This is a genomic window from Armatimonas sp. (assembly GCF_043757465.1).
Taxonomy (GTDB): domain Bacteria; phylum Armatimonadota; class Armatimonadia; order Armatimonadales; family Armatimonadaceae; genus Armatimonas.
Genome location: NZ_JAYVPL010000158.1, coordinates 56,747 through 112,934, shown reverse-complemented (window position 1 = coordinate 112,934; position 56,188 = coordinate 56,747). Strand labels below are relative to the sequence as shown.

The following is a 56,188-nucleotide window of genomic DNA, read 5'->3' as shown; positions in this document are numbered from 1 at the left end:
ATCGCGCTCAATAAAACCACGGGCGCAACGATGTGGAAGTCCGAGCTACAAAACCGCGTGGCCTACTGCTCCGCACTCGCCGCGACCGTCAATGGCCAGAAGCAGTACATTCAGTTTTTGGGAAGCGGCGTTTTTGGTCTGGATGCCAGCAATGGCAAGCCACTCTGGAGCTACACATCCCCTGCGAACAAGCAACAGATTAGCTGCTCCATGCCCATCTACCAGAATGGAATGCTCTTTGCCGCCACGGCCTACCAAACGGGTGGTGGGCTGGCAAACCTGGCAACGGGTAAGGCGGAAGAAGTGTACTTCTTGCGCGAGATGCAGAACCACCATGGGGGCATGGTGCTGGTTGGAGACTACCTCTATGGCACGGGCAACAATAGCCTGATGTGTGTCGAGTTTAAGACCGGCAAGATTGTCTGGGAGAGCCGCAGCCCCGGCAAGGGCTCCATTACCTACGCCGATGGGATGCTCTATGTGCGTAACGAGCGCGGCCCGGTAACACTTGTGGAAGCCAATCCGAAAGAGTACGTCCAGCGTGGTCAGTTTGAGCAGCCGGAGCGCACCCGTGAGCCCGCCTGGGCCTACCCGGTGGTAGCCAATGGGAAACTCTATGTCCACGATATGGACACACTTTTGTCCTATGAGGTGAAATAGAAATGGCGGACTGGCCCCAGTGGCGTGGCGCACTGCGCAACGGAGTTACTAGTGAGACTATCGGCTGGCGCGGCGGAAAGCCGCGCCAGCTCTGGCAGGCGACTATTGGGCAGGGGTTTTCGTCGGTTGCCGTTAAGAGTGGCAAGCTCTACACCACCGGTAATGTCAACAATACCGACTGGGTACACTGTCTAGATGCCGTCACGGGTAAAGTGGTCTGGCAGTATAAGTATGCCTGTGGGGCCGGAGACTATCCGGGCACCCGCGCTACCCCGACGGTGCACAACGGGAATGTCTACACACTAAGTCGCGAGGGACTGGCGCTCTGTCTGAGCGCCGACACGGGTAAAGTGGTCTGGCAGCAGAAGCTCAACTGCGCACAGCCGCAGTGGGGCATCTGTGGCTCTGCTCTGATTGCGGGAGACCGGGCGATCTACAATGTCGGGCGTAATGGCACGGCACTGGATAAGACCAGTGGACGTATCCTCTGGCAGAGTGGGAGCGACGCTCCTGGCTACGCGGCTCCGGTTCCCTTTAGCGCGGGTGGTCAAGACGGGATCGCAATCTTCGCCGCCAAGGGGCTTGTGGCCGTCAATGCTGCCACGGGCAAGCCGCTCTGGCAGTTCCCCTGGGACACCAGCTACGATGTGAATGCCGCCGATCCGATTTTCTCCGGCAACAACGTCTTTATCGCCTCGAACTACGGCAAAGGTGGTGCACTGCTGAAGCTTGGTGGAGGACAGCCGTCGGTGGTCTGGCAGACACGTGCCATGAAGAACCACTTCAATACCTGTATCTTGCACAAAGGTTTTCTCTACGGCAACGATGACAACACCCTGCGCTGCCTGGAGTGGGCCACGGGCAGTGAGCGCTGGAGCCTTAGAGGCATTGACAAAGGCGGGCTGATCCTTGCGGGCAACCAGCTCGTGGTGATGGGAGGACGCGGTGAGCTGATTCTGCTGGCCGCCGATCCTAATAAGCTCACCGAGCAAGCGCGAGCCACGGTGCTCAATGGCACTTGCTGGACACACCCCGTGCTTGCCAACGGAGTGCTCTATGTCCGAAACCAGGAGGGGACGCTCGTCGCTTTAAATATGCGGGGATAGTTTCAAGAACCTATGAAAAGAATAAGAATACTAGTGCTTGCAGCGGGTCTCACCGCTTTGATGGGAAGTGGAGCCGCTCTGGCTGATGTGCAGGGCTGGTTAAACTGGCGTGGCCCGGCGGGAACGGGTATCTCTCTGGAGAAGAACCTTCCCACCACACTGACCGCACCCCTCTGGAGCGTGAAGCTCGCAGGGGGCGGGACTCCTGTGATCGCCAATGGGAAGGTCTATGCACTGGGCTACGATGGGGTTGGGGCCGATCTTCAGGAAGTGCTGCTCTGCGCCGATGCCGAGACGGGCAAGAAGCTCTGGGAGAAGCGTTTTTCAGACTACCTCTCGGACATTACCTACGATAGATACGCCATTGGGAGCCCGACAGTGGACCCCGAGACCGGCAATGTCTATATGCTGACATCGGCGGGGATCTTTGCCTGCTTCACGGCTGATGGTAAGCCGCTCTTTCAGCACGCGACGATGGAGGAGCTAGGCCGCCTCACGTTCACTAATGGCCGCACGGGCGCTCCGACCATTCTGGATGACTTAGTGATTGTCCGGGGCATCACCAGCAACTGGGGCGGCGATGGGGCGGCGATGGATCGCCTCTACGCATTCGACAAAAAATCCGGCCAGCTTGTTTGGTCGTGTAGCCCAGGGCTTGCGCCAAAAGATAATACGTTCGGGCGACCCATCTTCGCTTGGCGCAACGGCAAGCAGGTCTTCTACAGCGGCGCGGGTGATGGTAGCATGATCGCGGTCAATGCGCGCACGGGCGAGCCGATCTGGCGCTACCCGATCTCCGCGGGCGGTATGAACGCCACCATGGTGATGTACAAGAACACCAAGGGTGAGGAAACCGCGATCTGTATTCACGCTGATGAGAATATAGATGCCAGCAACGCGGGGCGCATGACATCGGTGAAGGTTCTGAGCGAACCCAAGCCCGCCGAGCCGCTGACACCCGGAGCCGCGCCTGGACCGCCGGTGCTGGATAAATCTTCCGAGGCATGGCGCAACGACGATCTCTCTGCCGTCTCTAGCACTCCGGTTCTGGTCGGGCGAAATCTCTATCTCACGGATAAAACAGGCTTTTTGGACTGCGTTGATGCGGAGACGGGTAAGATTCTCTGGAAGCAGAAGCTCGCCCCCGATCAGCTCCACGCCTCCCCAACCTACGCAGAGGGAAAGCTCTACGTGCCGTTTCAAAATGGCCTGTTCTATATTCTGAAACCCAGCGCAGCAGGAGCGCAAGTGCTCGCTAAGACCCAGCTCGCTGGCCGCTGCATCGGGGCTCCCTCGGTCTACAATGGAAAAGTCTATGTCTTCTCCACCGAGCGACTCTACTGCTACGGCAAGCCCGGCGGCAAGCCCATGGCCGTGATTGCCTCCGTCGGCGCGCCCAAGAAGCTCGCAGGCCCGACGGTAGCTCTGCAGATCGTGCCCTCGGAAGTGGTTTTAAGGCCCGGCGAGAAGGTGAAGCTGAGCATTCGCGGAATTGACGCCAATGGGTTTGTGACCGAGACTTTTGATGCGAGTAAAGCCACTTTTGAGCAGTACGTCCCCCCGACTGCCAAAGTCCGTGCACTTCTGGATGCCAAGTTCGAGAACGGCGAGATTATCGGGGGGACGAAGACATCAGCGGGCGCGTATCAAGCGACGCTCAATGGCTTCAAGGGAATCATGCGGGGCCGCGTCTTAACCGCCCTGCCCTACACCGAAGACTTTGAGAGTTTCTCACCTGCCGAGCCCGACACGCTCGATCCGACCGCCAAGTTCGCCTACCCGCCGCTCCCGTGGATCGGGGCACGCTTCAAGTTCGATGTGCGTGAGCTCGATGGCAATAAAGTCTTCGCTAAAACGCTGGACAATATCGCCTTCCAGCGCGCGACAGTCTTCTTCGGCCACCCAAGCGAGAAAAACTACACACTGGAGACGGACATCATGGTGGATGGCAACCGCCGCACCAAGTCAACGGTGGGTGTGATCAACCAGCGCTACTATATTATCCTCAATGGCAACGCCGATGAGCTGGAAGTCAACTCCAATCAAGAGCGCATCAAAGCCACTGTCCCCTTCAAGATTCAGGCAAAAGTCTGGTACCGCATGAAGACTCGCGTGGATGTGAATGCAGATGGCGTCTCTGGCGTGGTGCGTGCCAAGGTCTGGAAAAAAGAGGAGACCGAGCCAACAGCTTGGACGATTGAAGTGCCGCATAAGAATGTCCATAAGCAAGGTGCACCGGGCCTCTTTGGTTTTGCGCCACAGTCGCTTTATAAAGTCTATGTTGATAATATCTCGGTGAAACCCAACTAACCCACCCCCTAACCCCCGTGTAACGGGGGGACAAGTTGGATTCCCCCGCCGGGCGGGGGCTAGGGGGTTGGAGAAAAAATTATGAAAAGAAACGCACTACTTGCAACATCACTGCTCGCACTGAGCATGGCGGCGGCGCTCACGGTAAAGGCGGCGGACTGGCCGTTCTGGGGCGGGGGCGCATCGCGCAACATGGTTTCGTCCGAGAAAAATATCGCCGTCACCTGGGATCCGGGCCGCTATAAGGGCAGCACCGAAGAGATTGACCTGGCGACGACCAAAAACGTCAAGTGGGTGGCCAAGCTCGGCTCCCAATCCTACGGCAACCCGACGGTCTCGGGTGGCAAGATCTTTGTGGGCACTAACAACGAGAGTCCGCGCGACGAGAAGCTAAAGGGCGACCGTGCGGTGCTGCTGTGTTTAGATGAGAAGACCGGTGAGATGATCTGGCAGCTTGCCGTTCCGAAGCTGGGCACGGGGAAAGTCAGCGACTGGGAGTTTCTGGGGCTCTGCTCCTCGCCCGCTGTGGATGGCGACAAGGTCTATGTAGTCACCAACCGCTGTGAGGTAATCTGCCTGGATGTCAATGGGCAGGCCAACGGAAATCAGGGTGTCCAAGACGAAGCCAAGTACTTAACGGACAAGGGAAAGCCGCTGCACACGCTGGGGGCAAAAGATGCCGATGTGCTCTGGCGCTACGACATGCGCGAGGAGCTAGGTGTCTTCCCGCACAACATCACCAACTGCGGCCCGCTGATCTTGGGCAATACCATTACAGTGACCACGAGCAACGGCGTGGACTGGACCCACACCAATATTCCCAATCCCAAGGCTCCTGCGCTCTGTGTTTTGGATAAGAACACCGGCAAGTACCTTGGGGAAGAAGGCAACGGTGTCTCCGCGAAGACCATGCACTCTAACTGGTCCTCGCCCGCAGGGGGCTTGGTCAATGGTAAAGAGACGATCATCTTTGGTGGGGGCGATGGCATCTGCTACGCCTTTGATCCGGCCAGTGCGGTGGGCGGCGAGCAGAGCATTCTCAAGACTCTCTGGAAGCTAGACTGCAACCCCCCGGAGTACCGGATGAAAAATGGCAAGCCGCTCAAGTACGCCACATTTGATGGCCCCAGCGAGGTGATCGCCACCCCTGTACTCTATAAAAACCGCGTCTATGTGCCCATCGGGCAGGATCCAGAGCATGGCGAGGGAATCGGGCAGATAGCTTGTATAGATGCCGTCACGGGTAAGACGGTCTGGGTTAACAAGAGCATTCACCGCTCCCTCTCGACACCCTCGATTATCAATGGAATGGTCTTTGTCAGCGACTACTCGGGCTTTGTTCACTGCTTCGACTCCGAGACTGGCAAGCTCTACTGGAGCTTCGACTCCAAGAGCCATATCTGGGGCTCTACCATGGTGGCCGAGGGGAAAGTTTACGCGGGTACGGAAGACGGCGACATTGTTATTCTTGCGGCCAGCAAAGTGATGAAGGAGCTGGGACGCGTGGACATGCGTGCCCCTATCTATGCGTCGCCTGTAATCGCTAACGGAACGCTCTATGTCGGAACCCCCACCCATCTCTATGCGATTGCAACGGGGGCAAAAGCCGCGCAAGCCGCGCCACGACAGAGTCCCACCGCTCTTGCCCGAATGACAGCTCGTGCCAAACAGCTCCGCGCGGAGCATGAAAAGCTGGCAAGCTGTGAGGCGCACGGAACCCCTTAAGGAAAAACGATGAAATATGCGCTAGTCTTGCTGGTGGCCACGGTCTACGTGCTCCACCAGGACTTCTGGAACTGGAAAGATAGAAGCCTCGTCATGGGGGTTCTGCCGGTGGGACTGGCCTATCATGCCTTCTACGCCTGCATGGCCGCCACCATGATGTTTATTCTGGTCAAGCTGGCCTGGCCCACAAAGCTCGAAGCCGAGATCGAAGCCCTGGGTGATGCTGCCATTCAGGTGGAGGAGCACTAATATGGGACCTTTGATCGTTATCCTGATCTACATGGCTGTGGTTACCTATATCGGTAGCGTGGCTGTGCGCCAGAGCAAAAAGAACAGCACCGAGGATTTCTTCCTGGCGGGGCGTTCCATTGGCCCGATGGTATTTTTCCTCTCGCTTTTCGCCACCAACATGACGGCGTTTGCCATTCTCGGAAGCTCCGGCGCGGCCTACAAGCAAGGCGTCGGCATCTTCGGCATGATGGCAAGCTCGTCGGGGTTCATGATCCCACTGACAATTTTCTTGATCGGCACCCGGCTCTGGGCCTTAGGAAAACGCTTTGGGCACATGACCCAGGTCGCGTTTTTCCGCGACCGCTGGGAGTGCTCGGGGATCGGGACGTTTATCTTCGCGCTCTCTGCCGCAATGATCGTGCCCTACATGATTATCTCGATCATCGGGGGGGGGACAGTTCTCCAAGAAATCTCCGGTGGCCTCGTGCCCTACTGGCTAGGCTGTCTGCTCGTCACACTTGTGGTCACCCTGACCGTCTTCTTGGGCGGAATGCGCGGCACGGTCTGGGTGAATGTTTTCCAGACAATTCTCTTCATGCTCTTTGGCACGATCGCGCTGATCGCCATCAGTAGCAGCCTTGAGGGTGGCTTTGGTGCGGTACTGACCAAGCTCGGAGCAAGTCCGAAGGGCTTTCTTCTCAGCCGCGAGAGGATGCCCGCTGAGGTCTTCTGGAGCTACTCGCTGATCCCGCTCAGCTCGATCATGTTCCCGCACATGTCCATCATGTGTCTCTCGGCCAAGAAGATGTCCGCGTTTAAGAACACGGTTGTGGCGTATCCGCTGGCGATTATGGCCGTCTGGCTTCCCAGTGTCTTCTTAGGCATTGTCGGAGCAGGCCTCTTCCCTCGACTCCAAGGTGCAGAGCCCGACGGCATCTTACTTAAGCTCCTCACCGAGTACGCGCCGGTCTGGATCTCGGGGATTCTGGGAGCGGGAATTATCTCCGTGGTAATGGGAAGCGATGCGCACCAGGTACTTGCACTCTCGACCATGTTCACCAAGGACATCTTCGACCACTACGGCGGACGCAAGAAGTTCGGGGAAAAAAGTAGTATTCTCTTTGCCCGTGGGTTTATTGTTGTCCTAACAGTGGTCGCCTACCTGATCGCACTGGTCATAAAGCAAGGAATCTTTGAAATTGCCGTGCGCTTTGCGTTTTCTGGCTTTGCCGCGCTCGCGCCCATCATGATCGCCGCGCTGTTCTGGAAGCGCAGTACCAAGTGGGGCGCACTGGCCGCAGCGATCTGGGTGGCGATCTGTCTTTTCGTCACCGGCTACCTCACCAATATCTCCGAGCCGATGGGCCAAAAGATGCAAGCCGCCCAAGCTGCTGCTGCCAAAGCACCACCGCCGCCGCCCGGGGCGCCCAAGAAGAAGCCCATTACCGAGCTTCCTATCTACCCGGAGCTGGGACGACTCTTCCTGCGCGCCCCGACCCAGATCACGATAATGGGCTACTTGCCCGTGGTTCCGATGGTGGTAGGCTCCGCGCTTCTGATGCTCTTTGTCTCGCTAGGCACCAAGCCCCCGAGCAAAGAAACGGTCGAGAAGTACTTCCCGAGTAAAACTGAGAAGTAAGCAAAGTAAGAAAGGGCGGCCAGTTGGCCGCCCTTTCTTATTTTCCTCAAGCCACCGGCTAGGCGGGGTCTCGCACGACGAAGCGGACGGTTTGAACCAGCTTGCCATCGGCGCGGATTTCGAGGCGGTAGAGCCCCTTGGGCCAGTCGCTGTTCGGCTTGCTCAGCCGGAAGAAGAGCACCGGTTCCTTACCCCTAGGGATATCCGCCGACGCAATCGTGAAGTTGGGACGAATCTCGTCCGCGTTCTCCGCGATCCAGGTGCCCCGATAGACCTTCACGGCTGTCTTTGGGACAGGGAAGTGGTAGACGAAGCGCGGGGTGCTGGTGGGGAACTCAAAGCCCTCTGGGGTGACGGTTCGCTTGGGTTCTTGTCGGCTCATCAGCGTTTGGGGGCCCACTGTTTGAGAAACGCAAGGACTTTGGCCGGGTCGTGGTGATCGCCCTCTTCGAGCTTGCCCGAGTCCTGTGTCCAGAGCTGCTTGCCTCGGGCATCCAGTACCACAAGCACGGGGAGGCCGAGTTTGGTGGGGTTACCGTAGCGCTGGTTGATGTCCTCATTGTGCTTTTTATCCACATCAATTAAGACCACGACGAAACTCTTCTTCAGCTCGGCGGCGAGTGCTTTATCTTCGTCGCAGAGCTTGTGGAGCTTATGGCACCAGTGGCACCAGTTTGCCCCGAACTGCAAGAGGACATTTTTCTTGCCGCGCTTGGCCTCTGCGAGCGCTTTTTCAATTTGTTGTGCCCCGTTGGCTTTCTCGTCGTAGAGGGCGGGAGCGGCGGGCGGCTGTCCAAGAAGCAGCGCTAGGAGAAGTAGTTCTTTCATGGCGCTATCTTACCGGCAATTTGTGGCTCCAGGGGGCGTTTGGGGTCAAGCTTGTCTAAAGTAAGTGCCGTGATCAGCGAGATGGTCTCGCCGCGTTTGAGGTTTTTGAGCGGGGCAGTGAACTCTAGCTCGGTGTAGGGGACCATTGCGTTTTGTCCAAACCAGGGATCGTCGGCGTTGCAGTAGATCTGGGCACGGTCGGTCGGGGCTGTGTAGCGCGCTTCTGCGTTGTCAGGAGCGGCCAGTGCTCGGACACTCAGGAGTGTATCGCCTTGGACATGGGCCAGCACATCGGCATCGAAGAAGACCTTGGTAGAGTTTTTCGGGTCACGCGCGTGGGCATGGAGCGAGCCGTCGCGCTTGCGCACCCAGACGGTCGGTGCGGCATTGACTTGTGTCACCGTCCACGGGGCCACGGGGAAATCGGCACCGTCGCGCTCTTTACGAAAGAAGCTCGTCATCACCAGCATCTGACTCTTTTTGTCTAGCACAAGGGCACGCTGGCACCGCACTCCCCACCCGATCACGAGGCTGCTCGTGAGCATCACGCCATAACCGCCCAGAATCTCGGCCTGGTGCGGGGCCTGATCCAGCGCGGCGGGAGGCGGCCAGGCGTTGGGCATCCGATTGGGCCAGTCATCCTGCGGCCAGGCCCACACTTTATCGCCGCCCGTGTTGGCCCACTCGCCCAGCTTGATGGGCTTGCCAGCGACCGTCTTGTTCTCCCAGAGCAAGTTCGGCCCGCCGACAAAGCCAAAGCGCATCACGCGCCCCACCGACGGCACAACAATCGCCTCAACCACGCCGTTGCTCAGGCGCAGCGCATCGCGCCAGCCGTTGTAGACCACTTTTTCCACTGCCATGGCGTGAGTGTACCTCGCCATCGTCGGCCCCGAGAAGCGATTTTTCTGTTAGAATCTAGCTACGATGAACGACGACCCTATTTCCTCGCGCGCTCTCACCCCAGCGGAGCGCGAGTCCTACAAAACCTACGGCTATGTCTTGCTCAAGGGGCTACTCTCGCCGGAGCAAGTGGCCGCCACACGCGACGATGTGATGGCGATTATGAACCAGATCGGCTTGGGGATGACGGCGCTGAAACAGACCAGCGAGTACCTGGCAGACTCTCCCGTGGAGGCACTGGTCAATAGCCCTCATCTGCAAGCTATCGCCTCAGCGCTAATGGAGGGCGAGGCCAGACTGTATCTTCCCTTCAGTGCCGTGAAGTCAGCGGGCGGCGGCGGGGCGTTTCATTTTCACCAGGACAACCAGTACACGAAGTTCGACGGACCGGGGATCAATCTCTGGGTGGCGCTCGTGCCGATGACGCAGGAGAGCGGCTGCCTTGCGATGGTGCCCTACTCGCACTACTTGGGGACGCTGCACCCGGTGGCGGGAACCAACCATAACAGCGGGCTTGAGCCTGCGGTGCGTGTGCCTGTGCCGATGGAGCCAGGCGATGTGGTGGCGTTCTCGCGGCTCACGGTGCACGGCTCCGGGAAGAACCTCACCGACAAAGCCCGGGTTGCCTATGCCATCCAGTACGCCCGCCACGATGTACGCTACACGCGCGATCTAGGGCAGACCTGGAAAACTATTGCGGACGACGGGCCGGGTTGGCGCACGGGGCCGGTGGAGGCGATCACAATCCCCGAGAAGCGCGATGGACACTGAGTTTACCTACTCCGAGCTGCACCGCGACCAGTACTACGGCGCGGGGCTGACAGTTTTGCGCGGCGTGATCCCGCCATCGCTGCTGACCGACCTACGGCGCGAGGCGGAGAAGGCGCGGGAGCTGGCGCGAAATCTTCAGGGGCCGCAGACACAGCGCCTCCAGCCTGTCTACAAGTACGCTGAGCTGAATCACCAGCCGTTTCATGACTTCCATGCACTACCAGGGATGCGTGCCGCCGTCGCGAATATTCTTGGGCCGGAGCATGCCTCCAGCCAGATCATGGGGATCTTGTTTGAGCCGCAAAACCGGGCCTGGTGCACCGCATGGCACCGCGACTGGGGCTACAACGTACCGGGTATGGATGTCCCCGCGTTCTTCCGGGCGATACGTGACCGACGGCTCTTCAACCAGCTCAACGGAGCGCTCTACGACGACCACTGTCTGTGGGTGGTGCCGGGGAGCCATAGCCGCGGCGATCTCCCCGACGAGACGGCACACTTTCCGTGCATCCCACCGCCCGGCCCGGCGCTCACGGATGCCGCCACGCCTGAGGAGTGCGAGCGGCGCTGCCTGGACTACACCCGGGCGATGCCCGGCGCTCTCCCTGTGCCACTTTTTGCGGGCGATGTGGCGTTCTACCGCGCCTGTGGCTGGCATCTGGGCAACTACGTAACGTACACTCGGCGTGCGACGCTCCATGATGGCTATTACTGCCCCGAGGATCTGCGCTGGCAGGAGGCCGTGAAAAATAAAACGGTCGGCGAGGCGTTCTGAGGGCATGCTGGCTTTTCTTGGGTTTGCGATGGTCGCCACTTTCCTGACGCTGATAATGACCAAGCGGCTCCTGCCGCTGGTCGCGCTGACCCTGGTACCGCTCTGCTACGGCATTTTTGCGGCGCTGCTGGTAGGTGTTTTCCCCTTTTTGGCATCCCCCCGGCGACGGGGTTGTAGGAGGGAAGTAACCTTGCTATGGCGAACCTGTGGGCATGAGACGCTTTTCTTTTTGGGCCGCCGCACTGCTACTTGCAGCAGGCTGTACGCAGACCGCGCAAAATGCTACCTCCCCGACGCCCGACCCCATGACCGACACTGCCATTGCTAAAGCAGGTGCCAGTAGGCCGCAGATCGCTCTGGTGATGAAATCACTGGCCAATGAGTTCTTCAAGACCATGGAAGAGGGTGCGAAGAAGCATGAGCAGATCAATGAAGATAAATATAAATTAATATCAAATGGAATCAAAGATGAGCAAGATATCGCTAAGCAACAGCAGCTTATCGAGCAGATGATCGGGCAGAAAGTGGCCGCAATTGTGGTTGCCCCTGCGGACTCAAAAGCGCTTGTCTCTATCTGCCAGAAAGCTGCCACCGCCGGAATTGTGGTCGTGAATATTGATAATCGTTTTGATGCAGATGTCATGAAAGAGAAGAAGCTTACGGTACCGTTTGTTGGCCCCGATAACCGAAAGGGCGCGAAGCTGGCTGGGGATTTTCTGGCTACCAAGCTCAAGACGGGCGATAAAGTGGCGATTCTTGAAGGGGCTCCCACGGCCTTCAATGCGCAGCAGCGCAAGGCGGGCTTCGAGGACGCGATAAAGCAAGCGGGGCTTGTCATCGCCGACAGCCAATCTGCCAACTGGGAGACCGACCAGGCAAGCAAGCTCGCTGCCGCCATGCTCACGGCGCACCCGGATATCAAAGCCCTGCTCTGCGCCAACGATTCGATGGCCCTGGGGGCCGTTGCCGCCGTGAAAGCCGCGGGCAAGACGGGCAAGATACTGATTGTCGGTTTCGATAACATTGGAGCCATCCAAGCGCTCATCAAATCCGGCAGCGTTCTTTGTACCGTAGACCAGCACGGCGACCAGCTCGCTGCCTTTGGGATTGACTACGCCCTTGAAATGCTCGCCAAGAAAGCCACCCCAGTAGATAAAGAGACGCCCGTAGATCTCGTCACTGTCGAAACGCTCAGATAGCATGTCGCGGAGCGACTTTGTGGCGAAACGCCAACCGCGGAGCGGAGCTGCCCACGTTCATGTGGGCGGTCTTGTGGCGGCGCTGGCGCTTCTCATTGGGTTCTTTGCCTGGCGCTCCCCGACTTTTCTCACCCCGACGACGTTTCTGACAGTCGCCAATCAGCTCCCCGAGGCGGCGCTGGTCGCTGTCGGGATGACCTTTGTGATCTTGATCGGCGGCATTGATCTCTCCGTAGGCAGCATTCTGGGCCTCGCCAGCGCGGTTCTTGGGATCGCGCTACTCCGCTGGCAGCTCCCCTTGCCTCTCGCCGCGCTGCTTGGTATTTCTGCAGGGCTTATCGCGGGATTTCTCAATGGCCTTGTCACGGTTCGGCCTCGTTTACCGTCGTTTATTGTGACCCTGGGCATGCTAGAGGCGGCGCGGGGAGCTACCTATCTGCTCACCGAGTCCCGTACTCAGTATCTGGGGGGCCCGGTCGAGAAGCTCACTGAAGGCGGGATGCTAGGCCTCACCCCACCATTTTGGTGGGCGATTTCCGTTGTGGTACTTGCGCAGGGAGTCCTCTCACGAACCGTCTTCGGGCGAAATCTCTATGCGATTGGCGGGAGCGAACAAACGGCCTATCTCTCAGGCGTCCCGGTGGCGCGGCTGAAGATCATGGTCTTTGCTATCGCCGGGGGGCTGGCGGGGCTGGGGGGGCTCTTTAATGCGGCGCGGCTCTCTAGCGCGGATCCTAACGCGGGGATGGGAATGGAACTTTCCGCTATTGCTGCCGTCGTTATTGGAGGAACCAGCCTGACGGGTGGGCGTGGCTCAGTGCTTGGGACATTTTTGGGGGTGCTGGTGCTGGCGACTCTGGGCAATGGCCTGGCACAGCTCGGTGTTCAGGAGCCCCTCAAGCGCTTGCTCACCGGCGGGGTGATTATTTTGGCGGTAGTGTTGGATCGGCTGCGGTATAGTAGAGGGGCAGAAATATGAGTCAAGAAGCAGTTTCAAGGCGCGGGCTACTGGGCACCTCAATCAAATCAGCGGCAGAGCTGGTGGGGCCGAACCTGCCTGGCTTCAGGCAGCTTTCCGGCAAGCGCCTTCCCGTTATCTACTGCACAGACGGCACAGACGAGCTCGCCGATGCGCTGGAGCTTGCCTGCCTTTATGCCCAGCCGGAGCTTGAGCTACGCGGCGTGATTCTCGACACGGCAGTCGGCTCGGCGGGGTTTCGTACGGTGCACCAGCTCAACTACCTCACAGGGCGCAGCGTTCTGGCGCTGAGTGGGCTCCAGAGCAAGCTGCGAACCGAGGCCGACCGCGCACTGGATCAGCCTGTCGAGACGCAGCAGGGTGTGAGCTTCTTACTCTCGGAGCTAGAGACAAACCGTGAGAAAGTGGCTCTTGTGGTGACGGGCTCTGGCCGTGATCTGGTTGCTGCCTACCACCGAAACCCGCGGCTCCTCCAGGCACGCTGCCGCGCGGTCTACGCCCCGCTAAATGAGAGTGGGGATGTGCATGCCCATACTAGCCTGCTACGCTCTGGCCTACCGCTCCACCGCCTCCTGGAAACGCGCGGACGTCTCAGCGATGTTCTTAACAGTGCCCCTGAGCCACTGGTGAAGCTCTGCCACGGGCTCTGGCGCAAGGAAGTGGGCGATCCTCTGGCCTACCTGCTGACCCCACTCGCGACGGAGGAAAAAACGGCTCTCCTCCACACTGAGCGCACTCTGCGCGGTGGCGGCCTGATCCCGCATGGCCCCGCGACTGCGGAGCTGCTCGCACGCCTGCCCCTGACCCGAACCGCATGACAATAGATGTAATCAATACCGCCCTCCCCCCCCAGTTCGATGCCATCGGACACTACACCGCTCTGTTTTGCGAGGAGCTGGCGCATTCCGCAGAGGTTCGTTTACTCGTCCCCACCGGCCCCACCTACGATCCGATCACGGCTGTACCGATCCTACCCTGCTTCTCGGTAGATACCCCCGACGGTATCCGGGCTGTACTGGAGCCAATTGTTGCCCGACAGCCCGACTGGGTCTTGCTCCAGTACAATCCGTTTCTCTACGGCAAGCGTGGCTACGCACCCCAGCTTGTCCCGACTCTGCGTGAGCTAAAGCGCCGCTGCCCGAAAACACGCTTAGCAGTGATGACCCATGAGAACTTTGTCCCTTGTTGGGTAAACTGGCGCTTCACGGTTATGGCAACCTGGCAGGTACCCCAGTACTGGAATCTGGGTCACACGGCTGATCTGTTCTTTGTCTCGATCCAACACTGGGCGGATCACGCGCGTGGCTGGTTCAAAAAAATCCCGGTTCATCATCTACCGGTTGCGTCAACAATGCCACATGTTGCGATTGAGCGCCCTGAAGCTCGCCAGCGCCTCGCGATTCCTGAGGATACTGTGGCCGTGGGTTTTTTTGGAACCGCACATATTTCCCGTCTCCTTCCCCTGGTCGCTTCGACCCTTCGCGACGCACGGCAAAGTGGGATAAATGCTCGCTTACTCTATATTGGGCCAGATGGTGCGGCCGTACGGGAGGCTCTGGGGGAGCTGGAGCCACTTTGCTCCGAGGGGCCGCTCCCCGCTGAGGAAGTCTCCCGGCGTTTTTCCGCAATGGATGTCTATCTTGCCGCCTTTGTGGATGGAGTCTCCACGCGGAGAACCTCGCTGATGACCAGCCTTCAGCACGGAATCGCGACGGTGGGAACCGATGGAATTAACACGGACACTCTTTTTCGTGAGGCGAATGGGGAGGCGCTCCTGCTTGCGCCCGTGGGGGACGATGCAGCTTTTGCCACACAGACTCTGAAGCTAATTCGTGACCCTGAGCTGCGCCAGCGTATTGGAGCAAGCGGCAAGCGGCTCTACGACACGCGCTTTGATTGGAAGCCCGTGGTGCAGAGTTTTTTAGTGGCGCTGGGCGAGGCTTGACAGAGGCCGAGCAGAAAAGGCCAGCTTCTGCTCTCCCGTCGCGACCTCGAAAATCCGCACCGTACCGTCGAAGCCGCCTACTGCGATTTTCTGCGCGGTCAAGTCAGCGTCTAGGCAGAACGTGAAGTCCCCGCTCTGGCCGAAGCTGCGTACCTCACGCTGGGTCGTGAGATCGAGCAGTTTGACAATACCATCGCTAGCGAGTGTGAAGACTTGGTCACCTTTTAAGCAAAGCTGGTAGAGTTCTTTCTCGCAGTTATGGGCTAAGAACCGCGCGTGGCCTTGTTTGAAGAATCGGTCTTCCATATCGCCTGCATCGCCGGACTCGGACTTGGCTTTTTCGGGCTCCCACTGTTGAATCCACTTGCTCCCCCCTACCGAGAGCGCGGTTCCTCCAGAGAAGCTTAGTGAATAGACCGGAGCCTGACCTTTGTACTGCCCATACTGACGATTATGGCCTCCGTAGGTCGTGTAGAGCGTCCCGTCAGTTTCGTAGACTTTTACAGTGTGATCCCGGCTCGCCGAGGCCACGAACTTGCTATCGGCGCTAAACGCCACCGACGTCACCCAGTCCGCATGCACACTCATGCTCCAGAGCCGCTCGCCGTCTTTCACTGAGTAGCAGCGCACGCTCCCCTCCGCACCACCCGCTGCGACCCGCGTTTCGTCGGCGTTGAAGCGTGCTGTGAGCACCAAATCCCCAAAGGTATCTAAGACACGTCGCTTACCCGTTGCCAGCTCGACAAGCGCCACTTCGCCGTACTCGCCTGGAATCCCACCACCCACTAAGAGGGTCTTGCCCTCGCGGCTGACTTGCAGGCTCTGGATACGCTGGGGCAAGCCCCCGATGCGGCGCAGTAGCTTGCCGGTTTCTACGTCCCAGAGCGTCACTTCATTGTAACCCCCAACGGCGAGTGCTTTTCCCCCTGGCATAAAAGCCAGCGCCAGCACGGGTACGGGTGTCCGGTAGCTCGCCGGGGCCGCTGGGTGCGTCCGTGGCCCGAGAAGCGTTTTTAGCAGCGCCGTCTTATTTGCACCATCGAAATTTGCGCCTTCCGTGATCCAGCGCTTCACCAAAGAGAGCTGTCGGGCATCCAAAGCATCGTCTGATTTGGGCATGCGTAGGTTCTCGTCTTTGGTGAGAATACGCCGGTACAGCTCCGATGCCTCGGGCTTTCCGGGGACGAGCATCGCTTTATCCGACGCGCCGGATTTGAGAAGCGCGGCGAAAGTATGCGCCCGCCACTCGCCCAGATTCGTGCGTTCGCCGTGACAGCCGACGCAGCGTCGCTGGATAATCGGGGCGATCTCTTTGGAGAAGCTTACGGACTGGGCGTGGGCGGGAGGGGTGAGGATAATTCCCATAAGAATCGCCCCCATGAACGGGGGCGTCTTATTGTCGCTACACGACACAAAGGGCGTGCCGCCCATACCGAGTTTATTCGGTATGGCCCGAAGTGGCCTTCGTGTCCGAGGCACGAGGACAATAAGACGCCCCCGTTCATGGGGGCGAAAAACGTTTTTCATTTTTGGAACAGAAACTCCTGTGTATTGATCACTGTCCAGAGCAAATCCGTCACAGCGGCGGCTCTATCTTGTTCGGGGCGCTTGAGAAACGCGCTGGCGATGGTGCGCTCTTTGTCTGTGGGAAAGCGGCTCAGAGCCGTGAGATAGAGCTCGTCGAGAAGCTGTGTGTCCGTGAGGCCAGCGTAGCGTACCGCACCGGCGGCGACGCTCTCGTAGGATGTCTTGCCATTGAGCAGTTCCAGCGCTTGCAAAAGCGTCGGGGTCTGGCGCCGCTCACAGGTGCAGGCCGTTTCCCGCGCGGGCTGGCCAAAGGTTTTAGTGAACGCCGTCTGCTCCGGCCACGGACGCTGCGTCGCGTAGGCGACCCGGTCTTCGAGAGTGACTTTTTGGCGTAGAAGTTCGGTACGCTCTGAGTCGTTGGTGAGGTAGAAGTCGTGAACGGGTGTCGTGTTGTTGGTGCGAAGCGCCTCGATCAGTGGGCTGGAGAGGCCACTGGTATCACTCTCCAGCTTCCAGGTAAAGGCGAGGTTATCCCCGGTCATTCGTAGCTCTACCGTGTTCTCGCCGGGCTGGAGATTCAGAATATGGGTGGGAGTGCGCTTGAGGTTGCCGGTCAGGGGCTTACCATTGAGGGCGAGAGTAGCCTGATCGCTGAACTTTAGCATCACGGTCACTGCCTGCGCTGTGTACGAGTGGATTGTCCGGGTGAGCGTCCGCGTCTGGCGCTCAGTCTCCTCGAAGTGGTACTCCTGGCCTTCGAGAATCTCCGTGCGCGGCGTGCCGGAGTCGCGCCAGGTGCTTTGCCAGAGCGAGAGAGCCTTGGCACGCTCGGTTTGCGTAGTGAGCCAGCTTGGGTACTCGGTCTCTAGCGCGCCGTCTCGCTGGGTAAGCTGCGTGTCAAGTACGGTAAGCTTACCAGGCAAAGTGCTTGCCAAAGCGAGCGTTCCCGCCGTCACTCCAATCGCGTCTTGGAGCTGCTCCGCTGTTAAGAGCCGCACTTTGGCGTGGGAGAACAGCGTCTCATCGGCGGCGCTTGGGGCTAGGGACACGCGCTGGTAGGTCTGGCTCTGGCAGATCAGGCGAATGAGTTTTTTGCGGTCGAAGCTGGATTTGACAAACTCCTGTGTGAGCCAGTCGAGAAGTGCCGGGTTGCTCGGTGGGTTCGACGAGCGAAAGTCATCCACAGGCTCCACAATCCCGCGCCCGGTCAGCTCCGCCCAGATGCGATTGGCTTCGACGCGAGCAAAAAATGGGTTCTGCGGCGTGGTCAGCCAGCGGGCAAAAGCCATGCGACGGTCTTCTGTGGGTGCGCTTGTTTTCGCCCAGGGCTCCATATTCTCGCCCGTCGTCGGGTGCTTTACCTCGCCACTTGTCGCCAGCGTGATCTTGTTCTTCTTCGCCTCGGTGCGGGCAAAAACAGCGGCGATCTTGTAGTAATCGCGCATCGTCCAGTTCTCAAAGGGATGATTATGGCACTTGGCGCACTCAATCCGCGAGCCCAGAAACACCTGGGCCGTTAGCTCCGTGCGCTCCTCAGGTGTTGGGATCGCGAGGAAATAACTCGCTGCGGGCGACTGCTCGGTGCTTCCCGTGGCCGTCAGAATTGCATTGGCGAGCTTGTCGTAGGGGAGGTTCTCTCGCGTGGCATCTACGAGCCAGCGGGAGAAGCGCCCCGCCTGCTCCGTCGTTAAGTGCCGTGGTGAGACGCGCATCAAGTCCGCTTTTTTCAGTGCCCAGAACCGCGCAAACTCCTCAGAGGCGAGCAGGCCGTCAATGAGTTTGTCGCGTTTATCGGGCGCTGTATCGGTGAGAAACGCACGCGTGACAGCAATATTTGGCAGCAGGCCCGTCAGATCAAGCGAGACGCGACGCAGAAACTCCGTATCGGAGCATGTTATGGCAGGCAGGCACTGGAGCTGCTTGAGGCGCGCATTGACAAGTGTGTCAATCGGATTGTTCTCAGGCTGCGGCTTCCAGGCAAAGTCTTTTCGCGGCTCAACCACGGTCAAGTCCAGCGCCTGTACTTTATCTAAGTAGCGCACCGACACTGCGGCAAAGCCCCGACTCTTACCCGTGATTTTCCCCTCGGCATCCACGCTCGCGACGCTCGGGTGCGATGTTTCGTAGGTCGCTAGTGCCGTCACATCGCGCTTCGTACCATCGGAGAACTCCGCGATCACGCTGAGCTGCTGGTTCTTATAGGGCGCTTCCAGCACGCGCCGTCCGCCTGGCGTCACTTCGATCTTGGTAACACTGGCCTGGGGAACTGCGACTTCCGCACCCTCCGCAATCCACTGATTCAGGGTCGTGTACCGCGCATCCCCGACCCGGAGTCGCTTGCCCCCGACGTGGGGAATCGCGAGGGTTGGCTTCTTGAGAATCAAGCTCTCGGCGGGCTCTAGCGTGTTCACCCGGCGGCTGAAGCCATCTCGGGTCAGCGCAATCCGGTCAATCTTGGGCTCGTAGCCAAATAGCGAGAGCGAGAATCCGCCCTTGCCGTGCGGCGAGCCGTGGCACGAGCCGCTCGCGCAGCCTTGCTTGGTCAGAATCGGGACGGCTTCAAACGCAAAGCGCACGGGATCGGCCTTTGTCGCGCCGCTCACAGTGACGGGAATAACAAAACGCTTGCCCGCCACGCTCACGGTGATATTCGTCTTGCCATCGCCCACCACGGCGATCTTAGACAGCCCCGCCAGCCGTGCCACTTTGGGGTTGCCGCTCGCAAAAGTTGCTTTCTCTGTCAGATCACGCGCCGTGCCGCCAAAGAAGCCCGTCACCACGACCTGCCGCGTATCCCGCGCACTCGAAAGGCTCACCGACGGCGGCGTGACGACGATTCGTTCTTGCGCGTGGACAGGGAGAGTAAGGAAGGCGAGGAGCAGTCCCAAACTGGCACGGCTGGCGGGGGATGGGGGGCAATTTATCATCTAAAAAAGCTCCGGGATGGGCTTGCCCTTGGCGGCGATGGGCACGGGGCGGCCTTGGGGGGTGTAGATCGGCTTATGGCGGTCAATACCCAGTTTTTCGTAGATCGTTGCGGCGTAGTCTTCGAGAGTGTAGGCCATTGGGCTGGTGATAAAGCCCCCGTCGCGGTCCGTAGAGCCGATGACAGTGCCACCGGGGATTCCCGCTCCGGCAAAGGCGAAGCTAAAGGCATGGGTCCAGTGGTCGCGGCCCTGGCGCTCGTTGATGCGGGGGGTGCGCCCAAACTCCGTGACGAAGCAGACCAGCGTCTCGGCAAGCAGGCCGCGCTGGTCGAGATCCTCAATCAAGGCCGAGAACGCTTGGTCGGTTGAGCCCATCATTGGCCAGGTATGGATTCCCCAGCGCCCCGCGCCCGCCCCGCCACCAGGAATGTTATTCGTGTGGGTTTTGGAGTAGATTCCATCGTGGTGATCCCAGTTCATATTGTTACCCCCGTCGTAGCGCACCTGAGTGCCGTCTTTGTAGGAGTTCATCGGCTCGCGCACATCCACTGTCACGTAGCGAACGCCCGCCTCGATGAGCTTGCGTCCCAGCAAGTAGCACTGCCCTCGGTGCCCGCTGCCGTAGCGCTCGCGCACTTTTGCAGGCTCGTTGTTTAGATCAAAGGCTTTTCGGGTCAGTGGGTTGGTGAGCATATCGGTGGCCTGGTGCATGAGGGCTTGCATCGCCTCAATGTCTTTGGGCGCGCTGCCGTGTACATAGCCGACATCCAGGGCCGAGAGTAAGTTCTGACGGTCTTTAAAGCGCTGCTCGTCAATCCCAGCCAAGAGCCCTAGGTTCGGCACCTGCCATTTTGGGTCCGCGGGACTGCCGCCGGTCTTGAAGGCGGTGTAGCCGGGGGGCATGAACCCAATACGCGACGCATCCGCTTGCTCGTCGGTGCCGGGCAGGAGAATATGCGAGGGAAGATACGGGGCTTTGGTGCCAAGGCGCTGCGCCACAATCGAGCCGATATCGGGCATCTCCACCGGGCCGCCGGGCGCTTCCCCGGAGTAGACATACTGCGAGCCCTTGGGGTGCGAGTTCCCGATCCCGGGAGTTGGCTGCGTCATGCACCGAACAATCGCGAGCTTGTCCATCAGCTTCGCCGTGTGTGTCAGAAGCTCCGTGACATAGACTCCATCAGCCTTAGTTTTGATAGTCTTAAAGGGACTCCGGTGCTCCGTGGGGGCATCGGGCTTGGGGTCCCAGGTATCTATGTGCGAGACACCACCTTGCTCGAAGATCACCAGCACTTGCTTGGCTCGTGCACCGGGCTTTACTTGCCCCAAGCCCGCTCCGCCGATTCCTAGAAAACTTCGCCGTCCCATTGGTGTCCTCCACGCTGCCGCGCTACTGGTTGATTTTAAGCTTATTTACCGCGAGTTTCAATAGCCCCGAATAAAAATCACTGGTATAAAATCGGTATGACTGCTCAGAAATTTGCGATCTGCAACGAGACCTTCGCTCCCCTCAACGCCCCTGACCCGTGGAGATGGGAGCGCACCTGCGCCTTTCTCGCTAAAACGGGCTACGATGGTGTCGAGCTGGCTCCCTTTACGTTTGCCTCGGATATTCGCGATGTCTCGGCGAGCCAGAGAGCCGAGATCAAGCGCATTGCCGCCGACAGTGGCCTTGAGATTGTTGGGCTACACTGGCTTTTAGTCTCGCCGCCCGGACTGCACTTACACACGACGGACGGGGTGCTGCGCCAGAAAACCCTGGACTATCTCAAAGCGCTGGTGGATTTTGCGGGCGATGTTGGCGCTCCCGTGCTGGTTCTGGGTTCCCCCAAGGCCCGCACCATCGAGAATGGCGACGAAGCCGGGGCATGGCAGCGCATGGCGGAGACACTCGCCGCCCTCACGGAGAGTTTAACGGCTTGTCACGCGGTGCTCTGCCCCGAGGCACTTCCCGGCCCCGAGGCTGATTTCCTGCTCACGCAGGCCGATGCCTGGAAGATGGTTGCGGCGGTGAACCACCCGGCGATTCGGATGATGCTGGATGTAAAAAGCATGTGCTCTGAGGGCCCGGATGCGCCCGCCGCGCTCTGCCACGAGTTTGGCGCACGCACCGTGCATGTCCATGCCAACGATTCCAACCGGCGCGGACCGGGCTTTGGCGACACTGACTTCAAGCCCCTCGCCGTCGCCCTGAAAGAGACCCGTTTCTCTGGCTATGTCTCGGTCGAGGTCTTCGACTACAGCCCCGACCCAGAGACGATTGCCCGTGAGAGCCTGCGGTATCTGCGGGAGTGCTGGGGTAGTAAAGAAAAAGACTTGTAAATATGTTCCAAAGATGGTACAGTCAAGATCGGTTTGCGAGGAGGACTTCCTCCATCGTGAAAACTAGCTCATTGCAAATTAGTAAAATTTTTATATTATCTTAATTTTATTGCAGGGGCTAAAAGTAAACCAAAAAGGACATGGCGGTATGAAATCAGAAATTATCCTAATTGTTCAGTTTTTTCGAACTGAACAGGGGAATGAACCGGTTCATGAGTGGCTCATGGGATTAGATGTTGCGGCACGAAAAGCTATCGGCACAGATATCAAGACGGTACAGTTCGGGTGGCCGCTTGGAATGCCACTGATTCGGAAAATTGAGACTGATCTCTGGGAGATACGTTGTGATGTGCCTAATGGTATCGCTCGTGTCCTGTTCACCATAGTTGGCAGTAGCATGGTCTTGCTACATGGTTTCGTCAAAAAATCTCAGAAGACACCTGTAAATGATCTAAGGGTAGCCCGTCAAAGGCTCTCGAAATTCAAACAAGAAGAAGATGAAAAATAAATATATCGGTAGTGATTTTGATGAATTCCTTGCGAATGAGGGATTGCTTGACGAGGCGGCGGCTATTGCCACTAAACGGGTGATTGCTTTCCAAATCCGACAAGAAATGACCCTGCGCCGCTTGAGTAAAACCAAGATGGCGGAGCAGATGCACACAAGCCGCCCTGCCTTGGATCGCTTACTTGACCCGCAAAATAGATCCGTGACTCTGCAAACATTGGATCGGGCTGCTCGGGTGCTGGGGAAGCGGTTGAGGGTGGAACTCGTGGAAGCGTAACGCTACCCAGAAATTCCGCTTCCCAATGCCAATCATCGCTCGTGAGAGCCTGCGGTATCTTCGGGAGTGCTGGTAGGCATCGTCCGAAAAAAAGTGCGGTAGGCTCAACTTACCCGGCTGACCCGGTACAATAGCGGCAAGATGGCGCAGGAGCTGATAGAGAACCAGAGTGCTTGGGAGAAGCTAGGCGGGACAGATGGCGGTGCGCCGGAAGCCTTCGCGGCGCTGGTAGACGCGTTTTATGACGGTGTCGCTGAGGATGCGCTCCTGCGACCGATGTACCCCGCACAGAGTGACCTGAAAGAGGAGCGCGAAAACCTGGCTTTATTTTTAATCCAGTACTTCGGTGGCCCCGCTCTCTATGCCCACAAGCGCGGACATCCTCGGCTACGAATGCGCCACCAGCCCTTTAAGATCGGTCCGGCAGCGCGTGATGTCTGGCTGAAGCACATGGAGGCCGCGATTGTGGCGACCCCCGCTGTTGCTCCTGTGACGTCCGCGCTGCGTGCCTACTTTATTGAAGTGGCGCATTTTCTCCAGAACTCCGACACCGACTGAGAATTTACGATTGGGGATATACTGAGCCGTCCCCCCGAATGCCAAAGGTGGCCGGTGGGCGAAAGGTTCCAGGTGAATCCCATGGGCGATAAATCTCCCAAGTCGGTCAACAAGAAGGCCGGGCAGAAGCAAGGCAAGGTGGATGTAGAGAAGCAAAAGCGTGATGCTGCCGACGCTGCTCGACAAGCTGCCACTACCCCGACAAAGAAGTGACCTCTCTCAAACGCCCCTTGCGCTACGTGCGTGGGGGGCGTTTTTGCTTTTTTGGTAGAATGCCCCCATGAACCTCACGCTTCTCACCGACCTATGGGACGACTCCCTTGCCGCCACGCTCGACGAGCCGGAGCTTTTGCGCTACCGCTCTAACTTACTGGGCTCTGATCCGCGCCTGACCAACTTTGGGGGCGGAAACACCAGCGCGAAAATCCCGATGACCGACCCCGTGACGGGCGAGACCGAGACCATGCTCTGGGTCAAAGGCTCCGGCGGCGATCTGGGAACCATCAGGCGCGAGGGCTTCGCGACACTCTACCAGGACAAATTAGACGCACTGAAGAAGCGCTACCGAGGCGATGCCTTTGAAGACGAGATAGTGGATCTCTATCCTCTGTGTGTGTTTGGAACGAACCCACGCGCCGCCTCGATTGACACGCCGCTCCATGCCTTCTTGCCGTTTCGCCACGTGGATCACCTGCACCCCGACTGGGCGATTGCACTGGCGGCGTCCGCCAACGGCCCCGAGCTTCTCGAAAAACTTCGCGCCGAGACGGGTATGCACCTGGTCTGGCTCCCGTGGAAGCGCCCCGGCTTCGAACTCGGGCTGTGGCTGGAGAAGGCTGTCATCGAGAACCCAACCTGCGACGGCATTATTCTTGGCTCCCACGGAATCTTCACCTGGGGCGATGATGCCAAAGCAAGCTATCTCAATACGCTACGGGTGTTAGATCAGATTGGGCAGTTCGTGCTCAGGCACATAGATGAGGCCACGCTCTTTGGTGGGCAAGTCACACAGACTCGCACGGATCGGCGCGAGCTAGCACGCTTTGTCCTGCCCACACTGCGGGGCCGCACCCTTGCCCACTTCTCGGACTCCGACGCCGTGTTGCGCTTTGTGAACTCTGCCGATGCCGTCCCGCTTGCTGAGAAAGGCACGAGCTGCCCGGATCACTTTGTGCGCACGAAAGTCAAGCCGCTGTTTGTGCAGTGGGATGCCAAAAACGGCACGGCGGAAGACTTGAGGAACGCAATAGTAGCCGCGCTCCCCGGCTACCGCGCGGACTATGCGGCCTACTACGATGCGAATAAGGAGCGCGACTCGCCTGCCCTACGCAGTGCCGAGCCGAGTGTTGTGCTGATCCCTGGTGTGGGGATGCTCAGCTTTGGCAAGAACAAGCAAGAAGCACGCATCACCGGCGAGTTCTACAGTAATGCCATTCATGTCATGGCAGGCGCCACGAGTATGGCAGCCAACCCCCTAACCCCCGCCGGGCGGGGGGACAATTATGTGTATTTGACGCCGCGTGAGGCGTTTCGCATTGAGTACTGGCTGCTGGAGGAGGCGAAGCTGAGGCGCATGCCGCTGGAGAAAGAACTGGCACGACAAGTGGCTGTTGTGGTGGGAACTGGCAGCGGGATCGGGCGGGCGGTGGTGAATCGGCTGGTCAAAGACGGAGCCTGTGTGGTCTGTGCGGATATTAATCTGGCGCTGGCGCAGGAGACGGCGGCGGTGCACGGCGAGCAGGCGGTTGCGGTCGAGTGCAATATCACCGATAGAGCTTCCGTGCGTGCGGCGATGGACGCCGCCGTGCTGGCCTATGGGGGAATTGACACGGTGGTCGCCGTGGCAGCGGTGATCTTCTCGCCCGACGATGCGGGCCGCGTTACTGAGGCGCAGTGGCGCACCACATTCGATGTCAACACGCTGGGCAGCTACCTCGCCGCCGATGAAGCGATGGAAGTGATGCGCGAGCAGGCAAGGGGCGGGCAGGTGGTGCTGATCTCGTCGGCCAATGGCGTGGTTGCCAAGCAGGGCAGCTTCGCCTACGATGCCAGCAAAGCCGCGCTCAACCACCTGGTGCGCGAACTCGCCGTGGTCGGTGGCCCCAGCGGGATTCGCGTGAACGGCGTCTCCCCCGCGTCGGTGGTCTCCGGGAGCCATCAGTTCCCCCGCGACCGTGTGCTGACCTCGCTGGTCAAGTACGGGGTTGCGTTTGACGAGAGTGAGGAAACCGAGGCACTCCGCGAAAAACTCGCCGGGTTCTACGCCCAGCGCACACTCCTCAAAAAACGCGTCACCCCGGAGGCCGTCGCCGAGGCCGTGTTTTTGCTCGCCTCGCCAAGCCGTCTGCCGCTGACCACGGGCCAGTCGCTGCCGGTAGATGCAGGTCTCACCGAGGCGATGCTACGCTAAAAAATCTTCCTTCGCTCTCCTAAGTGTTTTCTTGCGCTATCGTGCTCTAATATCCTGACAATGACACTCTGGTGGCTACGGCGGCCCGCGACGGTGGCTTCTCTTTCTGAGCGTGACTTGCTCTCGCAGGCACGCTCGGGGAACTCTGAGGCGATCCGGGCCTTACTCACGCCTCATGAGCCGCTTATCTTCCGTCTCTGCCTGGCGATTCTAGGCAACCGGGCGGATGCGGAAGATGCGGCACAAGAAACGCTCCTGGCGGCGATAAAGGCCTTGCCAAAGTTTCGCGGGGAGGCCCAGCTCTCGACTTGGCTGGTTCGGATCGCAAGAAATATCTGTACCAAGCGGCGTTTCGTCAACGTCTCACTGGAGGATGCCGGGATCTCAGTGGCAGGCCCTGAGGAGGCCGCGCTGGAGCGCATGGTGCTACGAGATGCCCTCGCACACCTTACCGAGCTTCAGCGCACCTGTCTGCTCCTGCAAGCCGTGGAGGGCTGGAGTATTTCCGATATCGCCCAGAGCCTGAGTGTCCCGGAGAAGAAAGTCGAAAACGAGCTGTACCGTGCCCGAAAGGCGCTGGCTCGTTGGGAGGAAACCACAGATGGAAAATCGCTGGATGACTGAGATTCGCAGTACCACGCTACCGGAAGCGGGCACCTTGACGGAGCGTGCTCTGACACAGGCCACACCCAAGCCGCGCCGTGCCCTGCGTCCCTATGTTTACGGAAGCCTCGCCTTAGCGGCCACACTTCCTCTTGCACTCTTGCTCCTACCAAAGCCAAAGCAAGAGCAAAAGCAAGAAACTGAGCCCGTCAGGCAACTGACGACAGCACTTGCCTTCCAAAAACAAGCGCCTATTACACTAAACACTGCACCAACACAAGAAAAATCTATGCCAACGCAAGAAAAGTCTATGACAACGCAAGAAAAGTCTATGACAACGCAAGAAAAGTTTTTGGAAGAGCAGTTTGGCTTGGGAACGGAGCAGGAGCAATATCTTAGGTTGGTTACAGAAGAAAAAGAACCTGCAGCGACGGTTGCCTTGTCAGGGCTTTCTCCTCTATCCGAATCGCTGAATAGGCAAGGAGAGCGGGGCGGTACGCTTGCGCTTTCCCGTGGCCTTTCCGTGCGGTTAGCGAAACGGGGGGAAACCTCACTCACGCCACTGCCCACAGCGCCTGTGCCGTTATATCCACAGCTTCAGATCACCCTGACGCAGCAGGCGGACGGCCAAGTGCGCGGCGCATTCAAGATCACCATGGATTCTCGTGAGCTTGGGGTCATTCCCAAAGCCTGGGATATTCATCTTGCCATCTTCGATGCGCAGGGAGCGCTTCTCTCCACGGCAAAGACCGAACTGCCAGGCTTAGGCGGGACGGCGGACGTGGCGCTCGGTCTTTGCCCCAAGGCGCGACACTACCAGCTCAATCTCTCCCCCCAGCCCAGCCCAGAAACCGAAAAAGGAGAGCTTCTTATTGTCGCGGGTTACCAAGTGGTGGCTCTGGGGGGAAAGGTGCCCCCACCGCTGACGGGAACTTTTGGGGAGAGTACCTACAACCTCGTGATCCTGGGAGAGCCGCACTTTGCTCAGAACAACTACTACAAAGACATCAGCGCACGGCTCTCGGTGTCCGTGGCGAGCCTGAGCGATGCGCCCGGCTACACCGTCCACGGCGCACTCTTCGGCGAAAAAGGGATGCTTCTCTCCACGGCTCAAACGCCTCTCAAGCCGCTGAAACTCACCGTGGGGACACCGCTGCAAGCACAACACGATCAGGAGATCTCACTCAGCTTCGGGAAGCGTAGCCAGCTCGCCAACTGCTACCAGCTCGCTGTCACTGCGCCCCCAACAATCGCACCGAACTCTCGGCTCAATGAAACACCCGATGCGAGCTTTACGGTGGCGTCGGTCAAACCTGAGACCGACGGCTCGCTGGTGCTACTGCCACCACCCTGCCCACATCCGATGGAGGAGATTTTCAAGAACCCCAAGCTCCGTGACTACACACAAATTAAGCTTGCTCCCTCGGTGGTAGTGGCGCTCAAAGCCAAGGGTATCACCGCGTTTGTCGGCAAGTCTCTTCAGGCCCGTGGCAAGAGTGAGAGCGTCCTATATCTCGCCCGCCCTGCTTTTGAGGTAACAACCGTGACGGTGGAGAAATTCGACGATATACAATTCGTAGAGCTTCCCAAAGGAAACTAAAATGATGAAAAAGCTAGGGTTTATTATCTCGGTCACGAAGCAGACGCAGGCAAAAGAGGGGCTGAACTACTCACTGACTGCGAGGCGTGTCTCGCCCGAAGTGGTGATGGTGACGATGGAGATTCCGCGAGAGGGAAAGCTAAAAGACGTTCGCAGCGTGACGATGAGGATTCGGCCACACCTTCCCCCGACAAATGGCCCCGTCTCGTACAGCCCACTGGTCTCCGCCACGCTCCAAACCACGGAGGACAAGAAAGGGGTGTGGAGCGTCTCGTTCCAGCTCGCCTCCGAGCTCGCCGAGCGCTGCTCCGTGGATCTCTTGATGCCCCAAGGGCCAAGGCCGCGCGGCTATTTTCACTACGCAGTAGAACTCAAAGGCTACATCACCGACAGACAGTAACTCAGCGACGCTTCTTCGTGGTAGATTTCACGGGGATCGGGAAGCGCTTTTTTAGTCTATCCCAGACATTAAAGACTATCGGGCAGGTAGCGCAGCTCTCGATCATCATGAGCGTGCGGGAGCGGAAGTTGTGGTCGCGCAGATACGGAAAATCACGGCAGGCTTGCGGGCGATCCTCGTAGACCGTGCAGGCGTTGCCCTCGCCCAGAAACGAGCAGGGCGTGGAGAGAAAGTGCTTCACGCCATCGTCGGCCACCCCGACGTACTGCGCCGAGAACGCCTTCGTGGTCATGCCAAGCCGTTTGGAAAGTCGCGCGATATCTTTATCGCCCACCACGATTTGCAGCGTCTTGCAGCAGTTGCCGCAGGTGAGGCAGTCAATCCGCCCCCAGACATCTGTGGTAATTTCCTGAACCACGCCGTCGAGTTGCTCGTTTGAGAGGGGAAGCTGCTGCTTTAAATAATCGCGAAAGCGGTAGTCAGTCTCCTCGTTTTGACGCGCGTAGCGCCGGATGCGCGGTAGCTCGCGGATCAGGCCGTCGTCCGTAGGAGCGGGCTTATCCAAAGGCTCGGCCATCGCGTCCTCCGTTGGTTCCGGAGTAGGGCTGGCCGGGTTGCCAGTCGGTAAACGGATCAGGTGGGAGAAACCCGGCGAGGGGTAGCGTGACTTGCACTCTGTACTCGCCGGAGAGATACGCCGCCTCGCAGATTTCGAGTGCTGAGAGTGAGGCACGGGCAATGGTGTCATCGAGCGGCGCGATTCCGTCCATTTGATCCGCGAGATTTTCCAAATGCCGTCGGTGGCCCGTGATCGCAAGCTCCTGCGGCGTGGCTTTTTCTCCCTTGAGCAGGTAGCCGTTCTCCCAGCCCCAGAACTCGATCACCCCACGCTCCCCGATCAGCCGAAACACAAAGCTCTTGCTCGGCACGTTGACAGGTATCTCGTCGCCCGTGTGCAGCACAACCCGCAGACCGCTGGCGTGGACAATGCTCGTGATTGCCGCTGTCTCCACTTGCAGGCCATCGCGGTAGGTGCGCGTGGACGCATCTATCGCCGCGTGGACGCTTCGGGGCGCGTCGCCTGGAGTTAGCATGCGGCAGAAGTGCAGCCAGTGGATTCCGGCGTTGAGAATATCCCAGCCGTTGCACTGGATTTCTATCAATACCAGCCGCCCAATTTCGTTATCTTGCACACGTCGGATAATTTCGAGGGGCGTGGCTTTGGCAAGCAGACCATGCGGCACCGCCACCGGGATTTGCTTTGCTGCAATCGCCGCTAAAATTCTTCGCCCTGACTCAAACGTGTGCCCGAGCGGCTTCTCGACCAGGATACCCGACACTCCCGACTCCAGCGCCGCGAGCGCGACTTCCTCATGGCTGGACGGATACGTGCTTACACACACCACTTCGGTGGGGCACTGCGCCAGCATTTCTTCATGGCTGGCAAAAACCGTGATTCCCGGATAGCTCGCCGAAAGCGCCTCGCGAACCTCTGCGCGAAGATCGCAGGCCGCCGTGAGCGCAAAGCGCTCCGAGGCTGCCAGAGCATTCAGTGAGAGCTTTCCCCCCATTCCGCCTCCAACCACCGCTGCTGTCCATTGTTTGCTCACGTCTGCGGCTCCCAGAGTCTAATTCCGCGCACCACGAGGCAGATGTCCGAAATGTTGATGTTCATATTTTTCCTTGATTTTGGCCATCTCTGCGTCTGCCATCTCTCCGGGTTCGCACGGCTTTAGCCGGGGGGAGATGGCAACCCGCTACCACTCCGGCGCTTTGTACTCGGTGCGAAGCTGTTTGTAGAGCGCTTTCATCTCGGCAAGCGTTTTTGCGTAGCCGGGATCACTCTGCACGGAGCGCATTTCTTGCGGGTCGCGCTTGAGATCAAAGAGATTCCACTCCTTGGTGCTGGGAAAGTACATCAGCTTGTGACGATCCGTGCGGATGCCATCGTGCGGGGCGACATTGTGGGTGCGCTCGCCGCTGTACCGGTAGTAGATTGCCTTGCGGAAGTTTGAGGGCGTCTTGCCGCTCTTGAGAATCGGGACAATACTCTGGCCCTGAAGATCAGGCGGAGCGGGAATGCCCGCCATCTCTAGGAAAGTCGCGGCGTAGTCTATGTTCTGGATGAGTGCCTCGGGCCGTGAGCCGGGCTTGATCGTGCCGGGCCAGCGGATCAGAAACGGCATCTTCACCGACTCCTCGAACATCCAGCGCTTGTCGAACCAGCCGTGCTCGCCCAGATAGAAACCCTGATCCGACGAGTAGATCACGATGGTGTTTTTCGCCAGCCCACTTTTATCAAGATAGTCTAAAAGCTCCCCGACACTCTCGTCCACGCCGCGCACACACCGGAGATAGTCTTTGAGATAGCGCTGGTACTTCCAGCGTAGCTTGTCGCGCTCGCTCATCGTGGGGAATTTTTCCAGCAGCGCCTTGTTCTCAGATGCATACGCCGCCTTCCAGCCAGCCACCTGATCCGGCGTCATGCGATTGAGCTCGCCCACTTTATCGCTTGCATCGCCCAGCGGGTTGGGCAGAACTTTTAGATCCGATGTCCAGGTCATGTCGGCGTTGATCTGCATCTTCTGGGTCTTGAGCGTACTGGCCCGGTTCGCGTAGTCATCGAAGAGCGATTTTGGCTCGGGGAAGACCGTGTCCTTGAAGACATTAAAGTGCTCGGGGGCGATCATCCAGTTGCGGTGCGGCGCTTTGTGCTGGCACATCAGAACAAAGGGCTTGGATGTATCACGGTTTTTGTCCAGCCACTCCAGCGCGAGCTTGGTGGTGCGCTCCGTGACATGACCGGGGTAGCGCTTCTTTCCTCCATCTTGCTGGAGAAAATCCGGGTTGTAGTAGTTGCCCTGGCCGGGGAGAATCTCCCAGTAGTCAAAGCCTGTCGGGTCGGTGACCAAGTGCCACTTACCGATAATTGCTGTCTGATAGCCCGCCTTCTGGAACGCCTTGGGAAAAGTCCACTGCGAGCCATCGAACTTGGAGTTGTCGTTGTCTACAAAGCCATTGATGTGCGAGTGCTTGCCGGTTAGAATACAGGCTCGCGATGGCCCACAGATCGAGTTGGCACAAAAAGAGTTCGTAAAAATTGCGCCTTCGCGGGCAATACGGTCAATATGAGGAGTGGGGGCGAGCCGCGCCAGGGGGCCACCGTAGGCCGAGATCGCATTGAGCGCGTGGTCATCAGAAAAAATAAAAAGAATGTTAGGTTGCTGCATCGTGCCCTAGGATTCGTGGCGAGTGGAGTGGGTTCCTGCTTACGCGACAAGGCGGTAAATACGCGACAAGGCGGTAAAATGCCCCTATGCAAAACGGGCAAGAGCGGTGGAAGCTGGCGGATTCAGGGATTGTTTGGGAAGTGACTGGTACGCAGGGGCTGCCTCACGAGGACCATGTGGAGCTGAGTGGGCGACGGCTCAGCGCGATTATTCGCTACAGCGTGGATGAAAAGCGCCGCCTGGTGCTCAGTCGTGAGGTGATCTGGCCGACTCTGCGGCTCAAGCGCGATGATGTCCGTGGCTATCTGAAGCGCGAGTGGGGCAATGAGATTGTCCCCCCCATTCGCATCGAAGGCATCCCACTGATCCCTGGTCCTGTCCGTGAGATTCGGCACTGGGAAGGGCGGCTGACCATTACGCACATGCCACTGGATGGGATCGCCGTTCAGCGGCATCTCTTTGCTTGTGAGGATGAGCCCGCGTTACTAGAGCGCTGGAGCGTGATTAACTTTAGCGATGCGCCTGTTAGCCTGGAGTGCCTCCCTGACGACGACAGCGAGACGGTGTCCTGCTACGATGGCGAAGCGCTGGTTGGGCTCAAGATCATTGAGGGAATGTCGCTCCTAGTGCGCCCCGGTGAGTTTGGCAATATCACTCTGGCCTTTGTTGCGCACAAAAAAAACAAGACACTGACGGCTCTCAGTGCCCACGGTGAGGCCGTGCTACGCGGGCGGCGCTGGACGGCACTGGGCAAGAAACTCACGCTCACGACGCCGGATCCTGTGCTCAACCGTGCTTTTGAGTTCGCCAAGTGGCGCGCCGCTGAGAGCCTTTTTCATACCAAAATGGGCCTGGTGCACTCGCCGGGGGGCGGGCGCTACTACGGCGGTGTCTGGGCCAACGATCAAGCGGAGTACGCGGGGCCTCTCTTTGGGTATCTAGGCGACTCTCTCTGCCACGAGGCGAGTGTCAACTGCTACAACAAGTTCTCCGCTGAGATTGGCTCACGCTTTCGCCCGTTGCCCTCCTCGTTTGAGGTGGAGGGCGATGTGGTCTGGCGCAACTGTGGCGACCGGGGCGATGCCGCCATGATCGCGTCGGGGGCGAGCCGCTACGCCCTGGCACGGGGCGAGAAGGCGACGGCGGAAAAGCTCTGGCCGCTGATTGTCTGGTGCCTGGAGTTCTGCCGCCGCAAGACCGACTCCCGTGGCATTGTTCTGTCCGATACCGATGAGCTGGAGGGGCGTTTTCCCACCGGCGATGCCAACCTCTCCACTTCCTGCCTAGCCTACGATGGCTACCGCCGCGCCGCCGATCTCGCACAAGAGCTGGAGCATTTCGAGCTCGTCCAACAGTACACTACCGCTGCTGAGGCACTCGCCCTTGCCATAGAGAAACACTTTGGCGCAGAAGTGGAAGGCTTCGGTACCTACCGCTACTACGAGGGCAACGAGAAGCTCCGCGCCTGGCTCTGCCTCCCACTGGTCATGGGCCTGGCACCCCCCGCCCCCGCAAGCGGGGGAGTCAATCGCCGCGCCGGAACCATTGCCGCGCTCCTCTCGCCGCAGCTCTGGACCGCCGATGGCCTCGCTACCGAGTCGGGCGACACGGTCTTCTGGGACCGATCAACGCTCTACGCGCTACGGGGGCTCTTTGTCGCCGGAGCCACGGAGACGGCACTAGAAAAGCTCACGGCCTACACGCGGCGGCGCTTGCTCGGTGAGCACGTCCCCTACGCTATTGAGGCGCACCCGGAAGGCGGGCAGGCGCATCTTTCCGCCGAGAGTGCTCTCTACTGCCGCGTCTTCACTGAGGGGCTGTTTGGCATCGTCCCGCGAGGCTTGGATCGCTTCGACATCAACCCACACCTCCCCGATGGCTGGAACGAGATGTCTCTCACGCTGGAGGGTTTCGGCGGGAGCTGGGAGATTGTGGTTAAACGAACTGAGGAGGGGGTAAAGACCGAACTTACCCGCTCCTAGCCCTAGATCTCAGAGAGGTGCCCCATGCGTTTCTGGTCAGTCATCACTGCGATTCTTCTACTTTGTGGCGCTCGCCTCACAGCTGCACAGATACTCGCCGCCCCGCCGTATGTGCGTCAGTGGACCCAATTCGTGGGCGATGGCGTCCATGTGATGGCCATCGAGAAGGGGACTGTCTATTACCAGTGCCGAGACGGTGTCGTTGCCCTTAACCTTGCGACAGGAACGAAGAAGTGGAGCAGCCTCGCCGGACAGTGGGTTGCCGATACCTGCCTTCGCGATGGCATCCTCTACGCGCTGGTTGAGGGAAACGCCCTCTACGCCATCGACGCAAGCACGGGCACCCCCCGGCTCCTCCAGCGCTTTCCGCAGGGAATCCGTCGCCTTACCCAAGACTCAGAGCAGCTCTATGTGTTTGATGAGCGTGGGGCACTCCATGCGCTCTCCCCTCGCACCGGCCAGGTTCTTTGGAGCACGGTGCTTGTATCGTCACCAAAGCCGGATACCGTTAGCGTCGTGCTTGCGGCCACGCGCGAGGGGGTCTATGCGGGGATTGATGCGAAGGGAAAGCGGGGAGAGGAGCTCGGTATCGCCCCTGAGAGCGGTAAGGTTCTCTGGCGACGCAAGGTTTCGTTTCCTGATCTCTATAGCCACACCGTTATCGAAGGGGATGTAATTTTCGGCGGGGAAAAGCCGCGTCGCATCAATGCACGCACCGGCAACGTGGTCTGGACCGCCCGAGGCTACATTGCGCAAGGATCAGTCCTTGGCAATACCTGGCTGACGAGCGGGTGGGACACGACGCAGGGCCACGATCTGGCGACCGGCAAGCGGCTCTGGAGGAGCCCTGTTCCCTACGGCGAGATCCTCGATAGCTGTAGCGATGGGCAAAGTGTCTTGCTTCATACCATCAATGAAGGCCCTAAGCCGTATGGCATGCCTCTGGTGGAAGGCACCTACTGTATCTCGCGGGAAGGCAAGCTCCTCTGGCAAGCCGACAAGCCCTTCACCGGAGCCCCGATCTTCGCCGATCAGAACCATATCGTCACCTGGGATCAAAACGAGAACCGCCTCTTGGGCTACATCCCCGGTGCACTCCCCCGGCTTCCTGCAACCGAGACGGAGAAAAAAGCACTCGCCGAACGACTGGTCGCACAGTTCGAGCTTCTGGATGCCGCCGAACGTCACCAACTGGAGAAGCTCAAGCCCTACAGTGCTCCCGCGTTTATTGCCCAGTATCTTGATTGGGATAGTCGCACCACCCCGATCCCTGATCTGGACAACTACCTGCTCGCGTTCTGCGAAAAAGAAAACACGGCGGCGCTTCTAGGGATATGGAAGACACTGGGAGAAAGGAGGCGCAGGCGGGAGGGTGTGGAGGGCGCTCTGAAAGCCAAGGGCGAGGAGGCGGGCTACATTCCGACCTTCGTCCAGAACCTCCGCGACCAAAAGAGCAGTAGCAGTGCCCTCCTCTCTGCCATTTCCCACTCGTCGCACCCCGACGCCGTTGCCTTTCTTCTCGATGCCTTGCGTGATCCCAAAGCCCCGGCGGAGTGGCGTGCGGCGGCCTTTGAACACCTTGCGGGAACCGGCGGTGCGGAGGGTGTGGCGGCCATCCGCGCAGTGCGGTCGTCGTTGAAACAGCCCAGCCCGCGCAAGCCCTGGTTCGCGAGCTTTGATCTTGAAAGCCTCCCCAAAAAAGCGGTCCAAAAGGACGCGAAGGGCCGCACTTGGGCGCTCTTCCAGACCGATATTCTGGGCAATTCCGGTGATTGTTTTATTGTTGAAAAGAAGGCAGAGGGCTGGGGAACTCCTGTCTTCACGGGTGTCTGGACCGGGAACACGATACGGGACAATGCTCCGGAGACCTTTCGCGGCATCCGCACCGAAAAACTCATGGCGACAGAGTGGATCAAGATATTTCCCGATGATCCCACGCTTCGCAAAGATACCGATGGCGATGGCCTGACGGACCTCGTGGAGGCGCGGCTCGGCACCAATCCTAACAAAGCCGACACGGATGGTGATGGCCTCAGCGATGCGGTCGATCCCTGCCCCACCGCAGCTCCTCGCCCCTTGGGAGACACAGAAAAGATACTTGCCGCCTGTGTCGAGGCACGCTTTTTTGATCAAAATTCGGAGCGCCCTCTGATCCTCTTCGCGCCCGGCGTGGCTCCCTTTGAGTTCGATAGTAATCGTGGCTACCTTCTCTGGAAGCAACTAAGGAGACGGGGTCCGCGTGCGACGCGTCCCGGTGGAGGATTTGACGAAGACGACGGTCTTTGTTTTCGTCATCTCAACCGGCTCAAATCGCCCAAAGAACAGCCCATCACATTTGGTTCCGATGGCCAAACGGCGCGAGTTGCCCTCGCCCCTGAAAACACCGGCTGGTGTGGTACCTTTAGCGGGGGAGAAGCTTTCTCCCTCCGGAAAATCGACGGTGACTGGTTTGTGGTGGATCGGATCGTGCTGAACGTGCTGGGCGAGCCGATGAAGCGCTACTACCCCGGCGAGCCGATGTGGTGAGGTATCATAGGAGCGCTATGCTTTCACTTGACGCTGCCTTTTTGGCTCCTAATGTCACTCCTGAGCTGGTCGCCCAACAGACCGAACGCCTCGCCCTTGCCCACGCCACGCTAACAAACGGCACTGGCGCGGGTTCGGATTTTCTGGGCTGGCTCGATCCCGCCGCCATGGCCGACGATGCCCTGCTCGACGAGATCGAGAGTATCGCCACGGAGCTGCGTGCCCGCACGGATGTGCTGGTCTCGGTGGGAATCGGCGGCTCGTATCTGGGGGCGCGTGCCGTGATCGAGGCGCTCTCAGATAGTGTGGATCGCCCCGTGCTCTTTGCCGGACAGAACCTCTCGGCGCGCTACCACACCGAGCTGCTCAAGAGCATCGCGGGCAAGAAAGTGGCGGTCAATGCGATTAGCAAGTCCGGCACCACCACCGAGCCCGCCGTCGCGTTTCGCATTCTGCGTGCGCTCGCCGAGCCCGGCTGCATTGTGGCGACTACGGACAAAAACAAAGGTGCCCTGCGCAAAGTCGCGGGTGGAGCGGGCTGGCGGACACTGCCCATTGAGGACAGTATCGGCGGGCGCTACTCCGTACTCTCGCCCGTGGGGCTGCTGCCCATCGCCTATGCCGGAATTGATATTCGCGAGCTCCAGCGCGGCGCGATCGCCTGCGCCCGTGCCTGTGCGGAGCCCGATCCGAAGAAAAACCCGGTGCTCTTCTACGCCGCCGCACGCAATTTGCTCTACCAGCAGGGCTTTCTGATCGAGGCACTCGCCAGCTTCGAGCCGCGTCTGCACTATGTTTTAGAGTGGTGGAAACAGCTCTTTGGCGAGAGCGAGGGCAAGAACCATACGGCCCTCTACCCATCGTCGGTGGAGTTCACCACGGATCTGCACTCGATGGGCCAGTACTTCCAGGAAGGTCGCCGCGCACTGATTGAGACCTTCCTCATCATCGAGGACGGTGAGCCATCGCTCACGCTGCCTACGGGTGACAATGCCGATGAGCTGGGCTACTTAGTGGGGCAGGAGCTCACGACCATCAACCACGCGGCCTACCAGGCTACCGCACTCGCGCATAGAGAGGGCGGCGTTCCCAGCCTCACGATCCGCCTGCCGAAGCTCGATGCCTACCACCTGGGCTTTTTGCTCTACTTCTTCGAGCGCGCCTGTGGCGTCAGTGGCTATTTATTGGGCGTCAATCCCTTTGATCAGCCCGGTGTCGAGGCGTACAAGCTCAATATGTTTGGCTTGCTGGGCAAGCCCGGTGCAAAGATCTCGCAAGAGGAGCTTCTGGCTAAAGTGGGGGCGGCGGGCGACGAAGCAATAGTGCGGTTTTAGTGAGTCGCCCCCGTTCATGGGGGCGAAAACACCTCCCAGTGGGGCCACCAAACAGGAGATTCAGGTAAAATCCCCTCATGCTTCCTTCGCCCCTTTCTTTTCGTCGCCGCGTGCTTGCCAACGGCTTAGTCATTCTCACCCACGAGAGCCCTAAAAGCCCGACGGTCGCGATTCAGGTCTGGTACAAAGTCGGGGCGAAAGACGACCCGGTGGGCAAGTCCGGGTTCGCACATCTCTTTGAGCATCTGATGTTCAAGCGCACACGTAACATGCCCGATGAGCAGCTCGATAGATTTACCGAGGATGTGGGCGGGGCGAACAACGCCTACACGACTCCCGATGTGACGGTCTACCATGAGGTCGTGCCCTCAAATCACTTGGAGCGCCTGCTCTGGGCAGAGGCGGACCGGATGGCGGGTCTGCAAGTGGACGAGAGCAACTTCTTCTCCGAACGCGATGTGGTTAAAGAGGAGTACCGGCAGAGTGTGCTCGCCAACCCGTATGGTCGGCTGGACGACGCACTGGAGGGGCGCTCGTGGGCGGCGCATCCCTACAAGCGGCCCGTGATCGGCAATATCGCGGAGCTGGACGCGGCCACGCTGGGCGATGTCAAGGCGTTTCATGCGACTTTTTATCGCCCCGACAACGCCGTCTTAGTGATCGCGGGAGACTTTGACCCGGCGCAGTGTGACGGATTTGTAGACCGCTACTTTGGGAGAATTCCCCGTCCTGAGAGCGCGATCCCGCGCGTCACCGTGAAGGAACCCACTCGGAAAGCGGCGCGGCGGCTGGAAGTGCACGGCCCGAGTGTGCCCCTGCCCGCCTTTGCACTGAGCTACTTAATTCCGAGCCAGCGTCACAAAGACGCGCTCGCACTTCAGATCCTGGACGCCATTCTCTCCGGCAGTGAGGCGGCGCGTTTTCACCAGAGCCTGATCTACAAACAGCAGCTTGCCTCCGACGCGAGCACCAGCGCGGATCTGCGCACGGATGCGGGAATGTTCACCGTGAAGTGCGTCACAGCGGGCGGCAAGAGCTTAGATGCCTTGCTCAAGGCGACTCTAGCGGAGCTGGAGAAGGTCAAGAAACAGCCTGTGAGTGCGGCGGAGCTGGCACGGGTTCGGACGCTCCTTCTGGTAGGGGCACTGAATCAAAAAGAGACTGCCGAGGGAATTTCCGGAGCACTGGGCAACGCGGAGGTATTGCTCGGAGGGGCGGATAAAGTCAACACCCGCCTCGCGGCGCTGCTTGCTGTCACGGCGGCGGATGTTCAGCGCGTGGCGAAGCTCTATCTGACCGAGGCCAACTCCCTTCTGATTCGCTACACCACAGGGCAAGCACCCACGGTTCCAATGTCGCTGAAGAAAATGGCTCCTAAGGAGACGGCGGCTTCTCCCGAAGAGCAAGCGCCGGTGCCCGCGAGCCCACGTCCGGCACTCTTGCCCACGCTCACGGATCGGACGCTGGCAAACGGTCTACGAATGGTGCATGCCGCGCGGCCGGGTTCGGGGCTGATTACTCTGGATCTGGTGGTGCCGGGCGGTGCCGGAATTGTGGGAGTGCCCAAGGCGGGTCTGGCGACTCTGACGGCGACGTTACTCACGCGGGGCACGAGCACAGGCAAGAGTGCCTCACAGATTGCGGCTCAGGCGGAGGCGCTGGGCGGCTTCCTAGGTGCCTCAGCGGACTGGGATAGTCTCTCGGTGGGCATCACGGTTCCCCGGAGCAATGCAGGAGCTGCACTGGCGCTTCTAGCCGAGGTCGTGCAGAAGCCTGCATTCGCGAGCGCGGAAGTCGCCCGGGCGCGCGCCGAGGCAATAGACGACGTAACGCAGGCACTGGAGGAGCCCTCGACTCTGGCACGGGGCATCGTCCAGCGCTTGTTCTTCGGACAGAGCGGCTACGGCAACCGTCTTGGGGGACTCCCCAGCACGCTGGCAAAGCTGACACCAGCGGATATTCGGGACTACTGGCAGCAGGTATTCACTCCAAGTCGTGCGACACTGATCGTCACGGGCGATCTGACGGCAGCGGCGGCGCTTACCCAGGCACAGAAGCACTTTGGGAGCTGGCAAGCCCGTGCCCGTGCGCTTCCGACTCCCAAAGTCGCCTTCCAGAGGGTACCCAGTGTGGTGGTGCTCGATAAGCCTGATGCAGGCCAGGCCGCCGTGCTGCTTGCTCTGCCGAGCCTGCGCCGCGCCGATGTGCGCTATGCGGTAGGTGAGGTTGCCAATGCGATTTTAGGGGGCGGGTACTCCTCAAGAGTGAACCGAGCGGTGCGCATCGAGCGAGGGCTCTCCTACGGCGCGGGCAGCGGGCTGGGAGCGCGGCGCTACGCCGGGCTCTTCCAGCTCTCCTGCCAGACCAAGAACGAGTCCGCAGCAGAGGTGGCGACCCTCTTTCTCGACGCGCTCAAGACCCTCGCCACGGCTCCGATTGACGACGCCGAGCTTATGGCGCGTAAGTCCCCACTTCTTGGCCCCGCCACTCGCGCGATGGAGACAGGCAGCAGCCTCGCCGGGGCGCTCTCCAGCCACCTGAGCCTCGGTCTGCCGCTCAGTGAGTTCGGCAGCCTCCTGGCCACGATCCCCACGCTCACGGAGGCGCAAGTGCGTACTTTCGCGGCACAAGCCCTCGCCACGGATCAAGCGCGATTCGTCATTGTGGGAGATGCCAAGCAGTTTCTCCCCGCGCTTCAGAAAGCCTTCGGCCCCGTGACCGTCTGGAAAAAATGGGGCGGGTGAGCCACAAAAAAGCCCGGCCTCGAGGAGGCCGGGCTTTTTATGCCCAAGGGGGGACTCGAACCCCCACACCTTGCGGCACCAGTACCTGAAACTGGCGTGTCTACCATTTCACCACCTGGGCAGGAAACTAGCGAGACTGATTGTAGGCCATGAGGCGCACTTTGTCAAGTTAGAGATTTTGAGAAATTTAGAGAGCGCTAAATTCCACAAACAAAGCGCCCCGGGTTGAGAATATTGTAGGGGTCGAGGGCCTCTTTTACCCGCTCATGGAGGATACGCGCGGAGGGAGCGGGGAACCAGAGCGTCTCCAGATCGCCGGTTCGTAGAGACAGAGGGCCGTGCAGGAGGGTAAAACGCACGCCCCGTACTTTCGCCAGAAGCAGCGCCTTATGGACTCCTGTGAGGGCACTGTCACTGACTTCGTCCCAGGTCAGGGTGAGCGCCCCGATCCCAAGCCAGGTATCCAGAGTGGCTCCGGTCTCGGCAAGGGCATCGAAGGCGGCATTGTGCAGGGCGACAGCCTCCGTGGGGCTGGTGCTCAGGCGCACCTGAACCGGTGTGGAGGGGGTTTCCGGGACGAGCTCGCCGGGGTAGACCTGAGAGACAAGCAACTGACACGCTTGGGTGATCGCACCCGCCCGCTCGGTGGCCTCCTGGGTGACAATCGCATCACCATGGTAGAGCGCCACCAGAAAACGCCCCTGAGTGTCCTCGTGGAGCAAGAGGCTCACCGGGCGCGTCTCCTGCCAGAGCCGCACCGCCGCCGTACTGAGATCGCTTGCGGGGCTGACCTGCGCCACCAGGGTGCGCGCGGTCTCGGGCTTGGGGCTGACCTTGAAAGTGGCCTCCACAATCACCCCGAGGGTGCCCAGCGCCCCGACATGGAGCTTGGGCAGGTCGTAGCCGGTGACATTCTTGACCACCTTACCACCGCCCTTGATCAGCCGCCCTTGCGCATCCACCACCGTGATCCCAATCAGCCAGTCGCGAACCGTGCCGTAGCCGAGCCGTAGCGGGCCACAGGCATTGGTTGCCAGAATCCCTCCCAGAGTGGCCTTCTCCGACTGGGGTGGGTCCAGCGGGAGGAACTGCCCGTGCTGAGCAAGCTGTGACTGGAGGTCGGTAAGAGTCATTCCCGCTTGAGCCGTGACAGTCATATCGGCGTACTCATGGGCTACTAGGGCGCTGAGTGCGCTCAGATCCAGGAGGATATCGGCTTTGCGCGGCACCCCTCCGTAGTCCTGACCCGTGCCCCCTCCCCAGGGAATCACGCTCAGGCCGGTTTCGTGTGCTTGGCGTAAGACATCCTGCACACCTTCGACACTCTGTGGGCGCACCCGCTCCGCTGCCACTTTTCCCAATACTTCCGCTTCGTTCACGCTGGGATTATACCCCCCAAATGTAAGGGGGTATCATAATAGCCTATGACCAGATCCACTCTTGTTTTTCAGCGGTGCCTTGCCTTCACCCTGGAGCGTCTCGGGTATAAGGTCGCTCAGATGCCGCGTGCGAAGGTACTCCGTCTGGGAACACGTCTAGGGCGGCTCGGTTTCTGGTTGGTGAAGCGCCCCCGAACAACCTCTCTGCGTAATCTGCGGCTGATCTACGGCGACGCGCTCACCGAAGCCCAGCGCCGCGAGCTGACACGGAAGGTCTTTGAGCACTTTGGGCGGGTGACTCTGGATTTCTACCGCTCCGCCTTGCGCGGCGACGATAATATCCTGGAACTTGTCACGGAGATCGAGGGCTGGGAGAGCTCCAAGCAGGCGTTGGATGCGGGCAAGGGGCTGATTGGAGTGGGGGGGCACTTGGGGAACTTCGAGATATTTGCACGCTATGCTGCCAAGTCTGGGGTGCCGCTCACGGTCGTGGCACGTGATCCTAACGATCCCGTCTTTGGAGCGATGGTCAAGAAGATCCGCCAGAGCGGTGGCTATGAGGTTGTGAGTAAGGGAGGTGCCTCCCTTCGCAAGCTGTTCGTGGCGCTTAAAAAAGGAGAGGCAATCGCGATGCTGACCGATCAGAACAGCGGCGATGTCTTTGTCCCGTTTCTTGGCATTCCCGCGGGCACGGTGACAGGGCCCGCAACACTGGCTTTGAAGACGGGGGCGCCCTTGATCGTCTCGTACTGCGTGATGAAGCCCGATAGCACCTATAAGATTGTGGTGCACGAGCCGCTCTGGCCTAAAGAGAACGAGAGCGAGGCGAGCCTCATGACGCGGGTCAATCTGGCGCTGGAAGAAGGCATCCGCCAGTATCCCGAGCAGTATCTCTGGCTCCACAACCGCTGGAAGTCGGCTTTCGAGGAGAAAAACGCCTCCCGCTGGCCCAGCGGCTACGACCTGCCCGCCCTCAAAGCAAAATGGCAGGGAGGTTAGCTGTCCGGGTGAATGGTGAGCGTGCGAGGGCGAAGGGCACCGTCGAAGGAGAAGTTCCAGCCGAGCACGGCGTTGATGTCCGCAAACTTGGCGACCGTGTGCTCGGCAATGATCTGTGTGGGAATGAGGGTGCTTTGGCCACTGAGAAGCAGAGAGAACTTGCCGTTTTTCTCGATCAGCGTGCCGCCAAAGAAGTCCGCCCAGTCGCGGATTGCCACCCAGACCCGGCTCTCGACAAACCACGCATCGAGGCTGAGCGCCTTGGCTCCTTCGCCGCGATCCAGAAAGACCGCCACGGTGTCGGGGGGAGCAATCGGTTTGGGAATGGGGAGGGGCTCTGGGGTGGGCGCAGCAGCGGTGGGCGCTGCAAACGTAGGAATGAGCGCATCCAGAGCACTCCAACCGTCGGTGCGCACCAGCTCGCGCAGCACGGAGATGCGTTTATTCGTCTTGATCTGGTAGTGGGGGGTGTCCGGGAAATCGCTCCAGCGCCCGCCCCACTCCAGCCCGAGTGCCTCACCTAGCGGGCCCATTTTCTTGTAGTGCGGCGACTCCGGCAGGTACTTGTCGTGCTCAAAAAGCCCAATATCCACGGCGATCTGGTAGTTGTGGTTGCTTTGTCCCCCGCGTGCATTGGTGACTTTCGGCCCCTCTGTCGTGCGGCCTTTGGCAAAGAGCGCGTCCTGCTCCGCCCACGTCCGGTTGGCGCTGATAATCTTTGCCTCCAGCCCCTTGCTGGCGGCGTAGGTCTTCAGGGCGCGCAGCAGGGCGCGAAAGTGCGGCTGGGCCTTGGGCCGCAAGGTGGCGAGGTTCTTCTCGGAGCGCTTCTCGAACTCAGGTGTCGGCATATCCACCCTCCTTGCGAGGAGTATACCCGCTATGCCTCCAACCCAACCCTCCGCGATCTCCGTCGCCGCCGAGATTTGAGCAGCGCCATTCCCATAGAGCCACCCAGTAAGTCCAGAAAGATAATTCCGCCCACATAGGTCGCGGTGATCGTCCCTAGAGAGCGTGCTGATGCCCACTCAAAGCGCATCACGGACGCTGTAATGAGCTCGTGATAACGGCGAAGCATTCTCTGATCGGACTCCTGCCACATAATATGGTCTTTCAGATACTCGCCTGCCCGTCCCCACTCCTGTCGTGCTGCTTCTGGGGTGCTGACAGTCAAGGGGGCGCTCAAACCGGCGACCATGTGACGGGAATGATTGAAGAAATCGTTGGCTGAAACGCTTTTTGCTAAAGGCCGAAAGGCACTGAATCCATTGCGTGGGACGATAAAACGGTTCTTGTACTTCAGCTCCTCAGGCACCGAAATCTGATTTTGAGAGACATGAAATTCAGAATCCCGTTTTACAATTAATACGGTGTACTTGCTGTAGTGGCGGATCCCTTTTCTTAAGAGCGCGATCTCTTCGCTTCGGAAATTTGAGCCTGCGATGGTATCGGCGTAGAGAGCGGGAGCATCGAAGCGGGAGTGGAAGGCTCGCTCTGGCAGGGCTCCGGTGAACTTCCAGCCGCCCCAGAATGTACAGGCGATGATAGCTGCAAGGCTCCCAAAGGTGAACCGCCGCGTCTGTGAGCGGCAGGCAGCCAGTGCGAGGAAAAACGTGAGAGCGAGGGGGAGAACTATGGGAATGAAGGCACCTAGGCTACCTAGCCAGCCTGCGGGGAGCTTGCTTCCAAACGAGAAGCAGATCATGCCCCAGGTCAGGCCAAGGACGGCGATGGCTACGCTGGTATTTTGCAGGGATTTTGTGCCGCTGTGGCGCAGAAAGACCGGCGACCAGGCGCGGCTGATGCCTCGGGAGAGCTTGCTCACAGGGAGGAAATTCGTGACGGCATGGCGCTCGTAGACATCGGCCTGGTGGCGCAACTCATCGGCGGTATCCGAGAGATGTGCCTGCGTTTCGGCGACCACTTCCTCGATTTTTTCCGGGGGTAGCGTCCCCGTGAGGCGCTGACGGAGCGCATCGCTGTACTCTTCAATCGTCTCGGGATTCTGGGTGAGCTTACGCATTTTGCACCTCCGGCTTGGCAAGGAGACTGGTGACGGAGCGGGAGAATGCCTCCCAGCCGATGCGCTTTTCCTCTAGTTTTTTGTTACCAGCCTCCGTGAGCTGGTAGACCTTGCGGGCGGGCTTGCCCTCTTGCGGCACCCACTCCGCCTCGATCATGCCCTCGGTTTCCAGTCGGTGCAGAATCGGGTAGAGCTGGCCGTCTTGAATCCTCATGCCGTCCAGTCCATTGACCCGCCGTGTGATCTCATAGCCATGCTGTGGCCCGCCGGAAAGAGTCGCTAAAATCAGTGTCTCAGGATCGCCGCGAAATGCCATTTGATTTATCTCCGAAATAGTTATATCTCAAAAAATGATATATGGTCAAGCCTCCCCCCGCGCCTGAGAGCGCGACCCCCTCCGGCTCCGCGAAGGGGGTATACTTTGCTACATGAGCACCACTTTGCAAGCCAGCCTGCTGGACCTCATCCGCCGCACTTCTTCCGACCTGCCTGCCGATATTCGTGAGGCAATGGAAAGGGGCCGCGCCGTGGAGATGAAAGACAGCCGCGCCCTGATGGCGCTGGACACGATTGACTGTAATATCGCCACTGCCGCACAAGACTCTGCCCCGATCTGCCAGGACACCGGGATGATCAAGTTCTACGTCCACTACCCGATTGGCTACGATATTCTCACCTTCGAGGAGGCTGCCCGCGCCGCTGTGTCTGAAGCAACGGCGATTGGCTACCTACGCCAGAACTCCGTGGACTCCATCACGGGCAAGAACACGGGCAACAATCTGGGGCCGGGGACGCCGCAGTTCCATTTCCAGGCATGGCGAAAAGACACGGTAGATGTCCGGCTGATGCTCAAGGGCGGGGGCTGCGAGAATGTCGGGGCGCAGTATAGCCTTCCGGCGGAACTCACAGAGATTGGGAAAAAAGCGGGCCGCAACATCGAGGGCGTGAAGCTCGTGGTGCTGGACGCGGTCTGGAAAGCGCAGGGCAAGGGCTGTGCGCCTGGCTACATCGGGGTCTGTATCGGCAGCGACCGGGCGCATGGTCTAGAGATCGCCAAAGAGCAGCTCCTACGCACCGTCGGCGATAGTAACTCGGACATGCAGCTAAGTGCACTGGAGCACGAAATCACGCGCATCTGCAACGGCCTGGGGATCGGCCCTATGGGCTTTGGCGGGAACACGAGCCTTCTGGGCTGCAAGATCACGGCGCAGAACCGCCTCCCCGCCAGCTTCTTTGTTTCCGTGAGCTATGCCTGCTGGGCACACCGGCGGCGTGGAGTGACTCTCAACCCCACCACCAACGCAATCACCGGCTGGCTCTACGAAGAGGCGAGCGAGACGCTGGCGCACGACGTTAGTCCAGCTTGAGGTGTTCCGTGCACTCGGCTTCGAGGGCCACGCGGGTCCAGGGGACTTTGCGGTACGCGCGGCGGCAGGCTAGCTCCATCTGGTCGGTGTAGTGCGGCGACTCGGGATCATCGGAGTTGCCGTAGGGCTGCGCGGCCCAGAGCTCCGGGTGGGCCGTGTCGGAGAGCTGCGCTAGCATCCGAAACGAGGAGCCAAATGTCACGGTTATCCGCCCGTCGGGGCCGGGTTCGCCGCCATGGGGGCAGAGCGACTCGCCGCCACCGTCCATGGGCAGATCAACCCCGCCGCGTCGGTGCCGGTGCAGCTCACCCCAGGGCACGTCCAAGGGCAGGCCAAGGCGCGCGAGCCGTGTTATTGCCTGTGCCAGGCTCCCCTCCCGCAAGGCGAGCTGGAAGAGTGCTGCCCCGCGAGCGTCTCGCGTGAGCGTTCGATCCCAGCTCTGCAAGATTGGCAGTGCTTGGCTTCCCCTTGCCTCCGCAAGGAGGCGGGGGAGGTGCGTGTCGGCACTGAGATCGCGGCAGTCCGTCGCGATGGTTTTTGCGAGCGCAAGATCCAGAGAACCCGCTTGCTCTAGGAGCACGTGGAGCCGTTGGCCGCGCAGGGTCTGTGAGTCCGGGGCGAGCCAGGCGGGAAAAGGCCCAGGAGGTGTGAGGTTTGCGCCCGCCCCCGTGCGGGTTGGGCCGTCGTTACAGCTCTGGAAAAAGCCCTGCGGCGCACTCTCACACTGGGGAAGTTCCGCGAACTCTACCGGCTCGCCCCACTCCGTCGCGCTTGTCCAGCCCGGCACCGGGCCGCTGAAGTCGAAGCCATCGGGCCGACGAGGAATCCGCCCGCCCCAGACATAGCCTACCTGGCCGCTCGTATCTCCAAAGAGATGATTGAACATCACCGTGCCACGCAGAGCGAGTGCTTGGCGGTACTCGCTGACAGTGGTTGCGACTCCCTGGGCGCGGCTCTGGAGAACATTGCCCGCCTCACTGCCGCCCGCTTTACGCACGGCGATTCCTTCCGCAAGCAGTGGCCCGTGGTGGGAGTAGGCGATTTTCCGGGAGACCTCGCCGCCGCCCTTGACCTTGAAGACAAACCCGCGAAACTCCAGCGCACGCGTCTGAGTGTCGTACTCGTAGCCGTCTTTATTTTTTCCTCGCAAGCGCAGCACATAGAGGTCTGAGAGATCCGGCTGGTTCACCGTATTCGCCCATGCTAAGTGGGCGTTGCAGGCCATCCCTAAGTAGGGCAGACCGACAAAAGTCACCCCGTGCTGATCGAACTCGCCGCCCACGAGCCGCGCCTCGTACCAGCGGTAGAAGCCCTGGAGGGGCAGGTGCGGGTCCATCGAGATAAGGCTTCCATTGCCTGATTTCAGCTTTGTGGGAGCCACCACAAAGGCATTCGAGCCCGCCGCCAGCCCTTCCTGCGAGAAGGCGAGGTTCACAAAGAGTGCGAAGGTAAGAATGTCTTGTGGTGTCACCATAAACGCCCCCTCGGGTCGCCGCTCTTGCGCCTCTTTTTGCCACCGATTGATCCCCGCTGCAAACGCCCCAATCTCCGCGCGGACGACGCCCGGTAGGGTACGCCAGGTGGTTTGTGCCCGCTCGCTCAGGCAGAAGGCGCGCACGGCAACATCCCCCTCCAGTGCCGTGATTCCGTCTAGCTCCGCCAGCTCACCTCGGGCTTGTTTCAGGTTGCGAATCAGCGCCTCCAGCCGGTCTTTTGCCTGGATGTACCCGAAGCCAAAGAAAAGTGCCGCTGTGGTATCGGCATAGAGATGCGGGATACCGTAGGCATCGCGGAAGATTGTCACGGGCATTTTGGCTAGCCCCCCCAGACGCGTGGTGTATGCTCTGTATCCTCCACCACCTGGTTGTGACGGAAGATATGCTGTGCTGTATCGGACCAGGACTCCCACGTGGTGCGTGGGACGGTAATCACAGGAGTGCGGATAAAGCCGCGCTCATAGACAATGGCGTACATGGTGCGTGGGGAGTCGGAGTCGTTGGGCATCCCTCGGTGCCACATTCGCATGTCGCGCAGGATAAAGCTCCCCACAGGAATTTCCGTGCGCACGGAGGGAAACGCCGCCGCCCGCTCGTCGTCGAGCACGCCCCCGAGAATCGAGTGTGTCCCCGGCCAGACCTCGGTTGCGCCATTGGCAATCGTGAAGTCGCAGAGCGGGATATTGAGCACGAGGGTCGCCACCGGATGCGCGACACCCATCAAGTGCCCGGTATCTCGGTGCACGGGCTGGATTCCAGAGCCGGGCAGGGCGGTATTGGTATGGAAAAACGCGCACTGGATGTCCTCGCCCAGCAGTGCCTGCATGAGCTGAACCGCCACGGGCTGCGCCACAAGCTGCGTGTGGGCCAGAGGCAGGTGCAGAGGGGGAAAGAAGCCGATGTGGTTCTTCCCAAAGGTCTTGCCCTCCAGCGCCGCGAGCCCGCCCTTGCTCTGGATAAACCGCGCTAGCTCTCTTTCGTAGGCCGTGCGCATCGTCTCAAGAAACACGGCATCGTAGACATTTTCGACCACCACGTAGCCCACATCATTGAATGTCTGCACCGCTTTGTTCAGGCGTTCTGGTGGGAGTAAGCCCGCTGCTTTTTCGTCGTTGGTGAGTTTCATACGGCTATTTTACCCAAGAATACCGAACTCAGAGGCGAGGCAATCGTGTACAATACGGCTATGAAGGCAACCCCAGAGACGCGGCAACGAATGATCCTTGCGGTAACGGGCCTGCTCACCCCACTTGCGTTCTGGATCGCCTTTGGGCTCTACGACCGCTTTACACCAAGGCACCGCATGCCCGAGGGCTTCTTTTTTGATCCCACACGGGTCTCCCCCGAAGAGCGGATGCGGACACAGATCCTGCGTGCGCACCTCCTGGAGGCAGCAAGGCAGGGCGACTGGCGTCGGGTCAGCCGCGCGGCGGACGACACTTGTGGCGTGGACTGTCCGCCACCGATCTTCCCGCTTCAGGCAGAGGCACACTGGCGGTTGGGGGAGCGGAAAAAAGGTGCGGATCTCTGGGCCAAGGGCCTCGCCTGGGAGAGCTCCGTGGCGCAGGCGCAGGTTCAGGCACTGAAAGGGGACAGCGCGGCCTATACGGCCTATGTTGCCCCACTGCTCAGCAACCCTGAGCGTGGCCTCAACAACGATATCGCCTGGGCTTGTGTTCTCCTACCGGATGTGCTCCCAGACTACACACTGGTCGTCGCGCGGGCGCAAAAGGCACTTCAGGAAGCCGAGCTGCCTGAGGGCAAGGCCAATGTTCTCAACACACTGGGTGTCGCTCTCTACCGGGCAGGCCGCTACAGCGACGCACTGGCCCGGCTCCAGGAGAGCGAGCGTCTCCAGCACGAGATGATGAACAGTGTTTTTATCGCGCTCTGTTACCACAAGCTCGGAGATAGAGCTCGCGCACGACACGAGGCGGACAGCTACCAGCAGTTCCTGAGGAACTCGCTCCCGGATAACTCTCGCAACCGTCTGGAGTACGTCCTCTTTGAAAAAGAGCTCCGTGCTGTCTTGCCCGCTACGCCCCCCAAGAAAGCCATGACCCCGTGACCCCGTCCGCTTCCGATGTCTCCTCGGCGCGCGCCTCGCTGCTTGTCCTAGGAACCGCCGCCTTTCTCGTTCAGGCCGATGCGCGGGTGATGGACCCGCTCCTCAAAATAGTTGCGAGCGACTTGCACGTTACCAAAGAGGGGGCCAGTATCGCGCTGACTCTCTATGCCTTCGCCTACGGCCTTTTCCAGCTCTTCTATGGCCCGCTGGGCGATAGGATCGGTAAGCTGAGAGTGATGGCAGCGGCGCTGGGGCTCTTTGCGCTGGGGGAAGTCTTGGGCAGCTTCATGCCCAACCTGCCTCTCTTCACGGCGCTGCGTTTTCTCACCGGAACCGTTGCTGCCGCCGTGATCCCGCTCTCGCTGGGCTATATCGGCGATAAGTTCCCCTACCAGGAACGCCAAGTTACCCTCGGACGGTTCATGAGCGCCCTGATGCTGGGGCAGATTCTGGGCAGTGCGCTGGGGGGCATCTTCGGGGAGTATTTAAGCTGGCGGGTGATCTACCGCATCTTCGCAAGCGTCTCGCTGCTCATGGCATTTTTGCTCCTGCGGGAGAGCCAGCGTGCGCCGGAGACACCGCGTCCGGAGCGGAAGTTCTCTTTTGCCCCGTATCTGACGCTCTGGGCCAAGCCGATGACCCGGGTTGTGCTGGGGACAGCCTTTGTGGAGGGCTTCTTTATTTTTGGAGGCTTGCCGTTTCTGGGCGCTTCTCTTAAAGAGCGTTTTTCACTCTCGTATCTCACTGTCGGGTTGCTCCTGGGCTGTTTTGGCATCGGCGGGCTGATCTACAGCGCGTCGGTGAAGAAGCTGGTGCCTAGGATTGGGGAGCTGGGGACGCTGCTTTTTGGGGGATCGCTCCTGCTGGTAGGCTACACGCTTATCGGCTGGCTGCCTGCCTGGTGGCTCTTTATCCCGGCTATTGTGATCTTTGGGATGGGCTACTACACCATGCACGGCCCGCTCCAGACCCGCGCCACCGAGCTGGCCCCGGAGATGCGTGGTACGGCGGTCTCGCTCTTCGCCTTCGCGTTCTTTTTAGGGCAGGCGGCAGGCCCGGCGGTGCTGGGGTGGGTGCTAAAAACCCAGGGCTACGGGATCGGGTTCTCGGTGGCAGGGGTCGGCCTCTTCGTCCTCGCTCTCGTCGCGCGGCGGCTCTTTAAACAGAACGCGTAGGGCAGTCGGCTCAGAGAGAAACCATTTTTTAGGTTGCGAAGAGCTGAGCGCTAATATCGGCAAACGCCTTGAACTCCAGCGCGTTGCCTGTGGGGTCCATGAGAAACAGTGTCGCCTGCTCCCCAACTTCTCCGGCGAAGCGGATGTACGGCTCGATCACAAAGACAATCCCTGCCTCTTTGAGCCGCGCGGCGAGCGCCTCCCAGACGGGCATTTCCAGCACCACGCCGTAGTGGGGCACAGGAACCCCGTGGCCGTCCACGCCGTTGTAGTGCGCCGCGAGCTGGCCGTTTTTACCTAAGCTGGGGTTTAGGTGACAGACAAACTGGTGCCCGAAGAGGTTGAAGTCCACCCAATGCGCCGCGCTGCGCCCCTCCGAGCACCCTAGAATGCCTCCGTAGAACTCCCGCGCCTCGGCGATATTGCGCACGGGAACCGCAATATGAAACGGGGTGAGCTGACTGGTTTTGGTTGTTTCCATGGGAGCTAGTGTACCCAGACACTACCCCATAATCTGCCATTCCGCGATCACATCTCGGACACCGGAGCGCTGGCGTAGCCCCTTGAGCAGGGCATCGCGCTCTGCGGAGAAAGTTGCTTCGTGCCCACGCATCGCCCGCACGCGTCCGTAGAGATGGATCACGCCATGGGTACACTGCACCTGCACCTCGCCGCAGTCCACACTGTGACGGGCCATCTCCGTACGTACATGACGACTCTCTTCTTTGGCCTCGGTCTTTTTGTTACTCACAGGAAGTACCTCTTTTGATCTGCACCTTATAACAACAAAAAGCACAGAGGCTTCGGGCCTGTGCGCAAAGATGCACCTGTACAGTACCACGTCTGGGAGTTTGCTAGGGGCGAGTCAAAAAATAAATCGTCGGCAAGATTCCCAGCCCAAAAAGCAAGAGAAACTGTCGGCTCTGAGATACCTTGCTGTCTTTGCGGCTGATAGAGTGTTGCCATCACAATAGGCACCCAGCCTGCTTGGCCCACAGCAATGGGAAGCCACCACCACTCAATCACAAAGATCAGACTCAGAACAAGGGAGCCAATGGTTCGTGCAGGAGTTTTCATACGGGCAGTAAGCCGCTTTTGCTGCGGCAGCGTCTGGCAGCGAGCGCCGTGTGGGGCGCACGTCTGGCGTTTGTGACGGGGCTATTGCTCATTGGCATCAAAGAGTTGCTGACAACAAACTGAGGTGATCCGGTAAACTGAGGACATGTCTTTTGATGTCACAGTAATCGGGGCGGGGATGGCGGGGAGCGAGGCGGCGTGGCAGGCGGCGCAGCGGGGGATGCGCGTGCGGCTGGTCGAGATGCGGCCCAAGAAGCTGACTCCGGCGCACCAGAGCGATAAGGCGGCGGAGATTGTCTGCTCCAACTCGTTTAAGAGCAATCATCTTTCGAATGCGAGCGGCCTACTCAAAGACGAGATGCGAAAGCTGGATAGCATTATCGTGCGCTGCGCCGACGCCACTTCCGTTCCGGCGGGCGAGGCGCTGGCGGTGGATCGCGAGGCGTTCTCGGAGCTAGTGACGGAGCGGCTTCTCGCGCACCCGAGCATTGAGTTCGTCCGCGACGAAGCCACGGAGATTCCTGCGGAGGGAAAAGTCATTATCGCCAGTGGCCCTCTGACATCCGACACGCTCGCGGCGCAGATCGGGCAGCTCACGGGGCGCTACGATCTGTATTTTTACGATGCCGTCGCCCCGATTGTGGACGCCAGTACGATTGATTATTCGAAAGTCTTTCGGGCATCGCGGCGGGGCAAGGGGCTGGAGGCCGACACCTCCGACGATGCGGCGTATCTCAACTGCCCGCTTAATAAAGACGAGTACCACGCGCTCTGGCAGGCCATCACCGAGGCCGAGCTCGCGCCCGTGCATGACTTTGAGGATATAAAATACTTCGAGGCGTGTCTGCCTGTGGAAGAATTAGCACGGCGCGGCGAGCGAACGCTCTCGTTTGGCCCGCTCAAGCCCGTCGGCTTGGAGGATCCACGCACCGGGCGTCGTCCGTGGGCCGTGGTGCAGCTTCGGCAAGAAAATAAAGCCGGGACACTCTACAACTTGGTGGGCTTTCAGACCCGCATGAAGTGGGGGGCGCAGAAGAAAGTGCTTCAGCTCATTCCCGGCTTAGAGAACGCCGAGTTTGTGCGCTTTGGCGTCATGCACCGCAATACCTACATCCACTCCCCGAGCCTCTTAGACGCCACGCTCGCACTGAAAACCGACCCACGCATTCGCTTCGCGGGGCAGATTGTGGGTGTCGAGGGCTACTTAGAATCCGCCGCGATGGGCCTGATCGCCGGGCTCAACGCCACTTTAGAAACGCCTATTGTTTTCCCACAAACTACCTCGCTGGGTTGCCTGACGCACTATGTTGCAAACTACGAGGGCAAGGACTTCGCGCCGATGAACGCCAACTGGGGCATGATGCCGCCTTTAGAGGGCGATAGAATCCGCGACAAAAAAGAGCGAGGCCGCGCGATGGGCGCACGGGGCCAGAAAGACTTCGCCGACGTGCTGGCAACACTTTAGCAAGGGATGGGGAGTCGGCGTCTGAGCTTGTACCTGCTGCTGATTTGGATAGAATACTGCCTCAACAAAGACCTACCCCTAAGAACACGTTTTGCACACACGAAAGGAGCCGCAAAAAGTGTCGGGTAGTGAGCATTTAACTAAAAAACGGGCTCGATGCGTGCGGCGCAGATTTTGAACTCAGGCATTTTTGAGATGGGATCGAGGGCGGGGTTGGTCAATAAGTTCGCACGCTGATGGCCCGCATAATGAAACGGCAGAAAGATCGTGTCCGGGCGTATGGTGGCCGTCACACGCGCCGGGACAGTGGCCTCACCGCGCCGGGTTATCACTTTGACGCTCTGGCCATTGACGATGCCGAACTGCCGAGCGAGGGTGGGGTTCAGCTCCACAAAGCCCTCCCCCGCGGCGGCGGTGAGCTGCTCGACGCGGCGGGTTTGGGTGCCGCTCTGGTACTGCTGCATCACGCGCCCCGTGGTGAGATAAAGTGGAAACGCATCGTCGGGTTCCTCGGCAGAAGTGCGGTGTGCGATGGGGTGAAAGCGGGCGCGTCCATCGGGGTGCGCGAAAGTTTCGGTGAAGAGGCGGGGCGTTCCGGGGTGTTTGGGATCGTCACTGGGGCAGGGCCAGAAGACACCCTCTTGCCTAATAATCTTTTCGTAAGTAATCCCCGAGTAGTCCGCAGGTGCCCCGGAAGTCGCCTGGCCCAGCTCGGTAAACAACGCCTCGGGCTCACTGGTCGGGAAGCGCTCGGCATGGCCCAAGCGCTCGGCGAGCGCGATCAGCACTTCGGCATCGGTCTTGACGCCCTCAGGAGGAAGCTGCGCTCTTTGACGCAGTAGCACGCGGCCCTCTAAGTTGGTCATCGTGCCGGTCTCCTCGGCCCACTGCGCCACGGGCAGTACGATGTCGGCGAGTTGGGCGGTCTCGGAAAGAAAGAAGTCGGCGACGACGAGAAGGTCCAGAGAGTTTAGCTTGGCTTCGATGTGGGCCGAGCGCGGCGCGGAGACGACGAGGTTGGAGCCAAAGACAAGCAGCGCCTTGGGACCTGTCTCGGTGCCCAGCGCGTCTAAAAGCTCATAGGCGGAGAGCCCTGGCTGTGGCAGTGACTCGGCAGTGACGCCCCAGAGCTTGGCGATGCGCTCGCGTGCCTGTGGGTTTGTCAGAAGCTGGTAGCCGGGAAGCTGATCGGCTTTTTGTCCGTGCTCGCGCCCCCCCTGACCATTGCCCTGCCCCGTGATCGTGCCCCAGCCACCCCCTATCTTGCCCACTTGCCCGAGCGCCATCATTAAATTAATCGAGGCTAGCGCATTGTCCACGCCCTTGCTCTGCTGCTCCGCCCCTCGCGCCATGAGTGTCATCGCAGTGGAGGCCTTGCCCAGAAGCCGTGCGGCCTCCTGGAGGCGGCTTGTCGGGATGCCCGTGATGCGCTCGACGCGCTCGGGCCAGTAGGCGGCAACGGTGCGCTGGACCTCGGCAAAGCCGGTGGTTCGCGCAGCAATATAGTCATGATCGGCCCAGCCCTCGGCGAGAATTAGATGCAGTAAGCCAAGTAAGAGCGCCGTGTCCGTTCCTGGCGTGAGCTGCAAGTGCAGCGTCGCACTCTGCGCCGTGGGCGTACGGCGCGGGTCGGCGACGATAAGTGTGCCCCCACGCTCGCGCTGGGCATCAAAGTACTGCATCAAAGGCGGCATCGTCTCCGCCGGGTTTGCCCCGATAAGCAGCAGCGTGTCGGCTTTGGGGATATCCTCCAGTGGAAAGGGCATCCCACGATCTATCCCAAAGGCACGGTTGCCTGCGGCGGCGGCGCTAGACATGCAGAAGCGACCGTTGTAGTCAATCTGGCGTGTGCCTAGCGCAACCCGTGCGAACTTACCTAGGAGATAGACTTTCTCGTTAGTGAGTCCACCGCCGCCAAACACCCCGATGGCGTCTTTGCCATGTAGCTCTTGAAGCCTCTGGATCTGCTGCGTGATCCGAGTAAGTGCCTCGTCCCAGCTAACCGGACGCAGTGGCGTGTCTTTGGTATCGCGCATCAGTGGCATCGTGAGTCGTTCCGGGTGCGTGAGAAGCTCGGTGGCGCTCCAACCTTTCTGGCAGAGTCCGCCTTTGTTGGTCGGAAAATTTCGAGGCGCGACTTCGAGCAGACTCTCTCGGCTCACCAGTTGCATGCCGCACTGAAGCGCGCAGTAGGGACAGTGTGTCTGCGTGGCCCGAGGCATCATAGCGAAAACTCCAGCAGACCCAGATCCACGATCACCAGCCCAGACTCGCCACGAGCGGCGCTGACTTGGAGCGAGAGCTTCGTGCCCGCTGGATGCGTCTCCACAATTGCGAGGGGAATGTGCATGGCCTCGCTCTTGCCCAGTGGGAAGTAGCGCACGGGGCGGTTGTTGGCGCAGAGGGTGAGGTAGATCAGGCTCTCCGTGTGGTTGCCCGCCCGCAGATAGAGCACCTCGGCTTTGTGGCCTTCTGGCACGGTGTACTCTACCTCATCGGCGAGCGCGACGCGCTCCGTGATGCCCGCTCCGATAAAGGGAAACGCGCCTTGGACAAAGCGCGGTGTGGCCTGGCCCGTGCGGAGAAGATGCTGCTGGAGAGACTCGGTGACGATTGCTTCAGGTTTCATAGTTCTTTATAATTTTATAGTTCTTTATAAATCCACGCGGAAGCCGTAGCCGTAGCCGCGCCGCGTGTCGAGGCACTTGACCGTTTCGGGGGGGAGCTTGGTGCGGAGCCGGCGGATATGAATGTCCACGGTGCGCTCGCCGCCCTCGTAGTCCATGCCCCAGACATGATTCAGAAGCTGGAGACGAGTAAAGCCTCGGCCCCGGTGGCTCATGAGAAAGCGTAGTAGATCAAACTCGCGCCGAGTCAGGTCTATCGGATCTCCTGTGAGCGTCGTGGCGCGCCCCAGGCTTAGAAAAAGCCGAATCCCGGCAAAGACCAGCGTGTCACCCTGCTCGATGAAGCGGCGGCGAAACAGCAGCAAGCTGGCGCGGTGCTTCAGCTCCTCCGGGTCGTAGGGCGGCAAGAGAAAATCGTCTATCAGCAGGCGCAAATCGGGCTCGTAGAAATGCGAGCGGCTGAGCAGTGCCACTAAGGGGGGGAGGGGAAGCGTCT

The 56,188-nt window shown here is 59.8% G+C and carries 51 protein-coding genes and 1 tRNA gene (2 of these 52 cut by a window edge); 30 read left to right on the top strand and 22 right to left on the bottom strand.

Features of this window, described 5'->3' with window-relative positions; all coding sequences use genetic code 11:
- The 6 genes from ACH2ED_RS22400 to ACH2ED_RS22375 all read left to right on the top strand — a co-directional run.
- On the top strand, nt 1–660 hold the 3' portion of the coding sequence (locus ACH2ED_RS22400) for a PQQ-binding-like beta-propeller repeat protein (protein ID WP_395094963.1). 558 nt of this gene lie to the left of the window's left edge; only the last 660 of its 1,218 coding nucleotides appear in the window; the start codon falls outside the window, past its left edge; the stop codon is at nt 658–660.
- Nucleotides 661–662: 2 nt separating this feature from the next.
- On the top strand, nt 663–1,766 hold the full coding sequence (locus ACH2ED_RS22395; protein ID WP_395094962.1) for a PQQ-binding-like beta-propeller repeat protein: 1,104 nt from the start codon (nt 663–665) through the stop codon (nt 1,764–1,766).
- 12 nt (nt 1,767–1,778) lie between these two features.
- Nucleotides 1,779–4,076 carry a PQQ-binding-like beta-propeller repeat protein gene (locus ACH2ED_RS22390; RefSeq protein WP_395094960.1) on the top strand — a complete coding sequence of 766 codons (2,298 nt, stop codon included), beginning with the start codon at nt 1,779–1,781 and terminating at the stop codon, nt 4,074–4,076.
- An 81-nt stretch (nt 4,077–4,157) separates the two neighbouring features.
- Nucleotides 4,158–5,801: a PQQ-binding-like beta-propeller repeat protein gene (locus tag ACH2ED_RS22385; RefSeq protein WP_395094959.1), complete on the top strand. Its 1,644-nt coding sequence runs from the start codon at nt 4,158–4,160 to the stop codon at nt 5,799–5,801.
- Between the two features lie 9 nt (nt 5,802–5,810).
- Nucleotides 5,811–6,050 carry a hypothetical protein gene (locus ACH2ED_RS22380; RefSeq protein WP_395094957.1) on the top strand — a complete coding sequence of 80 codons (240 nt, stop codon included), beginning with the start codon at nt 5,811–5,813 and terminating at the stop codon, nt 6,048–6,050.
- A gap of 1 nt (nt 6,051) precedes the next feature.
- Complete coding sequence (locus ACH2ED_RS22375) at nt 6,052–7,671, top strand: sodium:solute symporter (RefSeq protein ID WP_395094956.1); 1,620 nt, start codon at nt 6,052–6,054, stop codon at nt 7,669–7,671.
- 58 nt (nt 7,672–7,729) lie between these two features.
- Here ACH2ED_RS22375 and ACH2ED_RS22370 read toward each other — a convergent pair whose 3' ends face one another.
- Genes ACH2ED_RS22370 through ACH2ED_RS22360 form a run of 3 tightly spaced genes read right to left on the bottom strand, consistent with a single transcriptional unit; the run spans nt 7,730 to nt 9,362 of the window.
- On the bottom strand, nt 7,730–8,053 hold the full coding sequence (locus ACH2ED_RS22370) for a hypothetical protein (RefSeq protein ID WP_395094954.1): 324 nt from the start codon (nt 8,051–8,053) through the stop codon (nt 7,730–7,732).
- A complete protein-coding gene (locus ACH2ED_RS22365) occupies nt 8,053–8,499 on the bottom strand; it encodes a thioredoxin family protein (RefSeq protein WP_395094953.1) in 447 nt (148 codons plus the stop codon). The genes ACH2ED_RS22370 and ACH2ED_RS22365 overlap by 1 nt, the downstream gene beginning before the upstream one ends.
- Complete coding sequence (locus tag ACH2ED_RS22360; protein WP_395094952.1) at nt 8,496–9,362, bottom strand: hypothetical protein; 867 nt, start codon at nt 9,360–9,362, stop codon at nt 8,496–8,498. Before ACH2ED_RS22360 ends, ACH2ED_RS22365 begins: the two co-directional genes overlap by 4 nt.
- A gap of 64 nt (nt 9,363–9,426) precedes the next feature.
- On the opposite strand from ACH2ED_RS22360, the gene ACH2ED_RS22355 reads away from it, so the two are divergent.
- The 6 genes from ACH2ED_RS22355 to ACH2ED_RS22330 all read left to right on the top strand — a co-directional run bounded on the left by ACH2ED_RS22355 (nt 9,427) and on the right by ACH2ED_RS22330 (nt 15,071).
- Nucleotides 9,427–10,173 (top strand): phytanoyl-CoA dioxygenase family protein, encoded by a 747-nt coding sequence (locus ACH2ED_RS22355; RefSeq protein WP_395094951.1) that lies wholly within the window; start codon nt 9,427–9,429, stop codon nt 10,171–10,173.
- Nucleotides 10,163–10,948 (top strand): phytanoyl-CoA dioxygenase family protein, encoded by a 786-nt coding sequence (locus tag ACH2ED_RS22350; protein WP_395094950.1) that lies wholly within the window; start codon nt 10,163–10,165, stop codon nt 10,946–10,948. The genes ACH2ED_RS22355 and ACH2ED_RS22350 overlap by 11 nt, the downstream gene beginning before the upstream one ends.
- Before the next feature lie 305 nt (nt 10,949–11,253).
- Nucleotides 11,254–12,147 (top strand): sugar ABC transporter substrate-binding protein, encoded by an 894-nt coding sequence (locus ACH2ED_RS22345; RefSeq protein ID WP_395095046.1) that lies wholly within the window; start codon nt 11,254–11,256, stop codon nt 12,145–12,147.
- 1 nt (nt 12,148) lies between these two features.
- Nucleotides 12,149–13,126: an ABC transporter permease gene (locus tag ACH2ED_RS22340; protein WP_395094949.1), complete on the top strand. Its 978-nt coding sequence runs from the start codon at nt 12,149–12,151 to the stop codon at nt 13,124–13,126.
- On the top strand, nt 13,123–13,944 hold the full coding sequence (locus ACH2ED_RS22335; RefSeq protein ID WP_395094948.1) for a hypothetical protein: 822 nt from the start codon (nt 13,123–13,125) through the stop codon (nt 13,942–13,944). Before ACH2ED_RS22340 ends, ACH2ED_RS22335 begins: the two co-directional genes overlap by 4 nt.
- On the top strand, nt 13,941–15,071 hold the full coding sequence (locus tag ACH2ED_RS22330; RefSeq protein WP_395094947.1) for a glycosyltransferase family 4 protein: 1,131 nt from the start codon (nt 13,941–13,943) through the stop codon (nt 15,069–15,071). The genes ACH2ED_RS22335 and ACH2ED_RS22330 overlap by 4 nt, the downstream gene beginning before the upstream one ends.
- Here the strand turns inward: ACH2ED_RS22330 and ACH2ED_RS22325 are convergent.
- The 3 genes from ACH2ED_RS22325 to ACH2ED_RS22315 all read right to left on the bottom strand — a co-directional run bounded on the left by ACH2ED_RS22325 (nt 15,048) and on the right by ACH2ED_RS22315 (nt 20,893).
- On the bottom strand, nt 15,048–16,502 hold the full coding sequence (locus tag ACH2ED_RS22325) for a WD40 repeat domain-containing protein (protein WP_395094946.1): 1,455 nt from the start codon (nt 16,500–16,502) through the stop codon (nt 15,048–15,050). The genes ACH2ED_RS22330 and ACH2ED_RS22325 overlap by 24 nt on opposite strands.
- A 92-nt stretch (nt 16,503–16,594) precedes the next feature.
- Nucleotides 16,595–19,525, bottom strand: coding sequence for a DUF1553 domain-containing protein (locus ACH2ED_RS22320; RefSeq protein WP_395094944.1), 2,931 nt, complete (start codon nt 19,523–19,525; stop codon nt 16,595–16,597).
- Nucleotides 19,526–20,893, bottom strand: a complete 1,368-nt coding sequence (locus ACH2ED_RS22315) for a DUF1501 domain-containing protein (RefSeq protein ID WP_395094943.1) — start codon at nt 20,891–20,893, stop codon at nt 19,526–19,528.
- A 96-nt stretch (nt 20,894–20,989) separates the two neighbouring features.
- Between ACH2ED_RS22315 and ACH2ED_RS22310 the strand changes: the two genes are divergently transcribed.
- From ACH2ED_RS22310 to ACH2ED_RS22270, 9 genes are all read left to right on the top strand, one after another.
- On the top strand, nt 20,990–21,847 hold the full coding sequence (locus ACH2ED_RS22310; protein ID WP_395094941.1) for a sugar phosphate isomerase/epimerase family protein: 858 nt from the start codon (nt 20,990–20,992) through the stop codon (nt 21,845–21,847).
- 148 nt (nt 21,848–21,995) lie between these two features.
- The gene (locus ACH2ED_RS22305) at nt 21,996–22,355 is read left to right on the top strand and encodes a type II toxin-antitoxin system RelE/ParE family toxin (RefSeq protein ID WP_395094940.1); all 360 of its coding nucleotides are present in this window, start codon (nt 21,996–21,998) and stop codon (nt 22,353–22,355) included.
- Complete coding sequence (locus ACH2ED_RS22300) at nt 22,345–22,632, top strand: helix-turn-helix domain-containing protein (protein WP_395094939.1); 288 nt, start codon at nt 22,345–22,347, stop codon at nt 22,630–22,632. The genes ACH2ED_RS22305 and ACH2ED_RS22300 overlap by 11 nt, the downstream gene beginning before the upstream one ends.
- Before the next feature lie 141 nt (nt 22,633–22,773).
- A complete protein-coding gene (locus ACH2ED_RS22295; protein WP_395094938.1) occupies nt 22,774–23,190 on the top strand; it encodes a globin in 417 nt (138 codons plus the stop codon).
- 81 nt (nt 23,191–23,271) lie between these two features.
- The gene (locus ACH2ED_RS22290; protein ID WP_394793868.1) at nt 23,272–23,403 is read left to right on the top strand and encodes a hypothetical protein; all 132 of its coding nucleotides are present in this window, start codon (nt 23,272–23,274) and stop codon (nt 23,401–23,403) included.
- A gap of 67 nt (nt 23,404–23,470) precedes the next feature.
- Nucleotides 23,471–25,600, top strand: a complete 2,130-nt coding sequence (locus ACH2ED_RS22285; protein ID WP_395094937.1) for a bifunctional rhamnulose-1-phosphate aldolase/short-chain dehydrogenase — start codon at nt 23,471–23,473, stop codon at nt 25,598–25,600.
- 60 nt (nt 25,601–25,660) lie between these two features.
- Complete coding sequence (locus ACH2ED_RS22280) at nt 25,661–26,224, top strand: RNA polymerase sigma factor (RefSeq protein ID WP_395094935.1); 564 nt, start codon at nt 25,661–25,663, stop codon at nt 26,222–26,224.
- Complete coding sequence (locus tag ACH2ED_RS22275) at nt 26,217–27,803, top strand: hypothetical protein (RefSeq protein ID WP_395094934.1); 1,587 nt, start codon at nt 26,217–26,219, stop codon at nt 27,801–27,803. Before ACH2ED_RS22280 ends, ACH2ED_RS22275 begins: the two co-directional genes overlap by 8 nt.
- A gap of 1 nt (nt 27,804) precedes the next feature.
- On the top strand, nt 27,805–28,203 hold the full coding sequence (locus ACH2ED_RS22270) for a hypothetical protein (RefSeq protein WP_395094933.1): 399 nt from the start codon (nt 27,805–27,807) through the stop codon (nt 28,201–28,203).
- Between the two features lies 1 nt (nt 28,204).
- On the opposite strand, the gene ACH2ED_RS22265 is transcribed toward ACH2ED_RS22270, so the two are convergent.
- From ACH2ED_RS22265 to ACH2ED_RS22255, 3 genes are all read right to left on the bottom strand, one after another.
- Nucleotides 28,205–28,780, bottom strand: coding sequence for a YkgJ family cysteine cluster protein (locus tag ACH2ED_RS22265; RefSeq protein WP_395094932.1), 576 nt, complete (start codon nt 28,778–28,780; stop codon nt 28,205–28,207).
- Entirely contained in the window at nt 28,761–29,813 is a 1,053-nt protein-coding gene (locus ACH2ED_RS22260) for a Gfo/Idh/MocA family protein (protein ID WP_395094931.1), read from the bottom strand. Before ACH2ED_RS22260 ends, ACH2ED_RS22265 begins: the two co-directional genes overlap by 20 nt.
- A gap of 147 nt (nt 29,814–29,960) precedes the next feature.
- Entirely contained in the window at nt 29,961–31,433 is a 1,473-nt protein-coding gene (locus tag ACH2ED_RS22255; protein ID WP_395094930.1) for a sulfatase, read from the bottom strand.
- An 86-nt stretch (nt 31,434–31,519) separates the two neighbouring features.
- Between ACH2ED_RS22255 and ACH2ED_RS22250 the strand changes: the two genes are divergently transcribed.
- From ACH2ED_RS22250 to ACH2ED_RS22235, 4 genes are all read left to right on the top strand, one after another.
- Nucleotides 31,520–33,415: a hypothetical protein gene (locus tag ACH2ED_RS22250; RefSeq protein WP_395094929.1), complete on the top strand. Its 1,896-nt coding sequence runs from the start codon at nt 31,520–31,522 to the stop codon at nt 33,413–33,415.
- 24 nt (nt 33,416–33,439) lie between these two features.
- Nucleotides 33,440–35,941 (top strand): PQQ-binding-like beta-propeller repeat protein, encoded by a 2,502-nt coding sequence (locus ACH2ED_RS22245; RefSeq protein WP_395094928.1) that lies wholly within the window; start codon nt 33,440–33,442, stop codon nt 35,939–35,941.
- A 17-nt stretch (nt 35,942–35,958) separates the two neighbouring features.
- On the top strand, nt 35,959–37,275 hold the full coding sequence (locus ACH2ED_RS22240) for a glucose-6-phosphate isomerase (RefSeq protein WP_395094927.1): 1,317 nt from the start codon (nt 35,959–35,961) through the stop codon (nt 37,273–37,275).
- A gap of 77 nt (nt 37,276–37,352) precedes the next feature.
- Nucleotides 37,353–40,019 carry a M16 family metallopeptidase gene (locus ACH2ED_RS22235; protein ID WP_395094926.1) on the top strand — a complete coding sequence of 889 codons (2,667 nt, stop codon included), beginning with the start codon at nt 37,353–37,355 and terminating at the stop codon, nt 40,017–40,019.
- A 40-nt stretch (nt 40,020–40,059) separates the two neighbouring features.
- Here the strand turns inward: ACH2ED_RS22235 and ACH2ED_RS22230 are convergent.
- Both ACH2ED_RS22230 and ACH2ED_RS22225 read right to left on the bottom strand, forming a co-directional pair.
- Nucleotides 40,060–40,140: transfer RNA gene (locus tag ACH2ED_RS22230), tRNA-Leu, on the bottom strand.
- 76 nt (nt 40,141–40,216) lie between these two features.
- Nucleotides 40,217–41,398, bottom strand: coding sequence for an FAD-binding oxidoreductase (locus ACH2ED_RS22225; RefSeq protein WP_395094925.1), 1,182 nt, complete (start codon nt 41,396–41,398; stop codon nt 40,217–40,219).
- 45 nt (nt 41,399–41,443) lie between these two features.
- On the opposite strand from ACH2ED_RS22225, the gene ACH2ED_RS22220 reads away from it, so the two are divergent.
- A complete protein-coding gene (locus tag ACH2ED_RS22220) occupies nt 41,444–42,397 on the top strand; it encodes a lysophospholipid acyltransferase family protein (RefSeq protein ID WP_395094924.1) in 954 nt (317 codons plus the stop codon).
- Here the strand turns inward: ACH2ED_RS22220 and ACH2ED_RS22215 are convergent.
- From ACH2ED_RS22215 to ACH2ED_RS22205, 3 genes are read right to left on the bottom strand one after another with little or no spacing between them, the layout of a single operon-like run.
- Nucleotides 42,394–43,245: a M15 family metallopeptidase gene (locus ACH2ED_RS22215; RefSeq protein ID WP_395094923.1), complete on the bottom strand. Its 852-nt coding sequence runs from the start codon at nt 43,243–43,245 to the stop codon at nt 42,394–42,396. The genes ACH2ED_RS22220 and ACH2ED_RS22215 overlap by 4 nt on opposite strands.
- Before the next feature lie 29 nt (nt 43,246–43,274).
- Nucleotides 43,275–44,417, bottom strand: coding sequence for a hypothetical protein (locus tag ACH2ED_RS22210; protein WP_395094922.1), 1,143 nt, complete (start codon nt 44,415–44,417; stop codon nt 43,275–43,277).
- The gene (locus ACH2ED_RS22205; protein WP_395094921.1) at nt 44,410–44,733 is read right to left on the bottom strand and encodes a PadR family transcriptional regulator; all 324 of its coding nucleotides are present in this window, start codon (nt 44,731–44,733) and stop codon (nt 44,410–44,412) included. The genes ACH2ED_RS22210 and ACH2ED_RS22205 overlap by 8 nt, the downstream gene beginning before the upstream one ends.
- 112 nt (nt 44,734–44,845) lie before the next feature.
- On the opposite strand from ACH2ED_RS22205, the gene ACH2ED_RS22200 reads away from it, so the two are divergent.
- Nucleotides 44,846–45,784 carry a fumarate hydratase gene (locus ACH2ED_RS22200; protein ID WP_395094920.1) on the top strand — a complete coding sequence of 313 codons (939 nt, stop codon included), beginning with the start codon at nt 44,846–44,848 and terminating at the stop codon, nt 45,782–45,784.
- On the opposite strand, the gene ACH2ED_RS22195 is transcribed toward ACH2ED_RS22200, so the two are convergent.
- Both ACH2ED_RS22195 and ACH2ED_RS22190 read right to left on the bottom strand, forming a co-directional pair.
- Nucleotides 45,771–47,594: a penicillin acylase family protein gene (locus ACH2ED_RS22195; protein WP_395094919.1), complete on the bottom strand. Its 1,824-nt coding sequence runs from the start codon at nt 47,592–47,594 to the stop codon at nt 45,771–45,773. The genes ACH2ED_RS22200 and ACH2ED_RS22195 overlap by 14 nt on opposite strands.
- A 5-nt stretch (nt 47,595–47,599) precedes the next feature.
- Complete coding sequence (locus tag ACH2ED_RS22190) at nt 47,600–48,406, bottom strand: phytanoyl-CoA dioxygenase family protein (RefSeq protein ID WP_395094918.1); 807 nt, start codon at nt 48,404–48,406, stop codon at nt 47,600–47,602.
- Between the two features lie 60 nt (nt 48,407–48,466).
- Here ACH2ED_RS22190 and ACH2ED_RS22185 point away from each other — a divergent pair, with 60 nt between their 5' ends.
- Nucleotides 48,467–49,348, top strand: coding sequence for a hypothetical protein (locus ACH2ED_RS22185; RefSeq protein WP_395094917.1), 882 nt, complete (start codon nt 48,467–48,469; stop codon nt 49,346–49,348).
- Nucleotides 49,345–50,523, top strand: a complete 1,179-nt coding sequence (locus tag ACH2ED_RS22180; protein WP_395094916.1) for an MFS transporter — start codon at nt 49,345–49,347, stop codon at nt 50,521–50,523. The genes ACH2ED_RS22185 and ACH2ED_RS22180 overlap by 4 nt, the downstream gene beginning before the upstream one ends.
- Before the next feature lie 28 nt (nt 50,524–50,551).
- Here ACH2ED_RS22180 and ACH2ED_RS22175 read toward each other — a convergent pair whose 3' ends face one another.
- Genes ACH2ED_RS22175 through ACH2ED_RS22165 form a run of 3 tightly spaced genes read right to left on the bottom strand, consistent with a single transcriptional unit; the run spans nt 50,552 to nt 51,600 of the window.
- The gene (locus ACH2ED_RS22175; protein WP_395094915.1) at nt 50,552–51,004 is read right to left on the bottom strand and encodes a VOC family protein; all 453 of its coding nucleotides are present in this window, start codon (nt 51,002–51,004) and stop codon (nt 50,552–50,554) included.
- Between the two features lie 21 nt (nt 51,005–51,025).
- Nucleotides 51,026–51,274: a hypothetical protein gene (locus ACH2ED_RS22170; protein ID WP_395094914.1), complete on the bottom strand. Its 249-nt coding sequence runs from the start codon at nt 51,272–51,274 to the stop codon at nt 51,026–51,028.
- Between the two features lie 26 nt (nt 51,275–51,300).
- On the bottom strand, nt 51,301–51,600 hold the full coding sequence (locus ACH2ED_RS22165) for a hypothetical protein (RefSeq protein WP_395094913.1): 300 nt from the start codon (nt 51,598–51,600) through the stop codon (nt 51,301–51,303).
- Between the two features lie 145 nt (nt 51,601–51,745).
- Between ACH2ED_RS22165 and trmFO the strand changes: the two genes are divergently transcribed.
- The gene (gene trmFO / locus ACH2ED_RS22160; RefSeq protein ID WP_395094912.1) at nt 51,746–53,065 is read left to right on the top strand and encodes a methylenetetrahydrofolate--tRNA-(uracil(54)-C(5))-methyltransferase (FADH(2)-oxidizing) TrmFO; all 1,320 of its coding nucleotides are present in this window, start codon (nt 51,746–51,748) and stop codon (nt 53,063–53,065) included.
- Nucleotides 53,066–53,205: 140 nt separating this feature from the next.
- Here trmFO and ACH2ED_RS22155 read toward each other — a convergent pair whose 3' ends face one another.
- The 3 genes in view from ACH2ED_RS22155 to ACH2ED_RS22145 are tightly spaced (at most 24 nt apart) and all read right to left on the bottom strand, a layout consistent with a single transcriptional unit that may run on beyond the window.
- Nucleotides 53,206–55,290 (bottom strand): molybdopterin oxidoreductase family protein, encoded by a 2,085-nt coding sequence (locus tag ACH2ED_RS22155; protein ID WP_395094911.1) that lies wholly within the window; start codon nt 55,288–55,290, stop codon nt 53,206–53,208.
- Nucleotides 55,287–55,694 carry a molybdopterin oxidoreductase gene (locus ACH2ED_RS22150; RefSeq protein ID WP_395094910.1) on the bottom strand — a complete coding sequence of 136 codons (408 nt, stop codon included), beginning with the start codon at nt 55,692–55,694 and terminating at the stop codon, nt 55,287–55,289. The genes ACH2ED_RS22155 and ACH2ED_RS22150 overlap by 4 nt, the downstream gene beginning before the upstream one ends.
- Before the next feature lie 24 nt (nt 55,695–55,718).
- Nucleotides 55,719–56,188, bottom strand: partial view of a winged helix-turn-helix domain-containing protein gene (locus ACH2ED_RS22145; protein ID WP_395094909.1) — the 3' portion only. The gene runs 178 nt beyond the window's last position; the window shows 470 of its 648 coding nt (coding positions 179–648); its start codon lies beyond the right edge, outside the window; its stop codon occupies nt 55,719–55,721.

Coding starts and splice junctions, on each gene's coding strand:
- ACH2ED_RS22395 (WP_395094962.1), top strand. CDS start 663: ATGGCGGACTGGCCCCAGTGGCGTGGCGCACTGCGCAACGGAGTTACT.
- ACH2ED_RS22390 (WP_395094960.1), top strand. CDS start 1,779: ATGAAAAGAATAAGAATACTAGTGCTTGCAGCGGGTCTCACCGCTTTG.
- ACH2ED_RS22385 (WP_395094959.1), top strand. CDS start 4,158: ATGAAAAGAAACGCACTACTTGCAACATCACTGCTCGCACTGAGCATG.
- ACH2ED_RS22380 (WP_395094957.1), top strand. CDS start 5,811: ATGAAATATGCGCTAGTCTTGCTGGTGGCCACGGTCTACGTGCTCCAC.
- ACH2ED_RS22375 (WP_395094956.1), top strand. CDS start 6,052: ATGGGACCTTTGATCGTTATCCTGATCTACATGGCTGTGGTTACCTAT.
- ACH2ED_RS22370 (WP_395094954.1), bottom strand. CDS start 8,053: ATGAGCCGACAAGAACCCAAGCGAACCGTCACCCCAGAGGGCTTTGAG.
- ACH2ED_RS22365 (WP_395094953.1), bottom strand. CDS start 8,499: ATGAAAGAACTACTTCTCCTAGCGCTGCTTCTTGGACAGCCGCCCGCC.
- ACH2ED_RS22360 (WP_395094952.1), bottom strand. CDS start 9,362: ATGGCAGTGGAAAAAGTGGTCTACAACGGCTGGCGCGATGCGCTGCGC.
- ACH2ED_RS22355 (WP_395094951.1), top strand. CDS start 9,427: ATGAACGACGACCCTATTTCCTCGCGCGCTCTCACCCCAGCGGAGCGC.
- ACH2ED_RS22350 (WP_395094950.1), top strand. CDS start 10,163: ATGGACACTGAGTTTACCTACTCCGAGCTGCACCGCGACCAGTACTAC.
- ACH2ED_RS22345 (WP_395095046.1), top strand. CDS start 11,254: ATGACCGACACTGCCATTGCTAAAGCAGGTGCCAGTAGGCCGCAGATC.
- ACH2ED_RS22340 (WP_395094949.1), top strand. CDS start 12,149: ATGTCGCGGAGCGACTTTGTGGCGAAACGCCAACCGCGGAGCGGAGCT.
- ACH2ED_RS22335 (WP_395094948.1), top strand. CDS start 13,123: ATGAGTCAAGAAGCAGTTTCAAGGCGCGGGCTACTGGGCACCTCAATC.
- ACH2ED_RS22330 (WP_395094947.1), top strand. CDS start 13,941: ATGACAATAGATGTAATCAATACCGCCCTCCCCCCCCAGTTCGATGCC.
- ACH2ED_RS22325 (WP_395094946.1), bottom strand. CDS start 16,502: ATGGGCGGCACGCCCTTTGTGTCGTGTAGCGACAATAAGACGCCCCCG.
- ACH2ED_RS22320 (WP_395094944.1), bottom strand. CDS start 19,525: ATGATAAATTGCCCCCCATCCCCCGCCAGCCGTGCCAGTTTGGGACTG.
- ACH2ED_RS22315 (WP_395094943.1), bottom strand. CDS start 20,893: ATGGGACGGCGAAGTTTTCTAGGAATCGGCGGAGCGGGCTTGGGGCAA.
- ACH2ED_RS22310 (WP_395094941.1), top strand. CDS start 20,990: ATGACTGCTCAGAAATTTGCGATCTGCAACGAGACCTTCGCTCCCCTC.
- ACH2ED_RS22305 (WP_395094940.1), top strand. CDS start 21,996: ATGAAATCAGAAATTATCCTAATTGTTCAGTTTTTTCGAACTGAACAG.
- ACH2ED_RS22300 (WP_395094939.1), top strand. CDS start 22,345: ATGAAAAATAAATATATCGGTAGTGATTTTGATGAATTCCTTGCGAAT.
- ACH2ED_RS22295 (WP_395094938.1), top strand. CDS start 22,774: ATGGCGCAGGAGCTGATAGAGAACCAGAGTGCTTGGGAGAAGCTAGGC.
- ACH2ED_RS22290 (WP_394793868.1), top strand. CDS start 23,272: ATGGGCGATAAATCTCCCAAGTCGGTCAACAAGAAGGCCGGGCAGAAG.
- ACH2ED_RS22285 (WP_395094937.1), top strand. CDS start 23,471: ATGAACCTCACGCTTCTCACCGACCTATGGGACGACTCCCTTGCCGCC.
- ACH2ED_RS22280 (WP_395094935.1), top strand. CDS start 25,661: ATGACACTCTGGTGGCTACGGCGGCCCGCGACGGTGGCTTCTCTTTCT.
- ACH2ED_RS22275 (WP_395094934.1), top strand. CDS start 26,217: ATGACTGAGATTCGCAGTACCACGCTACCGGAAGCGGGCACCTTGACG.
- ACH2ED_RS22270 (WP_395094933.1), top strand. CDS start 27,805: ATGATGAAAAAGCTAGGGTTTATTATCTCGGTCACGAAGCAGACGCAG.
- ACH2ED_RS22265 (WP_395094932.1), bottom strand. CDS start 28,780: ATGGCCGAGCCTTTGGATAAGCCCGCTCCTACGGACGACGGCCTGATC.
- ACH2ED_RS22255 (WP_395094930.1), bottom strand. CDS start 31,433: ATGCAGCAACCTAACATTCTTTTTATTTTTTCTGATGACCACGCGCTC.
- ACH2ED_RS22250 (WP_395094929.1), top strand. CDS start 31,520: ATGCAAAACGGGCAAGAGCGGTGGAAGCTGGCGGATTCAGGGATTGTT.
- ACH2ED_RS22245 (WP_395094928.1), top strand. CDS start 33,440: ATGCGTTTCTGGTCAGTCATCACTGCGATTCTTCTACTTTGTGGCGCT.
- ACH2ED_RS22240 (WP_395094927.1), top strand. CDS start 35,959: ATGCTTTCACTTGACGCTGCCTTTTTGGCTCCTAATGTCACTCCTGAG.
- ACH2ED_RS22235 (WP_395094926.1), top strand. CDS start 37,353: ATGCTTCCTTCGCCCCTTTCTTTTCGTCGCCGCGTGCTTGCCAACGGC.
- ACH2ED_RS22220 (WP_395094924.1), top strand. CDS start 41,444: ATGACCAGATCCACTCTTGTTTTTCAGCGGTGCCTTGCCTTCACCCTG.
- ACH2ED_RS22215 (WP_395094923.1), bottom strand. CDS start 43,245: ATGCCGACACCTGAGTTCGAGAAGCGCTCCGAGAAGAACCTCGCCACC.
- ACH2ED_RS22210 (WP_395094922.1), bottom strand. CDS start 44,417: ATGCGTAAGCTCACCCAGAATCCCGAGACGATTGAAGAGTACAGCGAT.
- ACH2ED_RS22205 (WP_395094921.1), bottom strand. CDS start 44,733: ATGGCATTTCGCGGCGATCCTGAGACACTGATTTTAGCGACTCTTTCC.
- ACH2ED_RS22200 (WP_395094920.1), top strand. CDS start 44,846: ATGAGCACCACTTTGCAAGCCAGCCTGCTGGACCTCATCCGCCGCACT.
- ACH2ED_RS22195 (WP_395094919.1), bottom strand. CDS start 47,594: ATGCCCGTGACAATCTTCCGCGATGCCTACGGTATCCCGCATCTCTAT.
- ACH2ED_RS22190 (WP_395094918.1), bottom strand. CDS start 48,406: ATGAAACTCACCAACGACGAAAAAGCAGCGGGCTTACTCCCACCAGAA.
- ACH2ED_RS22185 (WP_395094917.1), top strand. CDS start 48,467: ATGAAGGCAACCCCAGAGACGCGGCAACGAATGATCCTTGCGGTAACG.
- ACH2ED_RS22175 (WP_395094915.1), bottom strand. CDS start 51,004: ATGGAAACAACCAAAACCAGTCAGCTCACCCCGTTTCATATTGCGGTT.
- ACH2ED_RS22165 (WP_395094913.1), bottom strand. CDS start 51,600: ATGAAAACTCCTGCACGAACCATTGGCTCCCTTGTTCTGAGTCTGATC.
- trmFO (WP_395094912.1), top strand. CDS start 51,746: ATGTCTTTTGATGTCACAGTAATCGGGGCGGGGATGGCGGGGAGCGAG.
- ACH2ED_RS22155 (WP_395094911.1), bottom strand. CDS start 55,290: ATGATGCCTCGGGCCACGCAGACACACTGTCCCTACTGCGCGCTTCAG.
- ACH2ED_RS22150 (WP_395094910.1), bottom strand. CDS start 55,694: ATGAAACCTGAAGCAATCGTCACCGAGTCTCTCCAGCAGCATCTTCTC.